Raw genomic sequence first — 57,671 nt, 5'->3', positions numbered from 1 at the left:
GGCTACTTCCTGTACGGCTACGGCAGTTTCATCATAAACAGCCTCTTTGCCGTCTTCGATCCTGGTCCGTCTGGGCGTTGCAAACTCTTCTTTAATCCCCTTTAAGTCTTCTTTGATGATCACATCCATATACTTTCTGTCGCTCAATATATGTTTATATTCTTTGATCTTCTTTAAAGTCTCCCGGTATTCCTTCTGCAGTGCCAGAATTTCCAGTCCAATCAGCTTATAAAGGCGCATCTCCAGGATTGCTGAGGCCTGTTTTTCCGTAAAACAGAGCTTTTTTGCATCTTCTTCCAACGCAGGCACTTTAAAGGTGATGCTGCTGGTATCTCCGGACATCAGGCACGCTTTTGCATCCTTTAAGTTCTTTGACCCCCTCAGAACCGCGATAATTAAATCGATCACATCGCAGGCTTTAATAAGGCCCTCCCTGATCTCCTTTTTTTCCAGTTCTTTTTCCAAAAGGGCGTTGTATTTGCGTTCAGCATTCTGATGCTGGAAATCCAGATAGTTCCTGAGGATTCCCTTTAAACTCAGCGTCTCCGGGCGGCCGCCTGCAATCGCCAGCATATTGACTCCAGAGGTATCTTCCAGTTTTGTCTTTTTATATAAAATATTGATGATCTTTTCCACATCAGCATCTTTTTTCAATTCCAGCACAATGCGGATTCCCTCTTTATTGGACTGATTTGAAATATCCACCACATCGGTCAGTTTTTTTGATTCCACCAAATCCGCAATGTCCACAAGGCATTTGTTGATTCCGGCTCCGATCATGGTATAAGGGATTTCACTGATTACCAGCTTATCTTTATCCGTCTTTCTTTTCCCAAGCTCCACTTCTATGCGCCCGCGAAGCTTGATCTTGCCCATTCCGGTTTCATAAATGGACGGCAGATCCTTTTTATTGGCAATGATCCCTCCCGTCGGGAAATCCGGCCCCGGCATATATTGGAGCAGTTCTTCTGTGGTGATTTCAGGATTATCAATATAAGCCATGACGGCATCCACCACTTCTCCCAGGTTATGGGGCGGGATACTGGTGCTCATGCCGACCGCAATCCCCTCAGCACCGTTGATTAAAAGGTTGGGCACCCGGACCGGCAGGACTTCCGGTTCTTTTTCCGTTTCATCATAATTGGGGACGAAATCCACGGTTTTATCCAGGTCTTTCAAATAGACCTCTTCCGCAAATTTCTCAAGTCTGGCTTCCGTATAACGCATGGCTGCGGCCCCGTCACCCTCTATGGATCCAAAGTTTCCATGGCCGTCAACCAGAGGCATCCCTTTTTTAAAGACCTGGGACATGACAACCAGGGTTTCGTAGATGGAACTGTCCCCATGGGGATGATATTTACCCATGGTATCGCCTACAATACGGGCTGATTTCCTATGGGGTTTGTCATGGTTTAAGCGGAGTTCGCTCATATCGTAAAGAACTCTTCTCTGAACCGGCTTTAAGCCATCCCGGGCGTCCGGAATGGCTCTGGCGGTAATAACGCTCATAGAATAGTTCATATAACTCTTCTGCATCTCTTCCGAATATTCTGTTTTGATAATCTTTTCAGGCATAATCTTTCACGTTTCTCCTTTTTAAGCGTCAATTTCCGCCTCATCGGCATGTTCATAGATAAATTGTCTTCTCGGCGGAACATCACTTCCCATCAGCATTTCAGTGATCTCAGAAGCCATTCTGGCATCCTCAATCTCTACCTGCTTGAGCACACGGCGTTCCGGATCCAGCGTGGTTTCCCAAAGCTGTTCCGCGTCCATCTCGCCAAGACCTTTATAACGCTGAAGGGTAAAGTCACCGCTGTGGGTCTTCCTGTATTTTTCCAGGTCCTTTTCATCATATAAATACTGCTCCTGGCCTTTTTTAGGAATCACTTTAAAAAGCGGCGGCATGGCAATATATACATGTCCGTTATAGATCAGTTCCGGCATAAAACGGTACAAAAATGTCAGGAGCAGGGTATCGATATGGCTTCCGTCCACATCGGCATCCGTCATCAGGATTATCTTATTGTAGCGCAGCTTTGACAGGTCGAAATCATTGCCGTAGCCCTCTGAAAAACCGCAGCCAAAGGTATTGATCATGGTCTTGATTTCCGCATTGGCCAGCACTTTGTCCATAGAAGCCTTTTCCACATTGAGTATTTTTCCGCGGATCGGCAGGATTGCCTGGTACTGGCGGTTTCTGGCGGTCTTCGCAGAACCGCCGGCGGAATCTCCCTCCACTATGAAAATCTCGCATTTTTCCGGATCCCTGCTCTCACAGTTGGCCAATTTTCCGTTGCTGTCAAAAGAAAACTTGGATTTTGTCAGCATGTTGGTCTTGGCCTTTTCTTCCGCCTTTCTGATCTTGGCCGATTTTTCCGCACAGGCGATTACTCCCTTTAACACCTCCAGATTACGGTCAAAATAGCGCTGCAGCTCATCGCCGGCCACTGTGAAAACAGCTTTTGTGGCGTCTGCGCTGGCCAGCTTGGTCTTAGTCTGCCCTTCGAAAATGGGATCCGGATGTTTTACAGCCACAATCGCCGTCATGCCGTTTCTGGTATCAGCGCCTGTGAAATTGGAATCCTTCTCTTTCAGGATTCCCAGATCACGGGCATAGCTGTTGATCAGCTGCGTGAATCTGGTTTTAAATCCCACCAGATGGGTGCCGCCTTCCTGAGTGAAAATATTATTGCAGAATCCCAGGATATTTTCCTCAAAGGTATCCACAAACTGGAGCGCCACCTCCACTTCGATCTTGTCCACCTCACCCTTAAAATAAACCGGATCATGGACAGGCGTTTTTCCTGAGTTCAGTTCTTTGACATAAGAAACAATGCCTTCCGGTTCTGAAAATATAATAGTCTCTTCTTCTCCCGGCCTTTTATTCTGATAAATAATTGTGAGTTTAGGATTTAAATAGGCGGTCTCATGGAGCCTGCTTTTCAGCCAGTCCGCTTTAAACCTGGTCTTTTCAAAGATCTCACTGTCCGGCAGAAAATTGATCTCCGTTCCCGTCTCTTTTGTCTTACCGATCACAGGGAGGAGGCCGTCAATCAGCTCCACCACAGGACGTCCCTTTTCATAGGCATCGTGATGAATCGCTCCATTTTTATAAACTTTTACTTCCATATGGGCTGATAAGGCGTTAACCACGGAAGATCCTACCCCATGAAGCCCGCCGCTGGTTTTATAAGCGTCATTGTCAAATTTGCCCCCTGCGTGAAGGGTGGAAAGAACAATACGTTCCGCCGACATCCCTTTCTTATGCATCTCCACCGGAATTCCCCGGCCGCTGTCTCTGACCGTACAGGAACCGTCAGCTTCAAGGGTTACCCATATTTTATCGCAGTAACCTGCCAAATGCTCGTCTACCGCGTTGTCAACGATTTCATATATTAAATGGTTCAAGCCCTTGCTTCCAACCCCGCCAATATACATACCCGGACGTTTTCTGACGGCTTCCAGGCCTTCCAGAACCGTAATACTATCCGCATTATACTGTGTTTTAGCCATGTTATTCCTCCATATTTTGTATCCCCTCATTCATAGCGGGTTTCACATAATCCATATTATTATACACATAAATTCCCTGTTTTGGCAAGTTTCCAAAAGGGAATTTGATTTCGGATCTGGAAATAACATTTCTGTTCACAGCCCCTCAGGCGGACCCGGCTGTCGGCCGTGCCGCTTTGCGGGGCTGTGGACAATAACGAGACAACCGCTGCCACAGCGCTGAGTTTGTCAACATTTGCACCTATACGCTCCCATACGTCGGTGGGAACTTACAGACTGCCGGGAAGAAACTTACCGGACATAAATCCGCCCGCAGATAATGCCCCGGAAGGTTTTACCCTTCCGGGGCATCATTCGTCTAACCTGTTATTTAAAACAATACCTGCCGCAGTTCTATTACAGTTCAATATTGAGCAGCTGCACGTATTGCTGTCCGGAATGCATATCTCTTTCATTTCTGGCGCCCTGAGGATAAGGCCTCGGCATGGAAATCTTAATCACATTAAGGTTATCCACCTCAAATCTTTTGATTTTTTTCGGATCGGTCCGATACAGCGCTCCCACCGCTTCGTTGGAAAGCGCCGGGGATTCTTTTATCATACGGTAGTCTTCTTCCGTATCGCAGAAAATGTCAATGGTCATCCAAAATGGGCCCGCATTTTTGGACCTCACATACTTAGCCAACTCGCCCAGCGTCATGCGATCACCTCCACTTCCCTATGGAACAGTTCCATAGGCTCATTTACCTCAACCGAGTGATTCAGCATGAATTCATATACTGCGCCGCGCTCGGTCTCCGCAGGAGAAAATGGGAATGCAAACGTAGGCAGCTGTTCTTCCATATTGACTGGAAAATGAAGCAGGTAAGGGTTATATATTTTTGCGATTCTGGTGGCCAGCTCCTGCGTTTGCGCCGTTACGGCCATCACCAGACCGATTTCCGCAGGAAGATATCCCTTCTGCGGCGCAGAACCGGAAACCGCATTCCACCCGTACATTTTAAAATCTATGTCGTAAGCCTCAGGATCTATCAGGTATTTTTGTATTTTTTCGGCAACATACCCTTTCATTGCGTTCAGCCACCTTTCCGGATCTCCCATAATGCGTTTGTCCCGGATCCCCACTATTGTGACCGTCTGATAGCCGGCTAAAGCCGCTCCCTCTAGTTTAACCGTGTAGGGCTCATGTGTGAAGGCGCTTCCGGTGACGCGCACACGCCGATCGTCCAAAGCGGTATAAACAGCCCTGCTTGTGTCCAATGTGCCGGATGGTTCCCGCAGGCGGTAAGGGTCCGCATTTTCATAGAGCATGTGGGCGGATACGGTATAAGGTGTGCACCGGCTGTCCGAAGACGTGGGCTCTATGGTGAATCCCTCCTGGTCAAAGGTCAGAAAAACCCCGCCGCCCGACGGATTCGTGGTGCAGAGAGCACCGCATTCCGCGATTTTTGCCCCATGCCACGCTCCCGCTGTGTGACAGCCTCTCATGAGCGGCAGGGCCGCTATAATCGCCGTATCCGTGGTTCTGCCGCACAGAACGATATCAGCCCCCTCCTCTAACGCCTCTTGAAATGGTTCCGCACCGGCCAATCCAACAATATTAACGCAGCGTTCAAAAACTGTTTCGTCTATATCAGGGGCGCCTTCCAGAGAATGAATCTTACCGGCCGCATACTTCATTTTTAACCGTTCCGCATCCTGCTGTGTATGGATTACTGCCAGCTTGGCGGACAGCTTCTCTTCCCGGCAGATTTCCTTGCAGATTTCTGCCAGTCCGTCCACCCCGGAATCCGTTCCGCAGGTGCCTGCGGATCCGATCAATACAGGAATATCCAGCCGGCGGCCGGCTTTCAACATTCTCCGCAAATCTTCCTTTACGCTGTCACGGGCATATTTCCCGCTGCCAGTACCCAGATAATAAGGTCCTGAGTCTGTGGAACCCGCATCACAGGCGATTGCATCCGGCTTCATCCGCACGCCCGCAGCAAAGGAGGTCTCCGAAATCCCTGTCCCCAATGCGCCGTACGGCACAAAAACTTTGCAACTGTTCATTTTGATCACTCTCCTAATATCTCTTTAAAATAAGCAACTGCCTGGGGAACCATCTTCATTCCCTCATGGGCCAGTCCGGGAACCTCGGTCAGCCGGACGTTCATCTGGTGCTGCAGATAATTTTCATACAGTGCTTTTATCTTTTCCAAACGGTTATTTCCATACTTCTGCGCGGATTCCCTGAAGGTAATATCTTCCTCATAATTGACAACCTCCTTATCTTCCGCGCCGACGAGCAGAAGCACAGGGACTTTTTTCACTTCTTCCATATCAATTTCTACCCCAAACTGCTCCTTAAAATCGCTGATCCCTACCGGCCATGGTTCCGACGGGTCCAGATAAGTCGCCCGTCCCGGCGCTCCTACCGATACGGCAGCCAGACGCTGTGGATGAAGATAGAGCATCCGGTGGGAAAACTGCCCCCCTCCGGAAAATCCATGCAGCAGAATTTTATCCTGCGTAATTCCAAAGGTCTCCCTCACCTCATCCACCATATCCAACAAAATCCTGTCAAACCTGATGTCATGGAATTTGATGAATTTATAATTGTGGATATCCTCCCTGTCAATGATTCCGGCAGGAAAGACCGGAGCCAGAATTACATGCTTCGTCTCATCTGCAAAATCGGCGAACTGGTCCCTCAGTTTTTCGGCATTACGCGCTGTACCATGAATAACTGCTGCAATCCCATATTCCGCAGCATGTTCCAGGCAGAATCCCTTGGGAAGATAGAGCCAGTAAGAAAACCTCTGATCGGACCTGCACGCCCTGAGCAGGGGCGCCTTTTTCGTTCCTGCCCCCATTAATGCGGTGTTTTTCCAATTCCAATTCATAAGAAACCTCCTATAAGAAACATTTAATCGTGAAGTATGCGATAGGAATGGCGATCCATGAAATGATCACAACCCATTTCCAGGCATAGTTTATAAAATCTCCGATTTCAAAACCCAGCATGCCGCAGCTGACGTGGTTGGCCGGAACCATGGGAGAAAGACATACGGAAACACCGCTGGGAACCAGCACCACGCAGGCCGCAAGGATGGGATCAACTCCGTACTGCGCGCAGACGCTGACGATGACAGGCATTAAGCCCTGATAATAGGCTCCTGTTCCCAGCATCATAAGGAGCGGCGCCGCAATCACTGCAATAATCACATAGATGAACGGCCCCACAGCAGGAGGCATCACGCCCATGATGGAAACCGCAATGGCATCCACAAAACCGCCCTCCTGGATAATGCCGATGAGAACTCCAACGCTGATTACATTGAGAACCATATTCAGTATTTCAGGGCTGAACTGCTTTATCTTCCTGCCCTGCTGCTTTTTCCCACGATAATTGACAGCCATCGCAATGCCAGTAAATACCATGAAGGTGAAGCCCGAATTCATGATGCCGGCCACCAGCGCCGCAAGCAACGCGGCTGTGAGCAGCAAATTAAAAATGAAATATCCCCTATGTAAAGCGCAGAGACTTTCCGTCTTCTCCGGTTCAATGGCAATATCTTCTATGGAGTTCACGGCGCCTCTCCTGATTTCGCGCCGGCCTAACAGATAGGCGGCCGCAAACCCCAATAAAACCATGATGATCTGAGCTGGGAGAATATATCTCCATAGCGCCACGGGATCCATATCGAGAACGATTGCGGTATGTCTGGTAGGGCCGGTCCAGGGAAGCAGATTCATTGCGCCAACCACCACTCCCATGGCCAGCGCCAGCGCCCTGCGGTCCATTTTCATCTTGTCGAACAACGGCATCATCATAGGGAGTGTGATCATGATCGTCGTGGTGCCAGCGCCGTCCATATGACCGATTGCTGCAATCATGGCCGTGGCTACGATGATTGCGCTGGCCGGATTTTTACTCTTTCCCGCTTTTCTGATAATCGGATTTGTCAGAATATCAAACATCCCTACATCCGACATGATGCTGAAATATAAGATCGCAAAGGCTGTCACGATAACGCTTGTTTGTACAGAAGCAAACCCCAATTTGGCAAAGCCGCTGATCTCTTTAAGAGAATATCCGGCAGCCAGCCCTCCAATTGTCGGAATCAGGGTGAACAGCACAATCGGTGAAACCGGACTTTTCATCAGCAGTATTACAAGCAGAACTAAAGTCAGCAAACCAATAATTGTCAGTAAATCCATAATATAGTTACCTCCACTTTTTCTTGCGCATATGCTTAAACGCTACCTTCTTTGTCGACAATTACAGTTTACAGTGATATACTGTTTATTGCAAATACTATTAGATTAATAATACTTATAGCATGTATGCTATAACCAGGAGGGTGAAATAGAGTATGAATATAAATCCAAGGACTTTGAAATACGTTTTAACTGTGGCGGAAGAAAAGAGTTTTTCCCGCGCAGCGGAAAAGCTGTATATCTCCCAGCCTTCTCTAAGCCAGCATATAGCCAGAGCAGAGCAGGCTTACGGAGTGCAGTTTTTTAACCGCGACGTCATTCCGCTGACTTTGACCTATGCAGGAGAACGCTTTATCACGGCCGCTCAGGATTTCTTCCTGCTGGAAGAACAGTTATCACGGGAAATGGAGGATATCGCACAGAACAAATCCGGCAGGCTGGTCATCGGGGTTACTACAACGCGGGGACCTTATATCATCCCCCGTCTGTTTGCCACATTTAAAAAGGAATATCCCGGAATCGAGCTGGTTCTGAAGGAAGGCTCCACAGATTATCAGTTAGAATTAGTACGGAAGGGAAAGATTGATTTCGCTTTCGTCGGATACAGCAGCAATGAATTTACGAGCATTTGTCTGGAGGACAACCGGCTTCTGCTGGCTGTGCCGTCGGATCATCCAGTCATAAAAGAACACCTTCAGGGCGCCAGTGCCGCAGATCTGCGGCTTTTCCGGCATGAGCCATTTATCCTGCTGCACCCCGGACAGGCAATGCGGAATCTCACAGATAAAATTTTTCTTGACTATGAGATAACCCCCACTATCGCTTATGAAACGAGGAGTTTTGATATGGCCTACCGCATGACCTGCGATAAACTGGGCATAACCTTTGCAACCAGTGAGATCCGCCCGTCATCTGAATCGATCACATTTTTTGACCTGGACCGTGGGATCTACCCTTATCCTCTTCTGCTGGTATTCCGCAAAAACCTGTATATCTCAAGACCCATGCGGCGTTTCATGGAGCTGGCGAAAAATATGCAGAAAAATATGGAGATTCCTCTTCACCTATGAGGGCATTGGAAAAGGCCGTCCTTATGGCCGGTTCCCATTAGTACCCCTAAGCGGCATGGCAATTACCATTTATTCCCTTGCCATTTCCCAGGGAATTTATGTTATTATCTCTTTTGTAACACATATGTAACATTAACGTAATATTTTAGGAGGAAATTACCATGAGAAAATTATCCGTTTACGCATTATCTGCAGCAACTGCTTTGAGCATCACCGCTTTAGCGCCAATGACTTCCCAGGCCGCTATGAATACATACAATCTTCCGGGAGGAAAGGGAGCTGTGGTCGTGATTGGCGGCGGAAATGGAAACTGCCAGACACAGTTTCCCGGATTTCCCGATTTTAACAAACCTGGGTTCAATACTCCTGGAACCAATATTCCGGATATCAGCCTTCCGTCGCCAGAATTCCCGAGCCCGGACGGCGGAATGCAGAACCCAACACCGGAGAATCCGGGAAATGATTCCACCAGCTCAGACGCCTATGTATCACAGGTATTAAACCTGGTAAACCAGGAACGCGCCAAAGCAGGAGCAGCCCCGCTGACACTGGATTCCAAAGCGTCCCAGGCTGCCGCACTCCGCGCCCGTGAAATCGAAAGCTCCTTCTCTCATACCAGACCGGACGGAAGCAGCTTCAGCACCGCTCTCACCGCTTTTGGCGTGAATTTCAGAAGTTCTGGTGAAAACATTGCCTATGGACAGACTTCACCACAAGCTGTAATGACAGGATGGATGAACAGTTCCGGCCACCGGGCTAATATTCTGAACTCCTCATTTACTTCCATCGGTATCGGACATTATAAGGGAGCAAATGGAGTTGATTACTGGACACAGTTGTTCGTTAACTAATCTTTACTTAACTTACTGGCAAAGTTACGCCATGAAGACGGGGAATCCGGGACAGTAGACCGTGGATGCCAGGAATTGGGGAGCTGATTCCGCCCCTAAGAAATACTAAGGCCTTCAAGGGCAAAAAAAGACAGGGCGGTGCCCATTCGATGTAAACTCTTTATGGACTTTACATCTCAGCGGGCACCTCAGAAACTGATTCGGAATTCAGTTTCTGCCTGTCTTTTTTTGCCCTTGAAGACCAAGTATTTCTAAGGGTCTGCATATGCTCCCCAATTCCTGGCATCCACGGTCTACTGTCCCGGATTCCCCGTCTTCATGGCTGTGCACTGGCTTCACTAGGATAATAAAGATTTTGGGAAGGGAAGTAGAAAAAGCAAATAGAGTTTCATTGGGGTGATATTTAGTACAGGTTCTGGCATGGAGATTTTATGTAAGTGACGTGGGTATTTACAGTAAAGGGTGAGGGCATTTTCGAAAATACCTTCACCCTTTATGTTAAATTAGCGTTTTATTACTTTAGCCTGAGAAAACCAGCAGGAAAGCGGGATGTTCTCACATAAATCCCAATATAAGCAATTATTGAGCTGCAGATGAGCTCTCTTCTGTTAAAGCCGCATCAACACCTGCTGCCTCTGCCATAAGAGTTGCACCTTCTGTAAAGTCTGTGGAAACAATTGTAAGAGCACTTGTCATATCTTCCATAAGCTTCTGGGTTTCTTCCTCTGTAGGGGTCTTTCCGCCAGCCTGCATCTCCATAGCGGATACAACAATATCCAGATAATCGATCATAGCTTCACAACCGCTCTTATATTTAGCCTGTGCTTCTGCATAAGCTTCCGGAGCCTGAATAGCGGCGAATTCCACGAACGGAGCTTTCAATTCTTCCATCAATTTTGCAATGCCTTCTGTATCAGTAGGATCCATAGTTGCTAAATCAGCCTGAACTTTTGCAGACACATCTGTCATAGCCTGGCCCAGTTCCTCAGCCTTTGTAAGATATTCATCCTCTGTCAAAGCCTCTCCTGCTGCTTCAGCCTTTGTTTCAGCCTCTGTTGTGGTCTCCGCTTCTGTAGTCTCAGCTGCAGTTGTAGTTTCTTCTGTTGTTTCCTCTGCGGTTGTCTCTGCAGCCGCCTCTGTTGTTGTCTCTGCTGCTGTAGTAGCATCAGCCTTTTTACTGCCACAGGCTGTTACAGAAGTTGCTAACATTGCTGCCATTGCTAATACACACATACCTTTTTTGAAATTCTTTCTCATAATAACTTGTCTCCCTTTTGTCGCATATTTTCGATTTTGTGTAAGCGACATATGAATTATAGCAAATTGCATTTTATTTGCAAGTTAATTAATAAAAAAGTAAGATTTATTTACACTTTCTTAAAATTGCCTTTGGTATTTATCCTCAATCCATGGAATTCTCAAAATTTTAATGATATACTTATTAAAAAGAATACATATAGTTCAAAATGGAGGAAAATTTATGTCGGATAAGATGATGTATGCAGCTGTATACAAAGGACCTGGCAAAATCCAACTGGAAAAACGAAAACTGCCTCGAATTATAGATCCCCAGGACGCAATTGTTAAAGTCACTTTGACAACGATCTGTTCCAGCGATATCCATATCAAACACGGGAATGTCCCAAGAGCTGTGCCCGATACGGTTTTAGGTCATGAATTTGTAGGTATTGTGACAGAAACTGGAAGCGGAGTCAAAAAATTCAGTGCGGGCGACCGGGTCGCTGTTAATGTGGAAACTTTCTGCGGAACATGTTATTTCTGCAAACGGGGATATGTGAACAACTGTACCCATGAACACGGCGGATGGGCCTTGGGATGCCGGATTGACGGCGGTCAGGCCGAATATGTGAGAATCCCCTTTGCGGATCAAGGACTGGCTAAAATCCCCGAATCGGTTTCCGATGAAGCCGCCCTTTTTACAGGAGATATTCTTTCAACCGGATTCTGGACGGCCGGATTGGCGGAGATAAAGCCTGCGGATACTGTGGCCATTATCGGAGCAGGTCCCACAGGACTTTGTACTGCAATGTGCGTCCGGCTTTACGGCCCGGGAAAAGTGATAGCCATCGATACTTGTGCCGAAAGGCTGGACCTGGCTCTGGAAAATGGTCTGGCCGACGCAGTCATCAATCCCCTTCATACAGATGTCCTTCAGGAAGTGCTGCGCCTTACCGAAGGCCGTGGAGCTGATGCTGTTTTGGAAGTGGCAGGCGGAAAAGATACCTTTCAAACGGCCTGGAAAATAGCCAGGCCCAATGCAGTTGTCTGTATTACAGCACTTTATGAGGAAGCACAATCCCTTCCTCTTCCCAATATGTATGGAAAGAATCTGATTTTCAAAACAGGCGGGGTGGACGCTTCCCACTGTGAAGAAATATTGAAGCTGATTGAATCGGGAAAATTGGACACCAGATGTCTGATCACCCACCGCACTTCCCTGCAGCATATTATGGAGGCCTATGAAGTATTTGAACACAAAAAGGATCATGTAATAAAATATGCGATTACCATTTGACCCCATTTCAAGCATGATATAATAGAAGCAGTACAAGTAACCCGTAAATATATTCTTAAAGGAGGTAACTGCATGAAAGCAAAGCAAACTGTTTTGGTAAACACCTTTACCAACGGAATCCTGGATCCTGGCAGGGAAATGCTGGGACCAGTAATGGACGGCGGAAGGATCATGGTAAATACAGCCGCCGGCTGCTGGGGGCCTATGATCACCCCTGAACTCCGAGGCGGCCATGAGGTTTCGCAGCCGGTTTATGTGGACGGTGCAAAGCCGGGAGACGCCATTGCCATCAGAATCGAAAAAATTCAGGTGACATCTGATGCAACCGCATCCGGCAATGATAAAACCATAGCGGACCGTTTTATCGGAGATCCATTTGTGGCCCGGATCTGCCCCAACTGCCAGACCAAAAACCCGCCTTCCCACATAGAAGGCACTGGCCCGGACTGTGTCAGATGTGATCATTGCGGCGCTCCTGTATCGCCATTTGCATTTACAAACGGTTACACCATCGTTTTCGACGACAATAAAAGAATTGGATTAACCGTAGAGGAACAGGCTGCTCTAAAGATTGCTGAAGATGGAAGACACTACATGCAGACACCGGATCATTCCATTCAAAATCCCATCGTTGCTATGGCTCCGTCTGACCTTCCGGGAATTGCCACCAGGCTGAAACCATTTATCGGCCAACTGGGCACCACTCCTGCCCGCCCTCTTCCCGATTCCCACAATGCAGGAGATTTTGGGGCGTTCCTTCTCGGAGCTCCTCATGAATACTGCCAGACAGAAGAAACTTTAAAGGATAAAACGGATGGCCATATGGACATTAACAAAGTCCGGGAGGGTGCAGTCCTCATCTGCCCGGTTAAAGTAGAGGGCGGCGGCATTTATGTAGGCGACGTCCACGCCCTTCAGGGCGAGGGCGAGATTGCCGGACACACCTGTGATGTCTCTGCATCCGTAATCTTACAGGTTCATGTGATCCACGGCCTTGCAATCGACGGCCCTCTTCTTCTGCCCGTTCCGGAAGATGTTCCCTATCTGGCAAAGCCACTGACCCCGGATGAAAAACTGCTTATACAACGGGAAGCTGAAAAATGGAATCAAACTTACATAGAAGATTCTGCCCCCATATCGGTAATCGGAACCGGGGCAAATCTGAATCTGGCAATTGACAACGGGTTAACCCGCGCATCCCAGCTATTCGGCATGTCCGTCCCCGAAGTGCAGAACCGGGTAACCATATCAGGCGCCATAGAGATCGGCCGGGCTCCCGGAGTTGTAACAATTACTTTTAGGGTTCCTAAAGAGAAACTGGACGCGGCAGGGGTATGGAAATTTGTGCGTGAACAATATAGTATGGAATAATGGAATAAAAACCTGTTGGTATTTATGTGAATGACCTGGTCATTAACATTAAAGGGTGAAGGCATTTTCGAAAATGCCTTCACCCTTCATGTTAACACCCTTCATGTTAACACCCTTCATGTTAACATGCTTCATGTAAAAAGCGGCGCCCTATCCCCCTGCCTCTGCCGAATATCCAGCCTTGGGATGTTTTTTCTTCCTGTCACCCCATAATGATCCATTGTAACTGAAACTGTAGTAAAAGGCAGTGGGATCTTATAGTGATCCCATCGTTTGCTCAGGCTGACGGCTTTAGAATAATCAACCTTCACCGCAATAAAATCCTTTTTTCCCGTTTCGGAAAGATAAAATGCCAATGTTTTTGGAATCCTTCTGGGCCCAAGAGGACCGTCCAGGGCTAAGGCCAGGGTTTTACCGGAATCTTTTGCAGTATCAGTCAAATCCTCCATAAATTTTCTGCACTTATTTCCGTCAGGCAGCCGAATCGCCTTTCCATGACAGCGTTTTAAAAGATATTCGATATAATCGCCCCTGCCATCCGAAGTCACGACTGCCGATATCTCCTGTTCCACGGAAAACTTCTTTAATAGAAGGTTCATAATATAACTGTCTTCATGCCAAAATCCAATAATCGCTCCGCGTTCCAATCCGATGGGCAGTTCCACATCCAGACGAACCGTTTTCTCAAGCAGTTTTAAATATGCGTAATATAGACGGCATAAACATGCTCTTGCCCATTCCTTCATATTCTACCTCCTCTTTCCGTTCAATCATTTTGTAATATTGGTGCTCTGCCAATTTTGCGATGCCATTGGCCCTGTATCCTTCTGCAGTTCTCTGCGCCTCCTGGGAAAGAGCCTGGTACAGGCTTTTCTCTGCCATCATTTGTTCAATTGTCTCCGCCCATGCATTTTCGTCCTCTTCCGTCATATATCCATTGACACCATGTTTTACCACGTCTGATACTCCGCTGGCTTTGACCGCCGTCACAGGACATCCGGCTGCCATGGCTTCAAGAAGGACGATACCCTGGGTCTCGGACTTTGATGCGAACAGAAATGCGTCCGCCGCATTCAGATAGTGGCGCACTTGGTCATTTGGCAGTTTTCCAGTAAAAACCACCTGATCTTCTATCCCTAACTGTTTTGATAACCGTTCTAAATTCTGTCTTTCCGTTCCATCTCCGATTATCATGATCCTGAAACAGGTTTCGGCCCTTTCCTTCAGCCTGGCGATCCCCCTCAGCAAAAATTCCAGATTTTTTTCTTTTTCAAGCCTTGCGGTGGTAGCGAACAGCCAGGTATCACCATGCCTTAAATACTGTGCCCGGATTTGTCCGGACCGTTCCGTATTCCTTTCAAAAGCAGAATCATCCAGGCCGGTGGGAAGTACGCTGATTCTGGTTCTTGTCCCCTGTTTTACTAAATAGTCTTTCATCATGCCGGTAGGAGCGAATATCAGGTCGCATTGGTTGGTAAATGTCTCCATACAACGGGGCACAACCCGTTTTTTAACATACCCGGCCGCACGGTTAAGCGGATAAAATCCGGCATCCATCTCCCTGTAAAGCCTGAAATAATGAAGATATTCTTCATACCGGGTATGGTAGGTATAAGCCACTGGAATACCGTACTTTTTCCCCAGATATAAAGCGGTCTGCCCCATTAAAACCGGGTGATGCACGTGGATTACATCAAACCTTCTCTCCTTAAAACACTGTTCAATCCGCTTATCAAAACATTGTCCGATCACCAGCCCCTTTTCAGACTGTTGATATAAAATCTTATACCTCACCACAAATTTATCATCTCCACACCCATCTGCTTCCGGCGCAAATACTGTCACTTCATGTCCCAGTTTACGGAGACTTTCCGAAAGCCGCTCCACCGAAATGGGAACCCCTCCAATAAATGGTTTATAGTTATTTGTAAGCATTGCAATCCTCATCATCCATCCTCCTATGAAAACAACTGTATCGCCTTATCCCCTAACAGATAGCCGGCTCCAATCAGGAAAAAATTCCATACAAAGATCCCCAGCGCTGAACTGATACTGTATTTAATAAAGTTCATCCGTACTACTCCAGCAGGAATGGAAATCACGGTCCTGATAACCGGAATCAGTTTACTGATAAAAATACCAACCGCCCCTTTTTTCTCAAGCAGTGAAAAGTTCTTTTCAATAACCGGTTTTTGTTTTGGAAATTTATTTAAGTACCGTTCCAAAAACAATTCCCCTCCGATCCGCCCGATCCCATATAAAATCCAGCTTCCTAAAAGTCCGGCAAGCAGCGCCAGCACCATGGCCGCCAAAAAACTGATTTCTCCTTTTGCCGCCCAAATACCGGCAAGGGGCATGATGATACCGGCAGGAAAACCCGGCAGATTCAAATATTCCAATAAAACAATCAAAAATATAAAAAATGCTCCATATTGTAAGAAGTACTGTGTCAGTGTCTGAATGTCCATAAAACAAAACCTCCTTGATGGATTAATCATAAAGGAGGTTTCTAAACATGCACTTCAGAAAAATCAAAAGATTTTCTAAAGAAACGAAAAATCAATTTTTAGGAACAAAAAGAAGGCCCAGCCCCTGCCAGGCCGGCCTTCCCATAATGACCTACATAACTTTCTGCAGTATGATCTTAAAAATGCCTAAAGTTACCGCATAAAACGCAAGCACAGCCAGGAGTGTCTTCAAAAAGCTCACGCTGATAAATCCTCCTGCCAAAATACCGATATACAGTCCCAGCATCATGGTATATCCCGTATAAGCCCAGCATCTCAATCCGATCATGCGGTTCCTCTCATCCGTCTCATATATCTTGCGTTCCTTTTTTAATTCCGGTTTTTTCAAATAGCGGATATTCTTAATCACAGTCATGATGCCTGCTCCAATCAATCCGCATCCGGTACCTACATAAAATCCGGATATAAAATCATGGTATCCCGGTTCCAAAAACATCACCGGCAGACGGTCCGATACAAAAGATAAGGCTACTGCCACCGCTCCCAGCGCTGCAAACAGAGCTCCTGTTATAATTCTGGTTCTGCAGCGCTTATCAAAATCGATATTATTTTCAATAAAAAGCTGTTTTAACCACATATTCAATCCTCCTCTTCATATAAAAAAATCTCTTCAATACTCTTTTTAAAAAATTTGGCAATTTTAAATGCCAATTGGAGGGAGGCATTATATTTCCCATTCTCCAGGGATATGATTGTCTGTCTTGTGACCCCCAAAGCGGATGCCAATTCCTCCTGAGTAACCTTGTTCTGCTTTCTGAGTTCTTGTATTCTTGTTTTCACACACACCACTCTTTCTGTCTTCTATATTTTCAAAAAGTAATGTTCCCTTTACATTTTTAGTATAGCACGCTTTACATTTATTGTAAAGCAAATTTTACATTTTTTTATTATGGGGATGTAAAAAGGACTCCGAATATAACGGAGCCCTTTTTATTATCCTATAAACTCAATATCCAATCAGCCCTCTGCCGCCGCATCCGGAACAGATTTTGTTCCCAGATCCGCCGCATCCGGGACAAACGCCCTGCCACACATCACCATTGAGGCCAATCGACGCCTTCTGCCCAATACCGCTTCCATGGCAGTAAGTACAGGTTACCTTTCCTCTTCCAACACATACCGGACATGTAATCGGCCCTGTTTTTGAACCGCCGCCGGCGCCGCTGTCACCCGAACCGCTGGTATTGGAACTGCTGGTATCCGGATTTGAAGAAGCGGCTATATCGCCTGTCCGGTTTTTATTTCCCGGATGGGCATCTTCATAGCGCAGGGTGGTAACTCCGCTTCTCGCCCCATCCTCATCCCTGATGGCTACGACTTTAAGTGTTTCACCCGGATTGAGAACAGGATTTCCATACCAGATATTAAAGGTAGTATTCCGCGTGTTCTGATACAGCTTATCATCTTCCGTCGGATTATCCGGGTCGTATCCCTTTGTAAAATACATCTTACATCCTTTATTGCAGCTCATGGTAATATGTTTGGCATCCGACCGGTCAGGATTGAAAATTGTATAATCTTTGTATCTCGGCATCTGGATACTGACATCATAGTCCGTATCCTCTCCCTTCTCTTCATCCGCTTCATAACCGGAAGCCAGCACGTAACCGGAAATCCAGGCCCCATCGGCTCCCACTACATAACCGTCCGGTGTAATGGTATTGGAAAGCATATAGCCGTCTGATCTGAAATAATAATGCTTTCCGTCGATTTCCTGCCATTGACCGGCCGGATAGCTTCCATCATCATTCAGATACCACCATCCATTGGAATCCAGCTGCCATTGGCCTGCGAAGGCGGTGATTGCCATTAACAGTGACATGATTACAACCGATAAAAATAATTTTACTCTCTTCATAGCATTCCCTCCATTAATATTGATGTTCTGATTATACTTCATAGGGCAAAAAGAAAATTTAACTTTTTTCCAAACCCAGGAACCGGATCCGGCACATGGGAAAAGTAAAGCAGTGACGATCCGGTTACCACTCACGGTCTCTCAGTGCATGGACGACTGGCCGCAACCGACGGAGGGGGCCGTGAGTGACATAACTGGTCAGACAGGTCCAAACTGTTACTGAGCAATAACACGGTGCCCATTTTATTATCGCATATATACTTGACAGCTGCATAAAATAATGTTATAAGTGTATATATAAGATATATACACTTATAACACACTTGGAATGAGGTGGCGCTTTTGAATATTATAATCAGCAACTCCAGTGGAAAGCCGATCTACGAACAGATTACCTCACAGATAAAGAATGAGATCATATCGGGACATCTGTCGGCGGGCGATCCGCTGCCTTCCATGCGGGTGCTTGCAAAAGAACTCCGCATCAGCGTAATTACAACTAAAAGAGCCTATGAGGATTTGGAGAGGGACGGATTCATCTCCACTGTCGTGGGAAAAGGCAGCTTTGTCGCTGAAAAAAACATGGAATTTGTCAGGGAAAATCAGTTGAAAGCCGTAGAGGAATCAATCCAAAAGGCCGTGTCCGATGCCAAAACCGGCGGCATTACATTGGGCGAATTAATTGACATGATGACTATCATTTATCAGGAGGATTAAACATGGAAAATGCAATTGAGATCAAAGGCTTATGTAAAAACTATGACGGTTTTTCATTAAAGGATGTGTCCTTCTGCCTTCCAAAAGGCAGCATTATGGGATTGGTTGGTGAGAATGGAGCGGGTAAATCCACCGTTATTAAGTCAATTCTGGGATTGGTATATCCGGATTCTGGCGAAATAGAAGTTCTTGGCCAAAAAGGCAGCCCGGACAGAGCAGCGAAAGAACAGATCGGTGTGGTTTTGGATAATTACGGTTTTTATGATGGGCTGAAGATAAAGGATGTGGCCCGCGTCATGAAAGAACTGTACACTCAATGGGACGATAAGCAGTTTCAGGAATACAAAAAACAGTTTCATCTGCCAGAGAATAAAAAACTGAAGGAATTTTCTAAAGGGATGAAACAGAAGCTGTCGCTGGCGCTGGCCTTATCCCATAATGCCAGCCTTCTGATCCTGGATGAAGCAACCAGCGGCTTAGACCCCATCGTCAGGGATGAAATTTTAGATATTCTTCTGGAATTCATTCAGGATGAAACACATTCCGTATTGATCTCCTCCCACATTATCAGCGATTTGGAAAAAGTTGCTGATTATATCACCTTTATCCACGAGGGAACGATTGTTTTTTCAGAAAATAAAGATGAACTTCTGGAAAACTACGGTGTGGTCAAATGTACGGAACAGGACTACAAAGCCATGGATAAAACCCATGTGACAGCGGTAAGAAACAGCCGTTTTTCTTATGAAGTGATGATTAACAACAAAAATGAATTTATATGGCAGCACAAGGATCTGGTAGTGGATGACACCACTATTGAAGAAATCATTCTGTTTAAAGTAAAAGGAGGTTTGTGATGAAGGCGCTGATTATAAAAGATTTGCTGAATTTAAAGTCTTATTTCAAACAACTGGTTTTTATCTATGGTTTTTACCTGGTTTTCAGTCTGATGGGCATATGGGATATTTCCTTTTTCGTCAGTATCGCAACCATGCTGGGAGCCATGATGTTTATTTCAACCATGAGCTATGATGAAATGTCTAAATGGGACGCATTTGCACTGTCCGCTCCCATTTTACGAAAGGATCTGGTGACATCAAAGTATCTGCTGATGCTTTTCTCCCTCTTGGGCAGCACAGGTCTCAGCCTGGCAATCGCAGTGCCGGTACTGCTCATCCAGAACAGTCTGGCTCTGATTGAACTATTGGCATATACAGGAAGCGTGGCCTTAGTCATCATGACCGGTTTCAGTATCATTCTGTATCTCGCCTTTAAAGTAGGGGTTGAGAAAGCAAGAATCGCCATGCTTGCAGTGTTCCTTCTGCCTACCCTGCTGATTTTTATATTGGGAAAAAATATTGCCCGGTCAGGAATTGATTTCAGTCAGGTGAACCTGGAACAAATGCTGCCTGCGGCGGCCATATCCGCCGTAATCGTGGCTGCTGCGGTGATTCTGATTATGTATCGGTTATCGGTAAAAACAGTACAGAAGAAAGAATATTGATAACAGGATAAGCCGGACACCTATCGTAGCCAAATAGCAGCCAAACACAAAAATCCACATTTCCTATGCCTTATGCGTATCGGCAAAAAACAAGAAAACCCTCGATAAAATCGAGGGTTTTCTCTCAGCTCCCGGCCGGATTCGAACCGGCGACCTACGCATTACGAATGCGGCGCGCTACCAGCTGCGCTACGGAAGCGTTTAAAAATGCTTTGGACGTTTATCCAAAGCACTGAATGACCTATCCGGGAATCGAACCCGGGTTTCCGCCGTGAGAGGGCGGCGTCTTGACCGCTTGACCAATAGGCCATATCAAAAGTATCGAATCGAGGCGACAAGATTCGAACTTGCGACCTCTGCGTCCCGAACGCAGCGCTCTACCAAACTGAGCCACGCCTCGATACCTTTGATAGTATAATATGAATTGTTGTAATTGTCAATGAATTTTTGAAATTTTTTCTAAAAAATATTCCTTTCTTTTCCAGCTCCTATTTTCTACAGTTTTAGTGTCCTGAGCCTTAACGCATTTCCCACCACACAGACTGAGCTGAGGGACATGGCAAATCCCGCAATCATGGGATTTAGCAAGGGGCCGCCAAACAGATAAAGGATACCCGCCGCTACGGGAATCCCCAGGCTGTTATAAAAAAATGCCCAGAATAAATTTTGTTTAATATTTCGTATGGTGGCTTTACTCAATTTTATAGCACGGTAAACATCCATAAGATCCGATTTCATCAAAACCACATCACCGGATTCCAGTGCGATGTCACTACCGGAACCGATTGCCGTTCCCACATCCGCCTGAACCAGAGCCGGCGCATCATTGATGCCGTCTCCCACCATCATAACAGTTTTCCCCTCTTTTTGAAGCCGGCTGACCGCGGCCGCCTTATCTTCCGGAAGCACTTCGGCAATCACATGTTCGATATGCGCCTGCTCTCCGATATATTGTGCGGTTCGACGGTTATCCCCGGTCAGCATATAAACCTGGATTCCCAATGATTTGATCCGGTCGACGGCCTTGATGCTGGTCTCTTTAATCGTATCGGCCACACAGATTATGCCGGTCAGAATTCCGTCCTCCACCACGTACATCGGAGTCTTGCCCTGCCCAGCATAACGGCCTGCCTGTTTCAGGATCTCTTCCTCCAATGGGACATTTTTTTCCTCCAAAAGCCTTTGGTTTCCAATCCGGATTGTTTTCTTGTGAAACTGCGCCTCTATTCCAGATCCGGTAATGCTTTGGAAGGAATCCGGCTGTTCCAGCCTGAGGCCCCTCTCCACTGCCGCTTCCACAATCGCTGCCGCCAGAGGATGTTCCGACATCCGTTCACAACTGGCTGCCGTCCAAAGCAGATCCTCTTCCCTGATTCCCGTCTTTAATACCGTTAAGTCGGTGACTTTTGGCTTTCCTTCTGTAATGGTTCCCGTTTTATCCAATATAACGGTATCCGCTTTATGACAGATTTCAAGGGCTTCACCGCTCTTTATCAGAATGCCATGGCTGGCCCCCACCCCGGTTCCCACCATAATCGCAGTCGGTGTGGCAAGTCCCAGCGCACAAGGACAGGCAATCACCAATACAGCCACAAAAATGGTGAGGACAAAAGAGATATCCTTACCGCCAACCAGCCACCACAGCAATGCGGCGGCAGCTGCAATTCCCATTACAGCCGGTACAAAGATACCGGAAACCTGATCCGCCAGTTTGGAAATCGGCGCTTTTTTCCCCTGGGCGTCTTCGATCAGCCGGATAATTTTAGATAGTGTAGTGTCCGTACCTGTTCTGGTAACCTCTAACTCCATTGCCCCGTTATAATTTACGCTGCCGCCGATCAACGCGTCTCCTTTTACCTTTTCCACCGGTATGCTTTCCCCTGTCAGCATGGATTCGTCCACACTGCTGCTGCCCTTTACCACGACACCGTCCAAAGGAATCCTGCTGCCCGGTTTAATCAGGATATGCTGCCCCTTTTTCACCTGATCCGTCGGCACTTCCCTCTCCTGTCCATCTTCATACAGGAGGGCTGTGTCAGGAACCAATGCCATCAGTTTGCGGATCGCTTCCGAAGTTTTCCCCTTGCTCCTGCTTTCCATATATTTCCCCAGCATCACCAGAGTGACAACAACTGCGGCGGATTCATAATACAAATGATGGGCATTCATTGGATTCTGCCTGACAGTGAGCGTCATATATAAGCTGTAAAAAAATGCGCTGCCCGTACCGATTGCCACCAAAGAATCCATATTAGGGCTGCCTTTAAGAAGGGCTTTCAATCCAACCGTATAAAATTTCCTTCCGCAGATCAGCACCGGTATGGTGAGAAGAAGCTGGGCATAGGAAAAATTACGGGGATTCAGCCCCATATCGATAAACGCCGGAACCGGAAGAGGAAATGGAACCATATGCCCCATGGAAATATAGAGAAGCGGCACTGCAAAGCATACAGCAATGATCAGACGGCGTTTGGATTCATGAAGCAGCTCCTCCTGATGGGCAAACTCCTCTTCCTCCCGTTTTCCGCCGTTCTCCTCCTCCAGGATTAAAGAGGCCTGATAACCGGCATTTTTCACCTTATCCACGATCATTCCCGAAGTAACCATTTTTTCATCATAAGTAATTGTCAGCTTATTGGTCGCCAGATTGACATCACTTGATATGACACCCTCCATTTTCCTTGTAACACGCTCTACCGCACTGCTGCAGGCAGCACAAGACATACCGCCTATAAGATAAAGTTCAGTAATCATGCCCGCTCTCCTTTCTCAAACCAGATTCCCAGCGCCGGCATGCATATCTTGCTGCAGTTTCATAGAAATTCCAACCGGCTTTTTTGTATATTCTGGCCGGAAATCCAATAAAATATTACAATTCTGCCAATATGCATATTTTTCTGAATCAAACCACAGCGCACAATTAAAGCTTGAATGGCAAACAAAATACTGATAATAAAGAAAAAGCGGTATTTAATGCCTATAAGACAATTTCCATTCCATCATACGCAAAAAATATATTGTCCAAAGTTTTCTCAAATTCCCGGTAATAACCATAGGATTTCCCCCAATACTCGTCAATGTGAGTGATAATAATGCGCTTTATTCTGTAAGCGCGCTTTATTTCCATAATTTCCTCTAACGTAAACATATCATCTCTGAAAGGCGCCGAATCCAGCTTTGACCCGTCTTTGAGAATGCCGTTATCAGATACAAGCCCAATGATTAAAACATCCGAATCAAAATATAATTCATTGGGGATGAATGGCTTAACATCACAGCAGGCGTAAACAGCCTTTTTACCCCCTTCTGATATAACATAGAATGTCATATTTCCACGATGGGTTTTGTTATTTATCAGGTGCAGTTCTATGTTCCCAATTTTAACATAATCCGTCCTATTGACAGTGATGCAGTTTAAAACATTCTCATAGTAATACAGGCCATCACCATTCCAGGCATTAATATCGTCTGCCACCTCCGGCAGCACAATGAACGGAATGGGGGTTCCCCGGTCGGTAATGCAGTCATAACCTAAAGGTTCCACAATGCGCATGCCTCTCGTATGGTCGGGATCTTTATGAGAGAGTGTGAGATATTCAATACTGGTAATCCCCTGTCTGTCACAGGCAGCCGCGATGTCCTCCGGTGTGTCAATGAGCATCCTGATATCCTCAATATAAAGGCTGGGCCCCAGCCGCTCATACCGTCCCCTTTTGATTCTGGCCTCCTCACAGATGGGACATTTACAAAAAGGATTGGGAATCTGAAACATCCCGCCGCTGCCAATGATTTTCATCTTCATCTCTGTTCACCTCTCTGTCACTTTATTATTTCACCAGCATCGCTCTGATTTCACTGATCATATCTGCGGGGATCCGGTCGTCGTCCAACGGCATAATACTGCTAAGCATCCTCACTCCCTGATAAGAAAAAAGCAGCAAATCCACAACTGCGCTTATATGAACCTCTTTAAACTCACCTTTATCAATCCCATACTCAATCAGGCTGCAAAGCATTTCTTTTGAAATATAATACTGTTTCAGCATCGCATTGTCATCCGTCAATGGCATACTGCTGTAATATTCATAGAAAGCAAGCCCTAACGAGCCCCTCCGGTCAAGCATTTCGGACTGGTAACGCTCTAATAACCCATCTAATATAAATACTGCGGACAGTCCGTTTTCCATCTTCACCGCGACCTCGTTTTCCAAACCGGACATGATCTCATCAATGATACCGGCAAAAATCTCTCCGGTACTCCCATAGTGCATATACAAACCGCCGCGGCTAAGCCCCGCCGCTTCACAAACATCTTTCATTGTAACATCCTTAAACCCCTTTTGAACAAATAAAACCAGCGCCGCTTTCCTTATTGCAGCCTTTGTAACCTCTCCTTTTCTGCCCACAACCTCGCTCCTTTTTAGTCCTTATTCTTTATCATTTTTCTTAGTCTAATTCCGTTTCCGACACCAATGTCATTTTTAAATTATACGACACCAATGTCGGAAAGTCAACAAATAAACTGTTACAACCTGTTATCCTACATCCTACGAAAATAAACGGTCGTCTTATAACATAAAACGTATAAAATCAAACGTGAAGGCATTTTCGAAAAATCCTTCACGTTTTAATGTAAATCCCCTCACTATTTATGTAAAATATTTGTTTCATGACCACTCGTGCAGCCATTATGCAGCCATGAATAAGGGGAATCTGGCGCGGACGGCCTTGGATCAAAGGGATTCGAGGTCGTATGGAGCCCCTTAGAGAGACTTGGCCTTTAAGGGCGAAAAAAGACAGGCAGAAACTGAAAACCGAATCAGTTTCTGAGGTGCCCGCTGAGAGGTGAAGTTCATAAAAAGTTCACCTCGAATGGGCACCGCCCTGTCTTTTTTGTCCTTAAAGGCCTAGTATCTCTTAGGGGCGGAATCCGATCTCGAATCCCTTTGATCCAAGGCCGTCCGCGCCAGATTCCCCTTATTCATGGCGTTACTTTCGCCAATCATTTCAACAAATATCTATCTACAAATCAAACAACGACAACTGATTGGACTCCGGCAGATCCCCTAAAAGCCCCAGATCCCCCATCAGATCACAGACCGTCTTGCTGACCTTCGTCCTGTTCCTGAAATCTTCCCTGGACAGGAACTTTCCGTCCTTGGCCGCGTCCACAACCGCTTCCGCCGCCTTGTCTCCCAAACCGTCAATGCTGCTCAGCGAAGGCATCAGCTTCTTATCGATAATTTGAAAATGATTGGCCTTAGCCTGGTACAGATCGATCGGTGTGAACTCAAATCCCCTGGCATACATTTCCTGAACAATCCTCATGTCCCTGAGAGTATCCTGCTCCTTCTTGGACAGGGAATCCCCTCTCTTCTTATAATCCGCCAGATAATATTCCAGTTTGTCCCGCCCCTGGCACATCAGTTCATAGCTGAATCCATTGGCGCGGATGCTGAAAAATGCCGCATAATAAGCCAGAGGATAGAACACCTTACAATAGGCAATACGCCATGCCATCATAACGTAGGCAGCGGCATGGGCTTTAGGGAACATGTATTTGATCTTTTTACAAGACCAGATATACCAGTCCGGAACTCCGTGGCTGGTCATCTCCTCTTCCCATTCCGGCTTCAGCCCTTTTCCTTTTCGGACACTCTCCATGATCGTAAAAGAAAGCCCCTCTTCCAGCCCCATCTGGATCAGATAAATCATGATATCATCACGGGTACAGATGGCAGTCTGAATGGTCGCTTTGCCTTCCTGAATCAGCGTCTGCGCATTGCCCAGCCAAACATCCGTACCATGAGCCAGTCCGGCAATACGGACCAAATCGGAAAAATACTTAGGCTGGGTGTCAATCAACATCTGCATGGCAAAGTCGGTACCGAACTCGGGGACTCCCAATGCGCCCAGTTTACATCCTCCGATATCATCCGGGGTAATGCCCAATGCGGAAGTATCCTGAAACAGCGACATAACCTCCCTGCTGTCCAAAGGCACGTCCTTAACCGGATCGAAGCCGATTAAATCCTGCAGCATACGGATCATGGTCGGATCATCGTGCCCCAGAATATCCAGCTTGAGCAGGTTGTGGTCAATGGAATGGTAGTCAAAATGTGTGGTTATCGTTTTTGTAGTCATATCGTTGGCCGGCCTCTGCACCGGCGTAAAAGAATAGATCTCTTCTCCCAGAGGAAGTACGATAATACCGCCGGGATGCTGTCCGGTAGTCCTCCGGACGCCTACGCAGCCCTGGACGATCCTGTCAATCTCACAGTTTCGTTTTCTTGTACCCCTCTCTTCAAAATAATTCTTCACATAGCCAAATGCAGTCTTATCCGCCAGCGTACCGATGGTTCCGGCCCGGAACGTCTGGCCCTTACCAAAGATAACTTCCGTATAGTCATGGGCCTTACTCTGATATTCGCCGGAGAAGTTAAGGTCGATATCCGGCTCCTTATCCCCTTTGAATCCAAGGAAGGTCTCAAACGGAATGTCAAACCCGTCTTTCTTCAGCGGCGTGCCGCAGACCGGGCATACTTTATCCGGCATATCGCACCCCGCCATACCGCCAAATTTCTTCACATCTTCGGAATCAAAATCATAATAATGGCATTTTTCACAGTAATAATGAGGGCTCAGTGGATTTACTTCCGTAATACCAGACATAGTAGCCGCAAAAGAGGACCCTACCGATCCTCTGGAACCAACCAGGTATCCGTCTTCATTGGATTTCCAAACCAGCTTCTGGGCGATAATATACATAACCGCGAATCCGTTGGAAATGATGGAATTCAACTCCCGCTCCAAACGCTCCACTACGATCTGAGGCAGGTTTTCACCATACATATTGTGGGCCGTATCATAGCAGATTTTGCGCAGGGTGGCATCCGAATCCTCGATGACAGGAGGGCATTTATCCGGGCGCACAGGAGAAATCTTCTCACACATATCGGCAATTTTCCTGGTATTGGTGATCACCACTTCTTCCGCCTTATTGGGGCCGAGGTATTGAAACTCCTTTAACATCTCCTCCGTGGTTCTGAGAAAGAGAGGCGCCTGGTCGTCGCAGTCCGAAAACCCCTTTCCGGCCATCAGGATTCTCCGGTAAACCTCATCCTCAGGATCCAGAAAATGCACATCGCAGGTGGCGCACACCGGCTTTCCAAACTGTTCGCCCAGCTTGACAATCTTTTTATTGATCTCGATCAAATCCTCTTCTGATTTGACGGAACTCTTTTCATCCCTCAGCATGAACGCGTTGTTTCCAAGGGGCTGGATCTCCAGATAATCATAGAAATTAACCAGCCTGGCAATTTCCGTATCCGGAGCCCCGTTTAAAACCGCTTTATAAAGCTCTCCGGCCTCACAGGCCGATCCGATGATAAGCCCCTCCCGGTGTTGATTCAGCACACTCTTTGGAATACGTGGATTACGGGCATAATAATCGATGTGGGAGCTGGAAATCAGCCGGTACAGGTTAATCCGCCCAACATGATTTTTTGCCAATATAATCACATGGTGCGTGGGCAGCTTTTTAATCACACTGGGCGACATCTCATTCAAAGCATTTAACTGATCCAGGGTTTCAACATCCCTGTCCCTCAGCATCTTTACAAACGCCACAAAAATCTCCGCCGTCGCCCCTGCGTCATCCACAGCCCGGTGATGGTTTGCCAGGGAAATGTTAAGCGCCTTTGCCACCGTATCCAGTTTGAAACGGTTCAGGTTTGGAAGCAGCAGCCGCGCCATGCCCACCGTATCTATGATGGTAGGCCGGTATTTCATGCCCAAAAGCTCCGCATTATGTTTGATAAAGCCCGTATCGAAATCCGCATTGTGGGCAACCAGCACCGCGTCCCCGCAGAACTCCAGGAATTCCGGCAGAACCACATCGATCTTTGGTGAAGAAATCACCATATTGTCATTAATTCCCGTCAACTGCTCAATTTGAAATGGAATCGGCACATCAGGATTGACAAACGTGCTGTAACGGTCGGTAATCACGCCTTTTACAACCTTAACCGCTCCTATTTCAATAATTCTATTCTTCTTGGGGCTGAAACCGGTAGTCTCGATATCGAATACCACATAGGTCTCATCCAGATTCTGGTTTTTCGAATCTTCCACCATCTGTTTTAAGTCGTCCACCAGATACCCTTCCACCCCATAGATGACCTTGAATTCATCCCCTTTATCAATGGCGTGGTTGGCATCCGGGAACGCCTGTACATTTCCATGGTCGGTAACGGCAATGGCCGGCATTCCCCATTTTTTGGCCCTTTTTACAATATCCTTTACCTCGGATACGCCGTCCATGTCGCTCATCTTCGTATGGCAGTGAAGTTCCACACGTTTTTCCAGGCTGTTGTCCACCCTCTTGCTGGTAAAATCCTCACATTTTTTAATTCCCCATACGGACCCCAGGGTCAGCTCTCCATCGAATTTATCAATGGTGGTAATGCCGTTGATGCGGATGAAATTCCCCGGAATGACCGCAGCTTTAATGTCTTCCAGCGCTTCATCTTTCGCGAACATCTTGACAGTGATGGTATCCGTAAAATCAGTGATTGTGAATATCACAATGGTTTTGCCGCTTCCCAGCAGCCGGCTGTCCACATTCAGGATCTTGCCCCGCAGCGTCACGGCTCCCATTTCACCGTCAATCTTATCTATGGTTATGAAATTATCTTCAAAGTCCTTGCCGTAGAGCACGTCCGGATTGTCCGTCCTCCGTCTGTATGTATTCTTATCCTGATATGTCTTTTTGAATTTGGAATCCTTTTTCTCCTCCTGGTTCTGCTTGGGAGCCGGTTTTCCTTCTCCATTTCCAGACTGCGGCTTGCTCTCGTTTTCCTTTTCCTCTTTCTTTTTCATGAGGGCAGTCCGCTTCACCATCTCCTCGCCCTCTTTTATCATCTGGGCCTCTTTTTTCTCACTCAGGGTATTTTTCTCAGGTTCCACATATTCATAGATGACATCCACAGGCAGCCCGCAGCGTTCGTAAAAAATTTTCTCCAGTATGGTTTTAAGTTCCCGTTCCTTTTCCCGGGCCACTATGGTGTCCTCTATGGTCATTTTAAGCTTTGTTTCTTCCGGAAATTCCATTTTGGACTTCCGGAACATGTTGTACTCGATAATGCTGTAATTTTTCAATTCCATCAAAATGCTGTCCTTATACACCTTCAAAAGCTTCTGCGGCGTGTATTGGCTGGACAGATGGAATTTTTCGATAATCTTAATAGAGAGCTGTTTACCCGGGAAAAGCTGGTCTTTTATTCCCGTCTCCAGCCCGTATATATTCTGCTTATGGATCAGTCTGGGACTGACAATATAAATGCGAATAGAGCTTCTATCCCTGGTAGCGGACACCTTATCCACCTGAACCAGATTTAAAAGCTCACGCACTTCATCCGTTATGTGTAAATCCGGAAATACTTCTAAAAATGATTTAGCCATGCTTTTTCATCACCTGTTACATCTTCTTCAATTCTTCTCTGAGGGCATTTAAAAGCTGGTCCTCCGGAAGCTTTTTAACCACTTCGCCTTTACGGATCAAAAGCCCTTCTCCGATTCCGCCGGCTATCCCGATATCCGCTTCTTTGGCTTCGCCCGGACCATTTACTACGCAGCCCATGACAGCCACTTTGATATCCAGGTCGTCAAATTCCGTCACCATCTGCTCCACCTGGTTAGCAAGGCCGATGAGGTCGATTTTTGTTCTTCCGCATGTAGGGCAGGAAACCACTTCAATGCCGCCTTTTCTCAGTCCCAATGTCTTCAATATCATCTTAGCTGACTTTATCTCCTCAACCGGCGCTCCCGTCAGGGAAACGCGGACCGTATCCCCGATCCCTTCATATAAGATTATGCCCAGCCCAACTGAAGATTTGATATTTCCTGCGGTCAGCGTTCCCGCTTCCGTAATCCCCACATGAAGCGGATAATGGGTTTTCTTCGCAATGATCTCATGAGCCTTCACGCACATCATCACATCGGAAGATTTGATGCTGATCACCAGATTATCATATCCCATAGTTTCAATGATGGAAACCTTATCCAGGGCGCTTTCCACAATCCCTTCCGCTGTCACTCCGCCATACTTTGCCACCAGGTTTTTTTCCAGTGAACCGCTGTTGACTCCCACACGGATCGGAATATCATACTCCTTCGCCTTATCCACAACCGCCTGAACTCTGTCCCTGTCCCCGATATTTCCAGGATTGATGCGGATCTTATCCGCCCCACATTCAATGGATGCAATGGCCAGCCGGTAATCAAAATGGATATCCGCCACCAGGGGGATGTGTATTTTCTTTTTAATGGAGCGCAGCGCCTGGGCGGCTTCCATCGTGGGAACAGCCACCCGTATGATATCACATCCCGCAGCTTCCAGCTCCAGAATCTGTGTGACCGTGGCCTCCACATCTTCCGTCTTCGTATTGCACATGGACTGGATCAGAATTGGATGACCGCCGCCAATTACCCTGTTTCCAATATGAATTTCCTTTGTATGTTCCCGATACATGTTCGATCTCCTTTAAAAAAAGCTTTTAATGTCATTAAATAACACAAGAACCATCAGCGTCATGAGCACAACCATCCCTGCCATATGGATCATCCCTTCTTTTTCCCGGTCAACAGGCTTTCCTCTCACCGCTTCAATGATCAGAAACACCAAACGTCCTCCGTCCAAAGCCGGTATCGGGAGAAGGTTCATAATGCCCAGGCTGGCGCTTAAAATCAAACACCAGTTGCAGACCGTGAGAAGCATGTTCTCCAGGCCGTACTGGCGGCTTTCATTCACCGTCCCGCCGATCATGGTGACGATCTTTATTGGACCTGCCACCGCATCTTCCGGTTTAATCTTGCGCTGTATCAGCATTCCAAGCCCCTGAATGGTCGAACGGACGTTGTATTCGATCTCATAAACGCTGTATTCCAGCATCTCCATAAATGAACCGGTCTTTTGGTATGTGCCGTAAAACTGCAGGCCCATGAGATAAGAACCTTCCTCTTTCGAATACTTGGGTGTGATCAGCGTCTGATACGTTTTCCCCACAGAAGGCCGTTCATAGGTTACCCTTAAATCTTCCCCCTGATGGAATGCCAGATAAACCATTACATCACGGTAAGTCTTAATCTTCTGGTCATTCAGACGGGTTATCATATCTCCGGTCTCCAGGCCTGCCTCCGCTGCCGGATATCCCTCCATGGTTCCCGCCACTTCCGGCGGATCATATCCTGCAACCCCCACGATGATTACAGCGAACAAAAATGCCAGTATAAAGTTAAACACAGGGCCCGCCGCTATAACCGAAATTCTGGCCCAGACCGATTTATTATTAAACGCCCTGTCATCGCTCTCCTCTTCATCCTCTCCCAGCATCATACAGGAGCCGCCGAAAGGAAGGATTTTAAGCGAATACCTGGTTTCCCCTTTCATAAAGCTGTAAAGCCGTGGCCCCATCCCTATGGAAAACTCAACCACCTTAATGCCATTTAATTTAGCGAATAAAAAATGTCCGAATTCATGGATCAGCACAATCAGGCCGAACACCAGAAATGCCACAATACCACTTAGCAAATTACCACCTGCTTTCTAAATATTCATAAGTCTCTGCCTCTGTCTCAAGTATCTTCTCTACAGTTGGTTCTTTTACCGCCTGATGGTGGTTCATCGCTTCTTCAATCATATCCGTAATATCCAAATACCCGATCTTTCGATCCAGGAATTTCTTCACTGCAAGTTCATTGGCCGCATTGAATACGGTCGGCATGGATCCCCCTGTTTTTCCGGCTTCATATGCCAGCCTCAGCCCTATGAAATTTTCAAAATCCGGATTTTCAAATGTAATGCTTCCGAGAGCGGCAAAATCCAGACGCTCTCCCGGCAGATATCTTCTTTCAGGATAATACAGCGCATACTGGATCGGCAGCTTCATATCCGGCGTGCCAAGCTGCGCCATAACCGCGCCGTCTTCAAACTGTATCATGGAGTGTATCACGCTCTGAGGCTGTACAACCACCTGCACCTGATCCATCTCCACGCCAAACAGCCATTTCGCCTCCATCACCTCAAGGCCTTTATTGACCATGGTCGATGAATCAATGGTAATCTTCTGCCCCATCGCCCAATTTGGGTGTTTCAAAGCATCCTCCACCCGCACCTTGGCCATCTGCTCCCTGGTTCTTCCACGGAACGGCCCGCCGGACGCGGTCAGAAGGATCTTGTGGATTTCCCTTCTGTTTTCTCCATTCAGGCATTGGAAAATAGCGCTGTGTTCACTGTCCACCGGCAGTATCCGCACTTTTTTTTCCTCAGCCAGCTTCATGATGATGTGGCCTGCAGTGACCAATGTCTCTTTATTGGCCAGAGCAATGTCCTTTCCGGCCTCCATGGCGGCTATGGTAGGGCGGATCCCAATCATTCCCACAACTGCTGTGACCACAATTTCAGCAGACGGTTCCACCGCCGCCTCGATCAGCCCCTCCATGCCGGATACCACTTTTGTATCCAGATCCTTGATGAGACTGGAAAGCTCCGCCGCCTTCTTCTCATTCCATACACAGGCAATGGACGGCTTGAATTCTCTGATCTGCTGCTCCAGAACGGCGATATTGCTTCCCGCCGCCAGCGCAGTGACCTGTATATCTTTTTGATTTCTAACCACTTCTAATGTCTGGGTTCCTATGGATCCCGTCGATCCCAAAATTGAAATCTTTTTCATGGTTTTTCAGCTCCTAACGTAAAAATAATATGGCAAAATAGATGGCAGGAGCCGTAAACAGCATGCTGTCAAAACGGTCCAGTATCCCCCCATGCCCCGGTATCAGATGTCCGTAGTCCTTAATATTGTGGTTCCTCTTAATCGCGGACGCGGCCAGGTCACCGATCTGGGAGATCACCGACGCAATCCCGCAGGCCACCGTACAGGCCAGCTGAGGATTGGACATCTCCGTCATATGGGCGCCGAAAAAACTGGCATAGATAAAGCCCAGCAGAGCTGCTCCGGCCACGCCGCCCACCGCTCCCTCTATTGACTTCTTAGGGCTGAGCACCGGCGCCAGTTTATGCTTTCCAAACAGCATCCCACAGCAGTAAGCGCAGGTATCGCATCCCCAGGAGCTGAGGAAAATAAGCCATACCAGATACCTTCCATCCGGTATCACCCTCACCTGATAGAGGTAAGAAAGCATGACAGCCGCATAAAAAATGCCGAAAAATGCAACCGTAACCTCTTCCGTTTTATATTTTGGAAATGTAAAAACGTAGACGGACATCAAAAGCATCAGCGCCGCAATCACCATCAGCATCACATACTGCTGTCCCTCAAACCACAGCAGGCCGTAATAGGATATCACAGTCAGATATCCGATAACACCAAGAGGCTTTTTCTCTATCTGCATCACGCGGTATAATTCAAACAAACCTATCAATGAAATCATTCCCGTTGTCAAAAAAAGTATACTGCCGCCGCTCACCACTACGAAAAGCGCAATGATTACCAGAATGATTCCGCTAACCAACCGAGTTGTAAACATACCGTCCCTCCTCTTTTGTTATTTTGCTCCGCCAAAGCGCCGTTCTCTACTATTATATTGAACAATAGCTTTTTTAAATTCATCTATATTAAAATCAGGCCATAAACATTCCGTCACATAGATTTCAGTATAGGCCAGCTGCCAAAGAAGATAATTGGATAAACGCAGTTCCCCGCTGGTCCGTATCAAAAGATCCGGATCCGGCATGCCGGCGGTGTCCAGGTAAGAATTGAACCGTTCTTCACTCATATCTTCCGGAGCAATCTTCTTTTCCAAGCAGTCTTCCATCACCTGTTTCACTGAGCGGACAATCTCATCCCGTCCGCCATAATTAACGGCAATTACAAATGTGAGGCCGGTATTATTTTTCGTTTCTTCTTCCAATCGGTTGATCCCGTCTATGATATCCTGGTCAAACCGCCGCCTGTCACCGATCATCTTAACCCTCACGTTATTGGCGGAGGCTACTTTAAGAAGCCGGACCATATAATAGCGGAAAAGCTGCATCAGAGCCCCGACTTCTTCCGACGACCTCTTCCAGTTCTCTGTTGAAAAACCGTATACGGTCAGGTACTTAACTCCCAAACGGGCCGCATCTTCAACCGTCTTTTCCACAGTAATGCACCCTTCTTTATGGCCAAAAGATCTGGGAAGGCCTCTCTTTTTTGCCCATCTTCCGTTACCGTCTAAAATAATCGCCACATGGCCGGGTATTATCATATTCTCGAATTCTTCTGCCATATATCTCTCCCTATTCAAACAATTCACAGCCTAACATCATCAACACATTTATAAAATCGAAAAAACAGGGACAGGTTTAGAGCCTGTCCCCGCCATCCCCTTACTAAACGGTAAGAATCTCTTTTGTCTTAGTTTCAATGGCTTTGTCTACCTTCTCCACCATCTTATCCGTTAACTTCTGGATCTTTTCTTCCGCTAATTTCAGATCATCTTCCGAAATTTCATTGGCTTTTTCCATCTTTTTAAATGAATCATTGGCATCCCTGCGGATATTGCGAAGCGCTACTTTGCAGGCATCCCCTTTCTTTTTAACATCTTTAGCCAGATCTTTTCTTCTCTCCTCGGTCAGTTCCGGGAATACCAGCCGGATCATATTGCCGTCATTGGTAGGATTAATTCCCAGGTCTGATGTGAGAATTGCCTTTTCAATTACCTTTAAAAGGCTCTTTTCCCATGGCTGGATCAGGATCATCCTGGCTTCCGGCACAGAAACGTTCCCCACCTGCTGAATCGGAGTAGGCGTTCCATAATAGTCTACTTTAATCTTATCAAGCACATGCGGATTCGCACGTCCCGCTCGGATGGATGCGTACTCATCCAGCAGCACCTCTAAAGATTTTTCCATCTTCTCCTCATAAGTCTTTAATTTTTCCTGCATAAGTCCCTCCTGATTATACGGTCACTACTGTGCCATTAATTTTACCCTGCATTGCGTTGGCAATGCTGTCTTTTTCATTCAAATCAAATACTGCCATCGGCATCTTATGTTCCATACACATGATCGATGCGGTAAGATCCACCACAGCAAGCTGCTTGTCAATCACTTCCTGAATGCTGATCGTATCATAACGCTTCGCATCAGGATTCACCTTAGGATCGCTGTCATATACCCCGTCAATGGATTTTGCAAGTAAAATACAGTCCGCATCCATCTCAATCGCTCTTAAAGTGATTCCCGTATCAGTTGAGAAATAAGGATGTCCTGTTCCCCCTGCGAAAAATACCACCATACCACGTTCAAAATACTTATTGGCTCTGTCCTTTGAAAACAGCTTTGTCATGGAACCGCATTCAAACGGCGTAAGGATCTGTGTTTTCATCCCTGCATTCCGGAAGATTTCCGAAACGTATATGCAGTTCATAACTGTAGCCAGCATGCCGATCTGATCCGCCTTGGTGCGGTCAATGGCATTGCTGGTGCGTCCTCTCCAGAAATTGCCCCCGCCGATCACAATTCCCACCTGAACGCCCGCATCGACAGAAATCTTAACCTGCCGGGCCACTTCCTTTACCGTATCTTCATCAAATCCGGTCTTTTTAGGGCCGGCAAGAGCTTCACCGCTTAATTTTAATAAAACCCGATTCATCTTCATCAGACTAATCTCCCTGCAATCTATTTTTCTTCTGTTTGTCCTGTATATCATACCATACTTCCATGAAATTGAAAAGAGAGAAATCCGTTGCTTACCAAAAAAGGGCAGCCTTCAAGCCGTCCTTTCTTATGGTTTATTTAAACTTTTCCACCTGCTGGCTGATCAGTTCCATATCTTCAAAATAGTTGATCTTCATGGCATTTTTCACATCCGTCAGGGTTTTAGCCGCTGTCTCATGTGCTTTTTCGCTTCCCTCTTTCAGAATACGGAATATCTCAGGAATATCCTTTTCAAACTCTTTTCTGCGTTTGCGGATCGGCTCTAATTCTTCCTGGAGAACCGAATTGAGGAAGCGTTTCACCTTCACATCTCCCAGCCCGCCGCGTGTATAATGTGCCTTCAATTCATCCAGGCACTGATAATCCGGCAGATACCGCTCAAAATGTTCGTCATGGCAGAACGCATCCAGATAAATGAACACAGGATTGCCCTCCACCTGTCCCGGATCAGATACTTTCAAATGATTCGGATCCGTAAACATGCTCATAACCTTCTGCTTCACTTCATCTTCCGAATCAGACAGATAGATGCAGTTATTCAAGGATTTGCTCATCTTAGCCTTGCCGTCAATACCAGGCAGGCGCAGGCAGGCTTTATTGTCGGGAAGCAGGATGTCCGGCTCCACTAACGTATCCCCATAAACGGAGTTAAATTTGCGCACGATCTCCTTTGTCTGCTCCAACATGGGCAGCTGGTCTTCTCCCACAGGTACTGTGGTAGCTTTAAATGCCGTAATATCAGCGGCCTGGCTGATAGGATATGTGAAGAATCCCACCGGAATGCTGGCCTCAAAGTTCCTCATCTGAATCTCGGATTTAACCGTAGGATTTCTCTGAAGTCTGGATACTGTCACCAGGTTCATATAGTAAAAGGACAATTCACAGAGTTCGGAAATCTGCGACTGTACAAACAAAGTGGATTTCGCCGGATCCAGCCCACAGGCCAGGTAGTCCAGCGCCACTTCAATAATATTCTGCCGCACCTTCTCCGGATTGTCCGCGTTGTCTGTCAATGCCTGAGCATCCGCGATCATGATATAGATTTCGTCATACTGGCCCGAATTCTGGAGCTCCACCCTCCGTTTTAAAGATCCCACATAATGGCCCACATGCAGCCTTCCGGTAGGTCTGTCGCCAGTTAAAATAATTTTACCCATCTTATGTCCTCCAAACAGTCATTTATTATTATTAAATAAAATCCTGGTTTATTTAAATCACAGAATTTAGTATACCATAAGTATTAGAAAAGTTACAATAACTTTCCCGGATTTCTTGATGATTTCTCTTTGGGGCTGTATTCCACCCTCACCTTTATATCCTGATTATAATTGCCAAAACTTTTCCCGAATATCGTCAATCCCCCCACATGTTCGGCTTCGGCAGGCACAGCAAACCGAAACCGGACCGGACTGTTTTGATGCAGCTCCAACCGGTCGATGGTGGTATCCGACATTTTTATGCCGTCAATAAAAGAACCGTCATGGTTGACCGTAACGCTTTTCAAGAGCCCGTACTGGTTCATATTGGCATTCCACCACTCCGGTGTAAATCTGCCTTTTATATCCCCGAAATCCCCCGGGCTGGTCCATGCTCCAAGAAGCACCCCATTTAAATAAAAATGAATATCAGAAGGCCACTGGTTATTGCTGCCGGGAGCTTCTGAGCACAATTCCGCGGAAATGGTAATCTGATCCGCCTTTTGATTGGGAGGCAGCAGATTCGGGAGAATATATTCCACATACCCCTCCGTGAACCACAAAATTTCGCATTCAGCCCTGTCCGGATGCGAGAAATACCGTGGATCATCCACCTGCCCGATATAATGGGTTGCTGTGGATAATCCGCAGGACGGAGCCACCATATAGTCCGAATAGGAACCCACTTTTATATCCGTCTCATAATGATTGGATGATTCCCTCTCTTTTCGTATCTGAACCAGGATACGCTCTGCTGTCACACAGTATTTTTTTTCATTTCCTGCGCTGTTTTTCGTATTCACGGCAATCATCCCAGCTTCTTCCAATTGCCGGATATGGCTGGTCAACGCCCCATTGGTGAGATTCAGCGCCGTTGCCAGATCATTCAGATTCATATTGTCATCCTCCAGCAGCAATTCAAGAATTGCAATGCGGATGTCGGATCCCAAAGCCTTAAACAGCTTTTTCCCCTCTCTCAAACCGGATACCCGTATCATAAAATACCTCCATACCTCATTACACCCATATTAATTAATTATAAAATACCTCCGGCCAGAAAACAAGGACTTAAAATCCCCAATCCCCCTTCAATCCAATTGACAAACGTATAAAATTATGATATTTAATATTATATAAATATCTAAATATTATAGTTTTTACTAAAAAAGGAGATCAGCTATGGCAAATCAAATGATTATTAATGCGGCTTCAACCAAAGGAATCATAAACCGGATGATCTACGGGCATTTTGCCGAACATCTGGGCCGATGCATTTACGACGGCTTTTACGTAGGCGAAGATTCCCCCATCCCAAATGAACGTGGAATCAGAAAAGATATTGTGGATGCCCTGAAAGCGCTGAATATCCCCTGCCTCAGATGGCCCGGCGGATGTTTTGCGGATGAGTATCACTGGAAAAACGGCATAGGCCCTAAAGAATCCCGGGCAGAAATGATCAACACCCATTGGGGCGGCGTGGTGGAGAATAATCATTTCGGAACCCATGAATTTTTCGATCTCTGTGAAATGCTGGGGGCAGAACCTTATATCTGCGGCAATGTGGGCAGCGGAACCGTCCAGGAAATGTCAGAATGGATCGAATACATGACGTTTGACGGCAAGTCCCCCATGGCAGACCTTCGAAGAAAAAATGGCCGCGAAAAGCCATGGCATCTGAAATACTTTGGCGTCGGCAATGAAAACTGGGGCTGCGGCGGCAGAATGAGGGCGGAATATTACGCTGATGAAGTTTTGCGTTACAATACATATGCCAGGGATTATGGAGAAAACCATTTATACCGGATTGCGGCAGGTCCAAGAGGTTCCAATTACCATTGGACAGAAGTTTTGATGAGAGACGCCGCCATGCATTTTGACGCTGTCGCCCTGCACTACTACACCCGCTTGGGCGATCCGGTTGTCACCGTCAATATCCCGGACGGCAACGAACGTTATCTGAGAGATGAATCCCGCTCCAGAACCTCGGCCACCGACTTCGCTGAAGACGCCTGGTTCGGCATCATGAAAGCCGCCAATTATATGGAAGAACTGATTCAAAAACATACGGCAATTATGGACCGCTATGATCCGGAAAAGAGGGTTGCTTTAATCGTAGATGAATGGGGAACCTGGTTTGACTGCGAGCCGGGCACCAACCCGGGATTTTTATATCAGCAGAACACGCTCAGGGATGCGCTTTCAGCCGCAGTAACTTTAAATATCTTCAACAACCACTGCGACCGGGTGCAGATGGCTAATATCGCCCAAACGATCAATGTACTTCAGGCCATGATATTAACAGAAGGAAGCCAGTTAGTTCTCACCCCTACCTATCATGTTTTTGATATGTATCAGGTACATCAGGATGCCGAACTCCTGGATTTCGCCCTTCTTTCCGATGACTATTGTTATGGTGACGAACACTTAAAACAGATCAGCTCTACCGTCTCCAAAGCAAAGGACGGAACAATCAATATAACTCTCTGCAATATTGATCCGAATAAGAACGGAACCGTAAAATGCCACATTGAAGACATGGGCCAGTTTGCAGTGGACAAAGGAACCATTCTCACTTCCCAACATATGCAGGATAAAAATACATTTGAGGATCCTGACGCCCTGCGCCCAGTGCCTTTTACAGATTGTTGTGCCGCTGACGGAACTTTGACTATAAATATGCCGCCTAAGTCCGTGGTTCTTGTGGCATTAAAACCGGTCTGCAATTAAATGAAAGATAAGATTGATAAAAGAATGGATGACTGCCCCAGATGCGGCCTCAGCGCAGTCACCGATTCCGAATACCACCAATCTCTACAAACTTATATATCGGGAATCGACCCGGATATCCGGACTCCGGATGCCGATTATTCAAACCGGTTAAAAGCCTGCGGCGCCTGCCGGTACTTATCAAACGGCCTATGCCGCCTGTGCGGATGCTTTGTGGAAATGAGAGCGGCAAAACGAAACAGCCGATGCCCCGAAAGCCCTTCAAAATGGGGAATTTAATGTTCCGTAAGATGATTTGTTCCTATGAAACCCGGCGAAAACCCATAGCAGTAATGTTAATTCATTGAATTCTGTCATTTTATAGGTATAATTCTTCTATAAAAAAATGATGGTACAGGCAATTCTGTACCATCATTTTTTCATCTATTTACTGACCCATCTGTTTTGCAACTTCCTCAGCAAAGTTCTCTTCCTTCTTCTCCAAACCTTCACCGGTCTCAAAACGAACGAACTTTTTAACTTTGATCTCTGCGCCGTTTGCTTTAGCAACTTCTGCTACATACTGGGCAACAGACTGTTTTCCATCTTCTGCTTTCACATATACCTGGTCTAACAGACAGATTTCTTTTAATTCCTTGTTGATACGTCCCATAACCATACCGCTGATGATCTTGTCATTAGCATCCGGTTTTTCGTTCTTAGCTGCTGCAGTTAAAATCTCTTTCTCTTTTTCAATATAATCTGCATCAACTTCATCTCTGCTTGTATATAATGGTTTTAAAGCTGCTGCCTGCATAGCTACGTTCTTAGCCATCTCTTTTACAGCATCGTTTACTACGGTGGTCTCAACATCTACTAAAACGCCGATCTTTCCGCCTGCATGGATATATGAAGCTACAAAACCATTTGCCTCTTCTAATCTCTCAAATCTTCTGATGTTCATGTTCTCACCGATGATGGAGATCTGGGAAGCCAAAGCTTCTTTTACAGTTAAAGTTGCATCCTTTGTCCATGTTTCAGCCATGAAATCATCAATTGCTGTGGAAGAAGAATTTAAAGCCTGAGCTGCTACATCTGCCGCATATGTCTGGAATTTTTCATTCTTAGCAACAAAGTCTGTCTCAGCGTTAACTTCTACAACAACTGCCTTCTTCTCATCCTCAGAAATTGCAGTAACTACAATACCTTCAGCCGCAATACGTCCGGCCTTCTTCGCTGCTCCTGCAAGTCCTTTTTCTCTAAGGAATTCAACTGCTTTATCCATATCACCGTCGGTAGCTGCAAGTGCTTTCTTGCAGTCCATCATACCTGCACCGGTCATTTCTCTTAATTCTTTTACCATTGCTGCTGTTACTGCTGCCATCGTATTTCCCTCCGTTATTTGTTTTAGGTTATTATTAAACACAAAAGTGCTTCAACCTGTTTATCACAGGCCGAAGCACCCTTCATTCCAATTAAGCTTCTACAGTTTCTTCAGCATCTGCTTCAAAAGCTTCTTCAACATCTGCAACTGCTTCGCCCTGGTTTGCTTCGATTACTGCGTCTGCCATCTTAGCTACAATTAACTTAACGGCTCTGATTGCATCGTCGTTACCCGGGATTACATAATCTAATTCTTCTGGATCACAGTTTGTATCTGCAATTCCGATCAACGGAATACCTAATGTATGAGCTTCCTGGATACAGATTCTTTCCTTCTTAGGATCTACTACAAAGATTGCATCCGGGATCTTCTTCATCTCTTTAATACCGCCAAGGTTTCTCTCAAGTTTCTCCCATTCTTTCTTCAATGCGATAACTTCTTTCTTAGGCAGTACGTCAAAGGTTCCGTCTTCAGCCATAGTTTCGATTGCTTTTAATCTCGTGATTCTGCTCTGGATTGTCTTGAAGTTTGTTAACATACCACCAAGCCATCTCTCGTTTACATAGAACATTCCGCAGCGCTCTGCTTCTGTTTTGATTGCATCCTGAGCCTGTTTTTTCGTTCCTACGAAAAGGATTGTACCGCCTTCAGCAGCGATATCAGAAATAGCGTTGTACGCTTCATCAACTTTTCCTACAGATTTCTGTAAGTCAATGATGTAGATACCGTTTCTCTCTGTGTAGATGTAAGGAGCCATCTTAGGGTTCCATCTTCTTGTCTGATGTCCGAAATGAACACCTGCTTCCAAAAGCTGTTTCATTGAAATAACGCTCATGTTATTACCTCCATTTGGTTTTTTACTTCCGCCTGCTTCTCATGCTTCTTCAGGGACCTGAATCAGGCACCTCCTGAAAAATCGACAGACGTGTTTTTTGTCAGCCTTATAAATATAGCATAAGACCAAAGTGTATGCAAGCACTTTTCTTCATTTTGTCCAAAAATGTCCAAAAAAATTACAGCAACAGTCAAAAAACTGCTGCTGTAACGTATTAACGGATGAATTGTTATCTGGTCAGTGCCTTTTCCTTTAATTTATCCAGTTCATCAAATATCACATCATTAAGAACTTTGATATAAGTTCCTTTCATGCCGGATGAACGGGATTCAATTACGCCAGCACTTTCAAATTTACGGAGCGCATTAACAATAACGGAACGGGTAATGCCCACCCGGTCTGCAATCTTACTGGCAACCAGTATGCCTTCATTACCGTCCAGTTCTTCGAATATATGAGTGATCGCTTCCAGTTCAGAAAATGACAACGTGCTGATTGCAGATTTTACAATCTGAATCTTCCGGCTCTCTTCCGCATTCTCTTCATTAACAGAACGCATCATCTCCAGACCTACAACCGTAGTGCCGTATTCGCTGAGTATAATGTCGTCTATATCATATTGAGCGTCCGCTTTATAGATAAATAAGGTGCCGAGACGTTCTCCTGCTATATCGATCGGCGTTATAATTGCCTGATACTTTTTCACGTTTTCTTCTGCAAATCCTAAAGTTGCAAGATTTACATTCTCTTTCGTTGAAAGAATGCTCAACAGCCTTTCGTTCAACATGCGGTCAACATATCCGCCAACCTGGTCTTCGATTAATTCTTCAATCTCATCAACACCCGGGCAGATACTCACTCCCAGCACTTTTCCCTTCTTGCTGATCACCAAAATATTAGACTGTAAGATTTCTGTCAAAACCTGACAGATATCATTGAAGACCACTTTGTGTGAATTATTGTTATGCAATAGCTTATTGATTTTTCTGGTTTTATCCAACAATTGAACGCTCACCTTCGAATACCTCCTTGTTTAATTTTAATACAGCCGAAAAATACCCTTTAATGGATAAATTGTAACACGATTTTTGACTAATAACAAGAGTTTTTCGAAGTTTTATGAATTTTTTAATAATTTTTTTTATTTTGTATTCATATTCACGCTATATCCGCACTGCTCGTTAGAACAAAGCAGTTTATTTCCTTTTTCTACCATATATTCGCCGCATTCCGGACACTTTACTGTAGAGGGCTTTTGCCATGACATAAAATCACATTCCGGATTATTTTCACAGCCAAAGTATTTTCTGCCCTTTTTCGTCTTCTTAATTACCACTTCTTTTCCGCACTTAGGACAAGGGATTCCTGTCTTTTCAAAATACGGCTTTGTATTTTTACAATCCGGGAATCCGGGACATGCCAGGAATTTTCCGTGAGGGCCGTATTTGATAACCATGTTGCGCCCGCAGAGTTCACAGATTTCATCGGATACTTCATCTGCTATTGTCACTGATTCCAGTTCCGCAGCGGCTTTTTTTACCGCCTCATCCAAATCAGGATAGAAATTGCGCACAACAGTTTTCCAGTTTGCAGATCCGTCTCCCACTTTGTCCAGCAGATATTCCAGATTTGCCGTAAACTGCAGATCCACGATGCTCGGGAAATTCTCCTTCATAATGCGGTTAACCACTTCGCCCAATTCCGTTACATAGAGATTTTTATTTTCTTTTGCAACATAACGTCTCGCTATAATTGTAGTAATTGTGGGAGCGTAGGTACTGGGCCTTCCGATCCCCTGCTCTTCCAGCGCCTTTACGAGAGAAGCTTCCGTGTAATGGGACGGCGGCTGGGTGAAATGCTGGCTTTGTTTTAATTCTTCCAGTTTAAGAACCGTCCCCTTTTCCAGTTTTCCCAGAATCAGGTTATTGTCCTCCTTATCTTCATCCTGTACATAAACGGACATAAAACCGTCAAATACAATCTTGGATGCAGCCAGGGTAAAGTAATAATCTCCCGCACCAATCCGAACCGATGTGGTTTCATATACGGCAGGCTTCATTCTGCTGGCCGTAAAACGTTTCCAGATCAGTTGGTAAAGACGGAACAGATCCCTTTGAAGGGATTCTTTAACGATCACGGGCGTCAGAGCAATATCGGTTGGCCGGATCGCCTCATGGGCATCCTGAATCTTTCCGTTTTGCTTTGCTTCCTGTTCATTCATTTCAACATACTGGCTTCCGTATGTTTCATCAATATATTTTCTTGCAGCAATATCCGCCTCTTCTGCAATTCTGGTGGAATCAGTACGCAGGTAAGTGATAAGACCCACGGTTCCTTTTCCCGCTATGTCCACACCCTCATATAACTGCTGCGCCAAACGCATGGTCTTCTGGGTGGAAAAGTTCAAAACCTTGGAGGCCTCCTGCTGCAGGGTACTGGTGGTAAACGGAATCGGGGCTTTTTTCAGACGCTCTCCCTTTTTCACCTCTTCCACAGCATAATTGGCATTTTTAAGCCCCTTCAGGATCTTTTGCAGTTCTTCCTTGTTGTGAATGGTGATTTTTCCGTTTTTATCTCCATAAAATTTAGCGTTTAATGCCTTTTTATTGCCTTCCGGCTTTAAATCCGCTTCCAGATTCCAGTATTCTTCCGGAATAAATGCGTCAATCTCTTCTTCCCTGTCACAGATCATGCGCAGGGCTACAGACTGTACACGGCCTGCGCTCAATCCGCGCTTTACTTTCGCCCACAGAAGAGGGCTGATGCTGTAGCCCACCATACGGTCCAGCATACGCCTTGTCTGCTGTGCGTCCACCAGGTCCATATCGATCTCACGCGGAGACTTTAATGAGGTCTTTACAGCATTTTTAGTGATTTCATTAAAACTGATACGGTAAACTTTTTTGTCTTTTGCTTCGTCCAGTTTAAGCGCCTTGACTAAGTGCCAGGAAATCGCCTCCCCCTCCCGGTCAGGGTCAGTTGCCAGATAAACAATATCCGCTTTTTTCACCTCTTTACGAAGCTTTGCAAGAATATCCCCTTTTCCGCGAATGGTAATATATTTTGGTTCAAAATCATTCTCCACATCTATTCCCAACTGGCTTTTGGGCAGATCACGGACATGTCCGTTAGATGCATCTACTTCATAGTTTGTACCCAAAAACTTTTTAATTGTTTTTACCTTTGCCGGTGATTCCACAATCACTAAACATTTGGCCATTACTGACACTCCTTATCTCTTCTCTATATCTTTTTTACATAATAATTGCCGGTGGTCTGCAGTATATAACCGCCTAATTCCAAGCCCATCAGAATGCTCATACATTCACTTGGCGCCAACCCGCACTCTTTTACAATCTGTTCTAAAAATTTGGGTTGTAAATCCAAGCAACTATACACCATTTTTTCTTTCTTTGCAAGTCCATTTACATTTTTTTCATGAAGTCTTAATATTTTTTCTTGCTTTAATCCAAAATATTCAATTAAATCAGACGGGCTCGTAACCACATTCGCGCCGTTTTTTATCAATTGGTTACAGCCGGTGCTCAAAGCGTCTGTCGCCCTCCCGGGAAGGGCAAATATCTCCTTCCCCTGTTCCAGAGCATAATCTACTGTAATCAGAGAACCGCTCTTTTCTTTCGCTTCGATTACCAGCACTGCGTCTGCCAGACCGCTGATGATCCGGTTTCTCTGCGGAAAATTCCTGGGATTGGGCTGCTCTCCCAGCGGCAGCTCAGATATTATTCCTCCATTTTCCAATATTGCTTCATAAAGGCCATAATTCTCCTTAGGGTAACAAATATTAATTCCGCATCCTAAAACCCCATACGTATCCTTTCCTTCTTTTACAGCTCCCCATTGACCCGCTCCGTCTATTCCACGAGCCAGACCGCTGATGATCTGGATTCCATATCTGCTTAAAGCCTTTCCGAAATACTCTGCCGCCTGTTTTCCATAGCTGGTACAATTCCTCGCTCCTATGACTGCCACAGAAGGACGTGTTGATTCAGGAACTTTGCCCTTTACATAGATTCCCACTGGTTTTCCATAAATATGTGTTAAACGGTCCGGATATTCCTGGTCCCAGGGAGTAAGGAAACGGATTCCCATTCCCTCTAAACAGTGATATTCCCTTCTGAAGCGGTTCAATTCCTTCTTCATGCCTGAAAAACATTCCGCTCCCCTTTCTGTAAGAAATCTGCCTGTAACTAAATTTTTTTCTTCTATATTATATATGTCTTTAAAACTTCCATAATAATCAAAAAGCTGCTGTATCTTTACTGCGCCTAAAAAGGGGGTCTGGCATAACCAATAAAGATATTCCTTCTCCAATTCATCCATTCCTGATTCCTCCCCAATACTTTTCATCCAGTGACCGGTATGCGATCGCTTCACACAAATGTCCACGGCTGATATTATCCTCCCCTGCCAAATCTGCAATCGTTCGGGCCACTTTCAATATTTTGTTATATCCTCTGACGCTCAATTTCATGGTCTCAAAAATCTGCTTGATAAATGCATCATCCTCAGGCGATAACGCACAGTACCGGTTAATCTGACTGCCGTTCATCCGGCTGTTAAAAAGATACCTGCTGCCATCAAACCGCTCCTGCTGTATCTGCTGGGCCCGGATCACCCGTTTTTTAACCGATTCTGAGTTCTCCTCTTTCTTACTTCCCTTTAAATCCCCATAGCTCACAGGAGCGCTTTCCACACAGATATCAATCCTGTCCAAAAGCGGCTTGGAAATTTTCCCAAGATACTGCCTGATCTGCCATTCACTGCAGTTACAGCGGCTCCTATCCGGAAAATAACCGCATTGGCATGGGTTCATGGCCGCTGCCAGTAAAAAATCCGCCGGAAATACATAAGAACCATGGAGGCGGCTGACCGTAATTTGATGTTCCTCCAACGGCTGGCGCAGTACCTCAATGGTGCTGCGTCTGAACTCTGGAAATTCATCCAGAAAAAGGACTCCGCCGGAGGCCAGGGACAATTCTCCGGGCCTGGGATATTTCCCTCCCCCGGTCAGCGCCTGCTGGCTGATTGTATGGTGGGGAGACCGAAAAGGGCGTTCCGACAAAAGAGGGGTTTCACGCGGAAGAAGTCCGCAGATACTGTATACTTTAGAGATTTCGAGACGTTCCTGATCCGTAAGATCCGGCATGATGGTAGGAATCCTCTGGGCGATCATAGTTTTCCCGGTTCCTGCCATGCCGATGTATAGAATGTTGTGTCTGCCTGCCACCGCAATCTCCGTGGCCCGTTTAAATAAGAGCTGTCCATGGACATCGGAAAAATCCACCTGTTCCCCCATGCTGTGAGAGACCGGTTGTATTTTTGTCAAAACCCTTCTCTTTTTCAGTTTTTCCGGATTGTTCAACAGCTCCGTCAATTCCAGGATGTGGGATACTCCTATCACTTGAATTCCCTGAATTACACTGCCTTCCAGCACATTATCCTCTGGAAGAAAGCATTGGTCAAATCCTGCTTCTTTGGCCGCCGATACAATTGACAATATGCCCCTTACCGCTTTAATTTCCCCATCCAGCCCTAATTCGCCGATCAAGACTGAATGCTTGATGCTCTCCGGTTCAATCATGCCGTAGGAGGCCAAAACTGCCACAGCGACCGGCATATCATAAGCAGTCCCTTCTTTTCTGATATCTGCTGGAGACAGATTGACCGTAATCTTTTTGGCCTGCAGCCGGAAGCCTGAATTTCTCAACGCTGTTCTGACACGGTCCTGAGCCTCTTTTACTTCCGCCGCCAGATAACCCACCATGGAAAAACCAGGAAGGCCGTCGCTCACATCGGCTTCAATTGACACAATATAGCCGTCAAGGCCTGATATCCCCCCGCTAAACGCTTTACTAAACAAACACACTTCCTCCAATCTTCAATTAATCATAACTTCTACAACGGAAAATATGTACAGAACCGTACACGAAACTTTGAATGAATTAGAATAGTTAAACTATAAAGGATTTGTCTAAAAAAAGCAAGCGGATTTTCATAAATTTTCGAAACAATGGTTATCGTTCACATCCCTCGCTGGAGGACCCGGCCTGGCGGCGGAGCCCCGCAAAGCGGCACGGCCGCCAGGCCGGGTCCTCCAGCGAGGGATGTGAGCGGTAACAAACAATGACACGTTCAGGCACACTCAGTTCCTGCCTTGGAACTCGGTCATATACGGACGATATCTGAGGGCCAGGTTTCTTCTCTGACATTTCGGATTTTCCCTCTCCTTAATTGAGATACTCTCATGAAATACTTTCCACAGATCCTGATAGATGGTTTCATCCGTCTGCTGCTGTAAACGTTCTTCCCAAATCGCCCCATCCGTATGAACGATCATCCATCCGCAGTCTTTTTTATGAACAGCCGCCTTATGCCGCAGTTCATCATACAAAATCCAGTTTTCACCGGAAAGACGGTCTGCAAAATGAGGAGCCGTAAGCAGAACCGCATCGTTCTTAGGGCCGATCTTTGCGAATAATATTCCGTCTTCCATCTGGGAGAAACGGACAAATCCGGTTAACAGATGAGCTTCATGAGCCACATTACGGCTTATGGTGAACACGTCGTAGACCTCCGGCAAAGCAAGCATATCTGTAACTTTTCTGCCATACCGGAACGCCTGTTTTAAAAATCGGAACATCTTATCCGCCTTCTCCGGATCATAACTCAATGACGTGTTATAAACCAGTTCCCATACCTCTTCTGATATCTTCCGTTTAACGGAACTGGAAACTTTAGCCGCTTTTTCATCATCCGTCTCAACCTGACGGTACTCGCAGAATAATTCCAGATTATGTTCGCCGTCTAAAACAAGCCTGACCTCGTTCTGATCCAGCCAGGCATCATAAATTCCACACAATATATTCTCCAAAGAATCCTGACAGATATAAATGGTCTTCAACTCATATCCTCCCCGTTATGCTGGCCAGGCAGTCTTCCTGTGAAGGGGCCGCGTTTACATTGAAATCATCAAACAGGGACAGTTGGCGGAATGCGTCCTTATGCTCAATATCCCATATCTTCCTCTTCTCATCTCCCACAATCTGCCTGGCTATCTCATCCTGATCCAAATGAATGGGAAAGCATGTTTTCCCGGAACATGTTATAAAATATCCGGCCCTCTTCAACACGACCCCCAGTTTCTTCAAATCTTTAAAATCCAGAATGCAGCTCCTTCGCGCAGCCACAATGCGCCTGGCCGACTTAACGCCCAGGCCCGGAACCCTTAGAAGGGTATAATAGTCCGCCTTATTGACTTCCACCGGAAACTGCTCCAGATGGCGGATCGCCCAATCGCATTTCGGATCTAAAAACACATTAAAATTCGGATTCTTTTCCGACAAAAGTTCTTCCGCAGCGAAACCATAAAAGCGCAGAAGCCAGTCCGCCTGATACAGACGGTGTTCTCTGAGTAAAGGAGGACCGCCGGGCAGCGCCGGAAGCAGTTTATCATCATTAACCTTAACAAATGCTGAATAGAATACCCGTTTTAAATCATAATTCTTATAGAGCGCTTCCGCCACGGCTATCATCTGAAAATCTGTTTCAGGAGTGGCTCCCACAATGATCTGCGTGCTCTGTCCGGCAGGAACGAAATCAGGCCTTTTCCCGTAAACAGCGAGTTCCTGCTTCTGAACCGATATTCCGTTCCGAATCTGTCTCATGGGAGATAGGATATTCTTCCGGGTCTTGCCGGGAGCCAGTTTTTTCAGACCTTCCGAAGTAGGGAGTTCCAGATTAACGCTCATCCGGTCGGCTAAAAATCCCGTTTTCTCAATCAGCACCGGATCTGCTCCCGGGATTGCCTTCACGTGGATATACCCGTTGAAACGATGTACTTCCCTCAATTTTTTCAAGGTTAAATAGATCAGTTCCATGGTATAATTGGCGCTATGAAGGATTCCCGAACTGAGAAACAGGCCCTCAATATAATTCCTTCTGTAAAACTCCATGGTCAGCGCGCACACTTCATCCGGAGTGAAAGATGTTCTCATCACATCATTGGATTTGCGGTTGATACAGTATTTGCAATCGTAAATGCACTGATTCGTAAACAAAATCTTTAAAAGGGATATGCACCTGCCGTCTGCGGAAAAGCTGTGGCAGATGCCCGCTTCGCTGGCATTGCCTATCGTACCTTTTTTACCGGCCCTGTTAATGCCGCTGGATGTACATGCTGCATCATACTTCGCCGCATCAGACAGAATTCTAAGCTTTTCCTGTAAGTTCATCTGTTCCTGTATTAACATAAGCTGCACCTTCTTTAGCTTTATAGAACATATGTTCTTTTAATATCTTATCATAGGTGATGCAGATATGCAATACTTTTTCGAACATTTGTTCTTTCCTTATTTTCTCCTTCCCTATTTCCATCTAAAATACATTTAAATTTAAACATTTAAATTATCTGACTGCCATCTCCCCAGACTTTTCTTCTTCCATCAAACCGCAAAACCTCCAGCTCCGGTTACGCCCCCTCCGCCTCCGTCCTCAGAAATTCAATGACTCCATTATCGTCATAATAATTCGCCGCTTTCGGCCCATTGCCAATATAAACCGTCCCGTCTTCATTGATCCGGAAAATTAAATCATAGGAATGAAAGTATCTGTATGGAAAATTGATCCAGACCATATCCATCCGCCCCGAATTTCCATGATCCTCCGACCGCAAAAGAAGCTGTTCCTCTTTGGGAAGCCGCTCCATGCCGGATGCCAGTTCCTGGAGTTTTAACAGCCTTTCATCTCCGGCCTTCAAATTAATACTCGCTCCATGATAGTGGATCCATGCGGAGACAGCAGGGGTAGTATATACCTGCCGTACCAGCAGCCAGCCATGCAGATAATATCCGCCGAATAGGGCTGTGGATAACAGAATTCCCGAACACGCAGTTATCCACAGCATTTTTATTTTCTTTTTCCCAATGATCTCATAAACAAGAAGGAATAAGGTCATAACTATTGTGGTCACAATCAGTGTTCCGTAACCGCCGGGCTGGTTCATGACCGTTAGTTTATCCGGCATAAAACGCTCCATAAATCTCATGATTTTGTCCCTGAAACATCCGTTTACCACCGCATAAACCAACAGGGTCAGGCAGATCAGACAGACTGCCCGGTCTTTCTTTGTTTTAATTTTCCAGTTTTTCATCCAAATCCACCTTTCCGCTCATCTCATAATCTTCCGACGCATCTCTGAACTGATCATCCCAGAACTTTTGAATATAGCCTGCAAAGCGCTCCGTAATCCGGTAGATTATGCCTTCATCCGTTACCAGATATCTTTGGGCGGGATTGACGTATGCGATCATATATCCCCCCCTGTATTTTCCCATCCAGATTTCCAGTTGTATTTCACCCAGATGCGCCCTTCTCACATCCGTCAATGGTTCCGGCTCCCCGTCCTCATAGAAAGCCTCCTCCAGAAGTTCGAAAACAGACGCCCCATATCCTTCATACTCTTCTGAAAAAAGTTCCCCATAAGATTCTGAATTTAAGAAAAATCCTTCAATATCCTTCAGCTCATTATTTTTTTTCACTCCATATGCGTTAAGCCCTGTCAGCGCCCCGCCGTAAAGTCCGATGGCCAGCGCCCAGGCCGCTGCAAATTTCAGATATTTCTTTAATGTAAAGATACGGGAATCACCTGTAAAGAAAGCAAAACTTCCATAAACAGCGCCTCCGGTCAAAACAGGAGTAATCCGTTCTGCTAAAAAACTCAATGCCCTGTTCTGCGGAAAATAGGCATCCGCTATAAAGGCTCCTGCCGCCCTGGTGTATGCGTATGGGATATCATGAATCAATCCATAGAAAATCTCGCTGATTTTGTAGGGTATCGCCAGAATAATCTTTGTAGGCAGAAAGCTGTCCGTATAGTAAGAAATGCTGAACCACCCCATAATCAGCCCCAGCAGAGTGAAAATCACAATCCGTCTCGTGCCTTTTTCGTAGTGTACGACCTGCTCTTTCAGTTTCTGGTCTCCGCCTTCATAAACCGTATTTGGAATATCCAATTCCTTTTCTTTTTCCAGATATCCCTCTACCAACGCGCTGCACTCCGGGCAGCTCTCAATATGTTTTTCAATGTCCGGATCTTCATTTTTCCCTTTTAAATAGTCAAAAACCCTGTTTTTATAGCTGCATCCCATTATTTCACCTCCGATTTTCCAGAAACAGAAGGACAGGCTCCGTAAATTTTCCGGTACCTTTCCCTGGCACGATAGATCCTGACCTTTGTCACAGCCTCAGAAATGCCCATAATACCAGCTATTTCCGCATAAGACAGCCTCTCATAGTCCCGAAGCAGAAGGATTGTCCGGTCGTCCGCATTTAAGGCGGAAAATGCGGCTGCAATCTCTCGTTTGTTTTCCTCCTCAATCACCCGTTCTTCCGGTATATTTTCATGGGAATCCATCTGTTCCGGACATTCCTCCACAAGCAGTTCAGGCTTCTTTTTCCTGGCAAAAGAAAGGAATGTGTTCCTGGCAATGGTAAGGCACCATGTTTTTTCACTGCACTCACCTTTGAACTTTTTCATTCCCAGATACACCTTCAAAAAAGTTTCCTGGGATAAATCTTCCGCTGTCTGCTGGTTTTTTGTCATATAGTACAGGTATCCGTATACCGAATTTTTCTGTTCCTGGTAGATCCGTTCAAAATGAAGCTTCATCACGCTCCTCCTTTGTCATGCCGCTCAATGGCCGTTCAATAATATAGACGCAGCTTCAGCCAAAAAGTTACAGAAAAAAAGCAGGAAAGAATGAACTCAGCCATTCTCTCCTGCAACGAAGTCGTTTTATTCTTCATACCCGTTAGGATTGTTTTTCTGCCATCTCCAGGAATCCTGACACATCTCTTTAATTCCGCGTTTCGCAGACCAGCCAAGTTCCTCCTTCGCCTTAGACGGATCCGCATAACAAGCGGGAATATCCCCGGGACGTCTTTCTTTAAATACATAGTTGATCTTCAAATCATTGGCTTCTTCAAACGCATTGATCACATCCAGCACGCTGTAGCCGGTTCCGGTGCCCAGATTGTAGATCCACACTCCGCCGGAATTCTTTTCCAGTTTCTTAACGGCCTTTACATGTCCGTCAGCCAGATCCACTACATGAATGTAATCTCTGACACAGGTTCCGTCCGGAGTATCATAATCGTTGCCGAATACGCCTAAGCAAACCAGCTTGCCCACCGCTACCTGGGTGATATATGGGAGCAGGTTGTTGGGAATTCCCTTAGGATTCTCTCCGATCCGCCCTGATTCATGCGCTCCGATGGGATTGAAGTAACGAAGAAGCATTACCTTCCATTCCGGGTCCGCTGTATGTAAATCGGTTAAAATCTGCTCCAGCATCCCCTTGGTTCTTCCGTAAGGATTGGTAATCTGTCCCATAGGGCATTCTTCCGTAATCGGAACAAAAGCCGGATCTCCGTAAACAGTTGCCGAAGAGCTGAATACGATATTTTTAACATTATGTTTTCTCATAACATCGCAGAGAATCAGTGTGCCTGTGATATTGTTATGATAGTATTCCAACGGCTTATAAACAGACTCACCTACCGCCTTTAATCCGGCAAAATGGATGACTGCTTCAATCGTTTCGTTATTAAACACCTGTTCCAGCCTTTTCTCATCCAGCAAGTCCACTTCATAAAATACGAGGGATTTTCCTGTTATCTCCTGCACCCGGTCCAATGACTCTTTGCAGGAATTACATAGGTTATCCACCACCACAACCTCATACCCTGCGTTCAACAGCTCAATACACGTGTGGCTTCCAATATAACCAGCGCCGCCGGTAACTAAAATTGCCATAACAAAATCCTCCTTTATGCGAAATAAAACCTTTCCAATTTATTATAATTGGAAAGGTTTTATTATTCAATGTAAAATTCTTAGATTTTTTGTACAATTTCTTTTAATATTATCTGCATAATTTTTTAAATTCATCCGCCACAAACTGAACCTGCGGCCCAATGATCACCTGAATGCTGGTTTTACCAGGACGGATCACACCTGCCACACCCGCGGATTTAATAACTTTTTCATTTACTTTAGTATTGTCTTTTATTTCCAGTCTCAGCCTTGTGATACAGTTGTCAATGCTGGTAATATTTCCGCTTCCGCCCAGTCCTTCCAAAATAATGGAAGCGACTTTGGTATAATCGTTATTCGATAAAGTAACTTTGCTCTCTTCTTCCGCGTCGTCATCTTCACGGCCCGGGGTCTTGAAGTTGAATTTAACAATTGCGAAACGGAAAATCACATAATAAATGGCGCCTACAACCAGGCCGATGGGAAGCAGCATCAAAGGATTCTCCGCCATAGGAGCTTTCATGCTGAGCACCCAGTCCACGAGACCTGCACTGAACCAGAAACCGGAACGTACCGGAAGGTAAGCACAGACAGCTAAAGAAATACCTGTTAAAATGGCATGGATCAGATACAGACCCGGAGCCAGGAACATGAATGCGAATTCCAAAGGCTCTGTAACGCCTGTAAAGAAGGAACATAATGCCGCTGCCATTAAAAGTCCTGCTGCAACTTTCTTTTTATTTGATTTTGCTGTATGCATCATTGCAAGGGTTGCTGCCGGAAGACCGAACATCATTACCGGGAAGAAACCTGTCATATACATACCGGTCTGTCCGTAAACAGCACCGTCAACCGTTCCCCAGAATTTAAACAGGTCATTGATATCAGCAACATCAAACCAGAATACGGAGTTCATCGCATGGTGAAGTCCTGTCGGTATCAAAATACGGTTGCAGAATCCATAAATACCAGCGCCGATGGGGCCTAATCCGATTACAGATTCGCCGAATTTTACAAGACCGCCGTAAACAAACGGCCATATAAAGAATAAAATCAAAGCTACTACAAGAGAACACAATGCCGTAATAATGGCCACACACCGTTTCCCACTGAAAAATGCCAGCGCATCCGGAAGTTTCGTATTTTTAAACCTGTTATATACAGTGGCGCCGATGAGGCCGCACAGAATACCGATGGCCTGGTTCTCCATCTTGCTGAATGCAGGAGCTACTTCTTCTACCGGTATTCCCTGCAGAACGGCCAGGATATCAGGCGACAGGATCTTTTGGATCATCAGCCATGATACCAAAGCAGCCAGAGCTACCGTACCATCATTATCATCCGACATGCCGATGGCCACACCAAGGGCGAACAACAGTCCCATATTACCGATCAGGGCATCGCCGGCCTTTACAAGGAAAAATGCAAGCGGCATAGGATTTCCCTGTCCAGACATAACCGACGGGCTGATCCAATAGCCAATACCCATTAAAATACCTGCTGCGGGCAGGACAGCCACTGGCAGCATCAAAGATTTCCCCAGTTTCTGAAGATACTTCATCATAATAAATTAACCCCTTTCTTTTTCAAACGCCTCTTTTATTGCTTCAATTGCCTCCGCTTCATCCGGGCCCTCCGCCCGGATCAGAACTCTGTCCCCAAATTCTGCGCCAAGGCCCAGAATTTCAATTACATTCTTTAAATCAGCGGAATATTTATTTAAATCCCCTCTTATTTCCGACTGGAATTTTCTTGCCGTCATCATGAGCATTGATGCCGGCTTCGCATGAAGTCCACATGGATCTGTAATTTGGAAACACCACTCCCTCATAGTAGTTTCCTACAGATCGATGATTTTATCCAGCTCGTTCACCTGCATTCCGGTATGGCATACCATATCTGGAAATTCCGGTGTGTTGCAGATAATGACCGGTGTGATCACATCATATCCTTCTTCTTTTATCTTCTCAATGTCGAATTCTACCAGCAGATCGCCGGCTTTTACATGATCTCCGGCCTTCACATGGCTGGTATAATGCCTGCCCTGAAGGTTTACGGTATCGAGCCCAATGTGGATGATGATTTCAGCTCCATCCACGGTTTTTATGCTGACCGCATGTTTTGTGTCAAACATTACGATAACTTCTCCATCAGCCGGTGACACTACCCTTCCCTTAGATGGAATGATCGCTACCCCCTTTCCCAGAATTTCATCGCTGAACACCGGATCCTTTACCTCTTTCATCGGAACCGCACTGCCTTCCACAGGAGACAGGATTACTTTTTTGTTAGAGTTTCCCCCAAGCATCTTTTTTAATGATCCAAACATCTCGCTCTCTTCCTTTCTTTATGATCTCACCCGCTTGATATGAATGGCTAAATATGCAGCTTCTTCATCCGTCACATCGTGATGATACGTATTTTTTATATATTCCCGGATTTCTTCGCTTACGGCAAATTCTTCCGGATACATCGTGGATATCATCGTAATAAATTCCGGATTTGTTTCTTCCATCAATTCATTACTATAAATTCTCTGCGATAAAAAGCGCAGATGGGTGATGAAACGCTCATAATTTAGAGACTGTTCATCATACACCATTGAGAACCGTTGTTTTACCAGCTCCAGCACATACTGGATCAAATTGGTAATATCGATTGCATCCTTCATCTTTGTGTTGTATTCCGCATTGACAATGTGGAGGGCAACAGAGGCGGCTTCATCCACCGGAAGTTCAACATGGAGTTTTTTCTTAATCAACGCGACCGCATATTCACCGATCAGATATTCTTCCCGGTAAAAACTTCTGACCTCTCTCAGAAGAGGATTCGCAAACATCATGTTCTTTCCAAACCGCTCTATGGAAAAATTAATGTGGTCGGTCAGGGTAATATAGATGTTCTGGTTTAATTTCTTATTCAATACGGTTTTCGCATAGTTAATGATCTCGGTGGATACCTGAATATGCTCCAGCGGAAGATTGGAAAGCAGCGTCTTAAACTGGTCTACCTCTGTCTGGCTGTCCAGGCGGAATACCTTTTCGATCCTGTTTTCGGGAATTTCCATCCCCGGACGCACTCTGAATCCAATGCCCCGTCCCATAACCACGATCTCTTTTCCGCTTTCTAAGACACTGACGATATTATTATTGATAACCTTATCTACTTTCATGTTCACCCCCGCATCATTATTATTGTTCCAATTCGGGCATAAAAAAAACCAACCCTGATACTAAGTCATATATTCTATGACTTTTATCAAAATTGGTTTTGCCTGCTTACCAGTAACAATCCATATCTGTTATGTTTTCAACTAGTGTCAGTATATCAGCATTATGTTGCAATGTCAACTGCTTTTTTTACATTTTTTATCTATTTATAACTATTATCAGTCTCTATTATACGGGATATTATATAATCCCTTGCTTTTTCCTGGGAATCAAACTGTTTCCGTTCTCCCAAGATATATGATATGGCGTCATTCCAGCCGTTGACCGTGAAAGACGCAGGGTTGATACGGTTGAGCAGCGGAACCAGCGATAACCGGTTTGCCGGCAGACGAAGATCCGATAAATAATCACTGCACAGCTGTTTCGCCAGTTCATCAAGAAGACCGCCCTTTAATATGTTTTCTCTGTCATCTGCAATCATTGGTACCACCTTTCAAACTCACCACATAATAAGCATTATGTAGTACCGGATCATAAAAAATGAGCCCACTCTGTCCTTCAAAACGATTCCGCTGACGAACAGGGTTATTTTTTATGCACAAAAAGAAAAAGCACTGATTTTTACCACTGCCTGATAAAAAATATTGAGGAATAAACCGGCTTTTTCTTGCTA

Annotated in this window: 54 protein-coding genes and 3 tRNA genes (1 of these 57 cut by a window edge); 9 read left to right on the top strand and 48 right to left on the bottom strand. The window is 45.8% G+C overall.

Annotation, left to right across the window (positions count from 1 at the left end; translation table 11 throughout):
- From GPL15_RS17720 to GPL15_RS17695, 6 genes are all read right to left on the bottom strand, one after another.
- On the bottom strand, positions 1 to 1,575 hold the 5' portion of the coding sequence (locus GPL15_RS17720; protein ID WP_215700025.1) for a DNA topoisomerase (ATP-hydrolyzing). Its footprint begins 660 nt before the window's first position; only the first 1,575 of its 2,235 coding nucleotides appear in the window; its start codon is at positions 1,573 to 1,575; the stop codon falls past the left edge of the window.
- A 21-nt stretch (positions 1,576 to 1,596) separates the two neighbouring features.
- A complete protein-coding gene (locus GPL15_RS17715) occupies positions 1,597 to 3,516 on the bottom strand; it encodes a DNA gyrase subunit B (RefSeq protein ID WP_215700024.1) in 1,920 nt (639 codons plus the stop codon).
- 396 nt (positions 3,517 to 3,912) lie between these two features.
- Positions 3,913 to 4,215, bottom strand: coding sequence for a DUF4387 domain-containing protein (locus GPL15_RS17710; protein WP_215700023.1), 303 nt, complete (start codon positions 4,213 to 4,215; stop codon positions 3,913 to 3,915).
- On the bottom strand, positions 4,212 to 5,567 hold the full coding sequence (locus GPL15_RS17705) for an acyclic terpene utilization AtuA family protein (RefSeq protein WP_215700022.1): 1,356 nt from the start codon (positions 5,565 to 5,567) through the stop codon (positions 4,212 to 4,214). The genes GPL15_RS17710 and GPL15_RS17705 overlap by 4 nt, the downstream gene beginning before the upstream one ends.
- A gap of 5 nt (positions 5,568 to 5,572) precedes the next feature.
- Positions 5,573 to 6,400: an alpha/beta hydrolase gene (locus GPL15_RS17700; RefSeq protein WP_215700021.1), complete on the bottom strand. Its 828-nt coding sequence runs from the start codon at positions 6,398 to 6,400 to the stop codon at positions 5,573 to 5,575.
- Positions 6,401 to 6,410: 10 nt separating this feature from the next.
- Positions 6,411 to 7,718: an SLC13 family permease gene (locus GPL15_RS17695; RefSeq protein WP_215700020.1), complete on the bottom strand. Its 1,308-nt coding sequence runs from the start codon at positions 7,716 to 7,718 to the stop codon at positions 6,411 to 6,413.
- A 155-nt stretch (positions 7,719 to 7,873) separates the two neighbouring features.
- Between GPL15_RS17695 and GPL15_RS17690 the strand changes: the two genes are divergently transcribed.
- Both GPL15_RS17690 and GPL15_RS17685 read left to right on the top strand, forming a co-directional pair.
- Positions 7,874 to 8,788, top strand: coding sequence for a LysR family transcriptional regulator (locus GPL15_RS17690; protein WP_215700019.1), 915 nt, complete (start codon positions 7,874 to 7,876; stop codon positions 8,786 to 8,788).
- Between the two features lie 161 nt (positions 8,789 to 8,949).
- Positions 8,950 to 9,639 (top strand): CAP domain-containing protein, encoded by a 690-nt coding sequence (locus tag GPL15_RS17685; RefSeq protein ID WP_215700018.1) that lies wholly within the window; start codon positions 8,950 to 8,952, stop codon positions 9,637 to 9,639.
- A gap of 579 nt (positions 9,640 to 10,218) precedes the next feature.
- Here the strand turns inward: GPL15_RS17685 and GPL15_RS17680 are convergent.
- Complete coding sequence (locus GPL15_RS17680; RefSeq protein WP_215700017.1) at positions 10,219 to 10,896, bottom strand: hypothetical protein; 678 nt, start codon at positions 10,894 to 10,896, stop codon at positions 10,219 to 10,221.
- A gap of 223 nt (positions 10,897 to 11,119) precedes the next feature.
- Between GPL15_RS17680 and GPL15_RS17675 the strand changes: the two genes are divergently transcribed.
- Positions 11,120 to 12,175 carry an alcohol dehydrogenase gene (locus GPL15_RS17675; protein ID WP_215700016.1) on the top strand — a complete coding sequence of 352 codons (1,056 nt, stop codon included), beginning with the start codon at positions 11,120 to 11,122 and terminating at the stop codon, positions 12,173 to 12,175.
- Between the two features lie 72 nt (positions 12,176 to 12,247).
- Positions 12,248 to 13,546, top strand: a complete 1,299-nt coding sequence (locus GPL15_RS17670) for an acetamidase/formamidase family protein (protein ID WP_215700015.1) — start codon at positions 12,248 to 12,250, stop codon at positions 13,544 to 13,546.
- Positions 13,547 to 13,677: 131 nt separating this feature from the next.
- Here the strand turns inward: GPL15_RS17670 and GPL15_RS17665 are convergent, their stop codons facing one another.
- The 6 genes from GPL15_RS17665 to GPL15_RS17640 all read right to left on the bottom strand — a co-directional run bounded on the left by GPL15_RS17665 (position 13,678) and on the right by GPL15_RS17640 (position 17,932).
- On the bottom strand, positions 13,678 to 14,292 hold the full coding sequence (locus tag GPL15_RS17665) for a hypothetical protein (protein WP_215700014.1): 615 nt from the start codon (positions 14,290 to 14,292) through the stop codon (positions 13,678 to 13,680).
- Positions 14,231 to 15,496, bottom strand: coding sequence for a glycosyltransferase (locus GPL15_RS17660; protein WP_252198490.1), 1,266 nt, complete (start codon positions 15,494 to 15,496; stop codon positions 14,231 to 14,233). Before GPL15_RS17660 ends, GPL15_RS17665 begins: the two co-directional genes overlap by 62 nt.
- A gap of 8 nt (positions 15,497 to 15,504) precedes the next feature.
- Complete coding sequence (locus GPL15_RS17655) at positions 15,505 to 16,014, bottom strand: DedA family protein (protein WP_215700013.1); 510 nt, start codon at positions 16,012 to 16,014, stop codon at positions 15,505 to 15,507.
- A gap of 151 nt (positions 16,015 to 16,165) precedes the next feature.
- Entirely contained in the window at positions 16,166 to 16,651 is a 486-nt protein-coding gene (locus tag GPL15_RS17650; protein ID WP_215700012.1) for a hypothetical protein, read from the bottom strand.
- A 2-nt stretch (positions 16,652 to 16,653) separates the two neighbouring features.
- Positions 16,654 to 16,854, bottom strand: coding sequence for a helix-turn-helix transcriptional regulator (locus tag GPL15_RS17645; RefSeq protein WP_215700011.1), 201 nt, complete (start codon positions 16,852 to 16,854; stop codon positions 16,654 to 16,656).
- Positions 16,855 to 17,020: 166 nt separating this feature from the next.
- The gene (locus tag GPL15_RS17640; protein WP_215700010.1) at positions 17,021 to 17,932 is read right to left on the bottom strand and encodes a hypothetical protein; all 912 of its coding nucleotides are present in this window, start codon (positions 17,930 to 17,932) and stop codon (positions 17,021 to 17,023) included.
- Between the two features lie 342 nt (positions 17,933 to 18,274).
- Between GPL15_RS17640 and GPL15_RS17635 the strand changes: the two genes are divergently transcribed.
- From GPL15_RS17635 to GPL15_RS17625, 3 genes are read left to right on the top strand one after another with little or no spacing between them, the layout of a single operon-like run.
- Positions 18,275 to 18,649 (top strand): GntR family transcriptional regulator, encoded by a 375-nt coding sequence (locus GPL15_RS17635; protein WP_215700009.1) that lies wholly within the window; start codon positions 18,275 to 18,277, stop codon positions 18,647 to 18,649.
- A gap of 2 nt (positions 18,650 to 18,651) precedes the next feature.
- Positions 18,652 to 19,506, top strand: coding sequence for an ABC transporter ATP-binding protein (locus tag GPL15_RS17630; protein ID WP_215700008.1), 855 nt, complete (start codon positions 18,652 to 18,654; stop codon positions 19,504 to 19,506).
- Entirely contained in the window at positions 19,506 to 20,153 is a 648-nt protein-coding gene (locus tag GPL15_RS17625) for an ABC-2 transporter permease (protein ID WP_215700007.1), read from the top strand. The genes GPL15_RS17630 and GPL15_RS17625 overlap by 1 nt, the downstream gene beginning before the upstream one ends.
- A 126-nt stretch (positions 20,154 to 20,279) precedes the next feature.
- Here GPL15_RS17625 and GPL15_RS17620 read toward each other — a convergent pair.
- The 16 genes from GPL15_RS17620 to GPL15_RS17545 form a co-directional block, all read right to left on the bottom strand.
- Positions 20,280 to 20,352, bottom strand: a tRNA-Thr gene (locus tag GPL15_RS17620).
- Positions 20,353 to 20,390: 38 nt separating this feature from the next.
- A tRNA-Glu gene (locus GPL15_RS17615) sits at positions 20,391 to 20,462 on the bottom strand.
- A 17-nt stretch (positions 20,463 to 20,479) separates the two neighbouring features.
- Positions 20,480 to 20,553 (bottom strand) — tRNA-Pro (locus GPL15_RS17610).
- A gap of 95 nt (positions 20,554 to 20,648) precedes the next feature.
- On the bottom strand, positions 20,649 to 22,907 hold the full coding sequence (locus GPL15_RS17605) for a heavy metal translocating P-type ATPase (protein ID WP_215700006.1): 2,259 nt from the start codon (positions 22,905 to 22,907) through the stop codon (positions 20,649 to 20,651).
- 223 nt (positions 22,908 to 23,130) lie between these two features.
- Positions 23,131 to 23,955 carry an MBL fold metallo-hydrolase gene (locus tag GPL15_RS17600; RefSeq protein ID WP_215700005.1) on the bottom strand — a complete coding sequence of 275 codons (825 nt, stop codon included), beginning with the start codon at positions 23,953 to 23,955 and terminating at the stop codon, positions 23,131 to 23,133.
- A 25-nt stretch (positions 23,956 to 23,980) separates the two neighbouring features.
- Positions 23,981 to 24,559 carry a TetR/AcrR family transcriptional regulator gene (locus tag GPL15_RS17595; RefSeq protein ID WP_215700004.1) on the bottom strand — a complete coding sequence of 193 codons (579 nt, stop codon included), beginning with the start codon at positions 24,557 to 24,559 and terminating at the stop codon, positions 23,981 to 23,983.
- Between the two features lie 616 nt (positions 24,560 to 25,175).
- On the bottom strand, positions 25,176 to 29,615 hold the full coding sequence (locus GPL15_RS17590; RefSeq protein ID WP_215700003.1) for a PolC-type DNA polymerase III: 4,440 nt from the start codon (positions 29,613 to 29,615) through the stop codon (positions 25,176 to 25,178).
- 16 nt (positions 29,616 to 29,631) lie between these two features.
- Positions 29,632 to 30,684 carry a flavodoxin-dependent (E)-4-hydroxy-3-methylbut-2-enyl-diphosphate synthase gene (gene ispG / locus GPL15_RS17585; protein WP_215700002.1) on the bottom strand — a complete coding sequence of 351 codons (1,053 nt, stop codon included), beginning with the start codon at positions 30,682 to 30,684 and terminating at the stop codon, positions 29,632 to 29,634.
- A 12-nt stretch (positions 30,685 to 30,696) separates the two neighbouring features.
- Entirely contained in the window at positions 30,697 to 31,743 is a 1,047-nt protein-coding gene (locus GPL15_RS17580) for a M50 family metallopeptidase (protein WP_215700001.1), read from the bottom strand.
- Position 31,744: 1 nt separating this feature from the next.
- Positions 31,745 to 32,887 carry a 1-deoxy-D-xylulose-5-phosphate reductoisomerase gene (locus tag GPL15_RS17575; RefSeq protein ID WP_215700000.1) on the bottom strand — a complete coding sequence of 381 codons (1,143 nt, stop codon included), beginning with the start codon at positions 32,885 to 32,887 and terminating at the stop codon, positions 31,745 to 31,747.
- 13 nt (positions 32,888 to 32,900) lie between these two features.
- Positions 32,901 to 33,701, bottom strand: coding sequence for a phosphatidate cytidylyltransferase (locus GPL15_RS17570; protein WP_215699999.1), 801 nt, complete (start codon positions 33,699 to 33,701; stop codon positions 32,901 to 32,903).
- Positions 33,702 to 33,719: 18 nt separating this feature from the next.
- Positions 33,720 to 34,442: an isoprenyl transferase gene (locus tag GPL15_RS17565; RefSeq protein ID WP_215699998.1), complete on the bottom strand. Its 723-nt coding sequence runs from the start codon at positions 34,440 to 34,442 to the stop codon at positions 33,720 to 33,722.
- A 103-nt stretch (positions 34,443 to 34,545) separates the two neighbouring features.
- The gene (frr, locus tag GPL15_RS17560; protein ID WP_215699997.1) at positions 34,546 to 35,100 is read right to left on the bottom strand and encodes a ribosome recycling factor; all 555 of its coding nucleotides are present in this window, start codon (positions 35,098 to 35,100) and stop codon (positions 34,546 to 34,548) included.
- Between the two features lie 13 nt (positions 35,101 to 35,113).
- Complete coding sequence (gene pyrH, locus GPL15_RS17555) at positions 35,114 to 35,815, bottom strand: UMP kinase (protein ID WP_215699996.1); 702 nt, start codon at positions 35,813 to 35,815, stop codon at positions 35,114 to 35,116.
- A gap of 133 nt (positions 35,816 to 35,948) precedes the next feature.
- Entirely contained in the window at positions 35,949 to 37,031 is a 1,083-nt protein-coding gene (gene trpS / locus GPL15_RS17550) for a tryptophan--tRNA ligase (protein WP_215699995.1), read from the bottom strand.
- 92 nt (positions 37,032 to 37,123) lie between these two features.
- Positions 37,124 to 38,068, bottom strand: a complete 945-nt coding sequence (locus GPL15_RS17545) for a winged helix-turn-helix transcriptional regulator (RefSeq protein ID WP_215699994.1) — start codon at positions 38,066 to 38,068, stop codon at positions 37,124 to 37,126.
- Between the two features lie 181 nt (positions 38,069 to 38,249).
- Here GPL15_RS17545 and GPL15_RS17540 point away from each other — a divergent pair, with 181 nt between their 5' ends.
- Together GPL15_RS17540 and GPL15_RS17535 are read left to right on the top strand one after the other, a co-directional pair.
- Positions 38,250 to 39,797 (top strand): alpha-N-arabinofuranosidase, encoded by a 1,548-nt coding sequence (locus GPL15_RS17540; protein WP_215699993.1) that lies wholly within the window; start codon positions 38,250 to 38,252, stop codon positions 39,795 to 39,797.
- Complete coding sequence (locus tag GPL15_RS17535) at positions 39,798 to 40,076, top strand: DUF6171 family protein (protein ID WP_215699992.1); 279 nt, start codon at positions 39,798 to 39,800, stop codon at positions 40,074 to 40,076. It abuts the gene before it with no gap.
- Between the two features lie 148 nt (positions 40,077 to 40,224).
- Here GPL15_RS17535 and tsf read toward each other — a convergent pair whose 3' ends face one another.
- The 19 genes from tsf to GPL15_RS17445 form a co-directional block, all read right to left on the bottom strand.
- Complete coding sequence (tsf, locus tag GPL15_RS17530) at positions 40,225 to 41,160, bottom strand: translation elongation factor Ts (RefSeq protein WP_215699991.1); 936 nt, start codon at positions 41,158 to 41,160, stop codon at positions 40,225 to 40,227.
- Between the two features lie 91 nt (positions 41,161 to 41,251).
- Positions 41,252 to 41,995: a 30S ribosomal protein S2 gene (rpsB, locus tag GPL15_RS17525; RefSeq protein WP_215699990.1), complete on the bottom strand. Its 744-nt coding sequence runs from the start codon at positions 41,993 to 41,995 to the stop codon at positions 41,252 to 41,254.
- 229 nt (positions 41,996 to 42,224) lie between these two features.
- Complete coding sequence (gene codY, locus GPL15_RS17520; RefSeq protein WP_215699989.1) at positions 42,225 to 43,010, bottom strand: GTP-sensing pleiotropic transcriptional regulator CodY; 786 nt, start codon at positions 43,008 to 43,010, stop codon at positions 42,225 to 42,227.
- A gap of 126 nt (positions 43,011 to 43,136) precedes the next feature.
- Positions 43,137 to 45,215, bottom strand: a complete 2,079-nt coding sequence (gene topA / locus GPL15_RS17515; protein WP_215699988.1) for a type I DNA topoisomerase — start codon at positions 45,213 to 45,215, stop codon at positions 43,137 to 43,139.
- 23 nt (positions 45,216 to 45,238) lie between these two features.
- Positions 45,239 to 46,336, bottom strand: coding sequence for a DNA-processing protein DprA (gene dprA / locus GPL15_RS17510; protein ID WP_215699987.1), 1,098 nt, complete (start codon positions 46,334 to 46,336; stop codon positions 45,239 to 45,241).
- Complete coding sequence (locus tag GPL15_RS17505) at positions 46,329 to 47,876, bottom strand: YifB family Mg chelatase-like AAA ATPase (protein ID WP_215699986.1); 1,548 nt, start codon at positions 47,874 to 47,876, stop codon at positions 46,329 to 46,331. Before GPL15_RS17505 ends, dprA begins: the two co-directional genes overlap by 8 nt.
- Positions 47,877 to 48,158: 282 nt before the next feature.
- A complete protein-coding gene (locus GPL15_RS17500; protein WP_215699985.1) occupies positions 48,159 to 48,917 on the bottom strand; it encodes a TIGR03915 family putative DNA repair protein in 759 nt (252 codons plus the stop codon).
- Position 48,918: 1 nt separating this feature from the next.
- Positions 48,919 to 50,265, bottom strand: coding sequence for a putative DNA modification/repair radical SAM protein (locus tag GPL15_RS17495; RefSeq protein ID WP_215699984.1), 1,347 nt, complete (start codon positions 50,263 to 50,265; stop codon positions 48,919 to 48,921).
- Positions 50,225 to 50,353: a hypothetical protein gene (locus GPL15_RS27780; RefSeq protein ID WP_275950509.1), complete on the bottom strand. Its 129-nt coding sequence runs from the start codon at positions 50,351 to 50,353 to the stop codon at positions 50,225 to 50,227. Before GPL15_RS27780 ends, GPL15_RS17495 begins: the two co-directional genes overlap by 41 nt.
- Positions 50,354 to 50,483: 130 nt before the next feature.
- Positions 50,484 to 51,164 carry a hypothetical protein gene (locus GPL15_RS17490; RefSeq protein WP_215699983.1) on the bottom strand — a complete coding sequence of 227 codons (681 nt, stop codon included), beginning with the start codon at positions 51,162 to 51,164 and terminating at the stop codon, positions 50,484 to 50,486.
- Positions 51,145 to 52,161: a hypothetical protein gene (locus tag GPL15_RS17485; RefSeq protein WP_215699982.1), complete on the bottom strand. Its 1,017-nt coding sequence runs from the start codon at positions 52,159 to 52,161 to the stop codon at positions 51,145 to 51,147. The genes GPL15_RS17490 and GPL15_RS17485 overlap by 20 nt, the downstream gene beginning before the upstream one ends.
- Positions 52,161 to 52,682 carry an RNA polymerase sigma factor gene (locus tag GPL15_RS17480; RefSeq protein ID WP_215699981.1) on the bottom strand — a complete coding sequence of 174 codons (522 nt, stop codon included), beginning with the start codon at positions 52,680 to 52,682 and terminating at the stop codon, positions 52,161 to 52,163. The genes GPL15_RS17485 and GPL15_RS17480 overlap by 1 nt, the downstream gene beginning before the upstream one ends.
- 126 nt (positions 52,683 to 52,808) lie before the next feature.
- Positions 52,809 to 53,828, bottom strand: coding sequence for a UDP-glucose 4-epimerase GalE (gene galE / locus GPL15_RS17475; protein WP_215699980.1), 1,020 nt, complete (start codon positions 53,826 to 53,828; stop codon positions 52,809 to 52,811).
- Between the two features lie 109 nt (positions 53,829 to 53,937).
- Entirely contained in the window at positions 53,938 to 55,392 is a 1,455-nt protein-coding gene (gene nagE, locus GPL15_RS17470; protein WP_215699979.1) for an N-acetylglucosamine-specific PTS transporter subunit IIBC, read from the bottom strand.
- Positions 55,393 to 55,398: 6 nt separating this feature from the next.
- Entirely contained in the window at positions 55,399 to 55,659 is a 261-nt protein-coding gene (locus GPL15_RS17465; protein ID WP_215699978.1) for an HPr family phosphocarrier protein, read from the bottom strand.
- A gap of 9 nt (positions 55,660 to 55,668) precedes the next feature.
- Positions 55,669 to 56,157 (bottom strand): PTS glucose transporter subunit IIA, encoded by a 489-nt coding sequence (locus GPL15_RS17460; RefSeq protein WP_215699977.1) that lies wholly within the window; start codon positions 56,155 to 56,157, stop codon positions 55,669 to 55,671.
- Between the two features lie 18 nt (positions 56,158 to 56,175).
- Positions 56,176 to 57,000, bottom strand: a complete 825-nt coding sequence (locus GPL15_RS17455; RefSeq protein WP_215699976.1) for a PRD domain-containing protein — start codon at positions 56,998 to 57,000, stop codon at positions 56,176 to 56,178.
- Positions 57,001 to 57,200: 200 nt separating this feature from the next.
- Complete coding sequence (locus tag GPL15_RS17450; RefSeq protein ID WP_215699975.1) at positions 57,201 to 57,479, bottom strand: hypothetical protein; 279 nt, start codon at positions 57,477 to 57,479, stop codon at positions 57,201 to 57,203.
- Positions 57,466 to 57,671, bottom strand: a 206-nt coding sequence (locus GPL15_RS17445) for a hypothetical protein (protein WP_215699974.1), incomplete at its 5' end; no start/stop codon positions are given. The genes GPL15_RS17450 and GPL15_RS17445, both read right to left, overlap by 14 nt.

This window comes from Clostridium sp. MCC353 (genome assembly GCF_018785315.1).
Taxonomy (GTDB): Bacteria; Bacillota; Clostridia; order Lachnospirales; family Lachnospiraceae; genus CHH4-2.
Note: the sequence above shows the minus strand (reverse complement) of the source record. Positions and strands in the feature narration are given on the sequence as shown.

What these genes read in the sequence shown, in the direction of transcription:
- GPL15_RS17715 (WP_215700024.1), bottom strand. Translation starts at nt 3,516, where the DNA reads ATGGCTAAAACACAGTATAATGCGGATAGTATTACGGTTCTGGAAGGC.
- GPL15_RS17710 (WP_215700023.1), bottom strand. Translation starts at nt 4,215, where the DNA reads ATGACGCTGGGCGAGTTGGCTAAGTATGTGAGGTCCAAAAATGCGGGC.
- GPL15_RS17705 (WP_215700022.1), bottom strand. Translation starts at nt 5,567, where the DNA reads ATGAACAGTTGCAAAGTTTTTGTGCCGTACGGCGCATTGGGGACAGGG.
- GPL15_RS17700 (WP_215700021.1), bottom strand. Translation starts at nt 6,400, where the DNA reads ATGAATTGGAATTGGAAAAACACCGCATTAATGGGGGCAGGAACGAAA.
- GPL15_RS17695 (WP_215700020.1), bottom strand. Translation starts at nt 7,718, where the DNA reads ATGGATTTACTGACAATTATTGGTTTGCTGACTTTAGTTCTGCTTGTA.
- GPL15_RS17690 (WP_215700019.1), top strand. Translation starts at nt 7,874, where the DNA reads ATGAATATAAATCCAAGGACTTTGAAATACGTTTTAACTGTGGCGGAA.
- GPL15_RS17685 (WP_215700018.1), top strand. Translation starts at nt 8,950, where the DNA reads ATGAGAAAATTATCCGTTTACGCATTATCTGCAGCAACTGCTTTGAGC.
- GPL15_RS17680 (WP_215700017.1), bottom strand. Translation starts at nt 10,896, where the DNA reads ATGAGAAAGAATTTCAAAAAAGGTATGTGTGTATTAGCAATGGCAGCA.
- GPL15_RS17675 (WP_215700016.1), top strand. Translation starts at nt 11,120, where the DNA reads ATGTCGGATAAGATGATGTATGCAGCTGTATACAAAGGACCTGGCAAA.
- GPL15_RS17670 (WP_215700015.1), top strand. Translation starts at nt 12,248, where the DNA reads ATGAAAGCAAAGCAAACTGTTTTGGTAAACACCTTTACCAACGGAATC.
- GPL15_RS17665 (WP_215700014.1), bottom strand. Translation starts at nt 14,292, where the DNA reads ATGAAGGAATGGGCAAGAGCATGTTTATGCCGTCTATATTACGCATAT.
- GPL15_RS17660 (WP_252198490.1), bottom strand. Translation starts at nt 15,496, where the DNA reads ATGATGAGGATTGCAATGCTTACAAATAACTATAAACCATTTATTGGA.
- GPL15_RS17655 (WP_215700013.1), bottom strand. Translation starts at nt 16,014, where the DNA reads ATGGACATTCAGACACTGACACAGTACTTCTTACAATATGGAGCATTT.
- GPL15_RS17650 (WP_215700012.1), bottom strand. Translation starts at nt 16,651, where the DNA reads ATGTGGTTAAAACAGCTTTTTATTGAAAATAATATCGATTTTGATAAG.
- GPL15_RS17640 (WP_215700010.1), bottom strand. Translation starts at nt 17,932, where the DNA reads ATGAAGAGAGTAAAATTATTTTTATCGGTTGTAATCATGTCACTGTTA.
- GPL15_RS17630 (WP_215700008.1), top strand. Translation starts at nt 18,652, where the DNA reads ATGGAAAATGCAATTGAGATCAAAGGCTTATGTAAAAACTATGACGGT.
- GPL15_RS17625 (WP_215700007.1), top strand. Translation starts at nt 19,506, where the DNA reads ATGAAGGCGCTGATTATAAAAGATTTGCTGAATTTAAAGTCTTATTTC.
- GPL15_RS17605 (WP_215700006.1), bottom strand. Translation starts at nt 22,907, where the DNA reads ATGATTACTGAACTTTATCTTATAGGCGGTATGTCTTGTGCTGCCTGC.
- GPL15_RS17600 (WP_215700005.1), bottom strand. Translation starts at nt 23,955, where the DNA reads ATGAAGATGAAAATCATTGGCAGCGGCGGGATGTTTCAGATTCCCAAT.
- GPL15_RS17590 (WP_215700003.1), bottom strand. Translation starts at nt 29,615, where the DNA reads ATGGCTAAATCATTTTTAGAAGTATTTCCGGATTTACACATAACGGAT.
- ispG (WP_215700002.1), bottom strand. Translation starts at nt 30,684, where the DNA reads ATGTATCGGGAACATACAAAGGAAATTCATATTGGAAACAGGGTAATT.
- GPL15_RS17575 (WP_215700000.1), bottom strand. Translation starts at nt 32,887, where the DNA reads ATGAAAAAGATTTCAATTTTGGGATCGACGGGATCCATAGGAACCCAG.
- GPL15_RS17570 (WP_215699999.1), bottom strand. Translation starts at nt 33,701, where the DNA reads ATGTTTACAACTCGGTTGGTTAGCGGAATCATTCTGGTAATCATTGCG.
- GPL15_RS17565 (WP_215699998.1), bottom strand. Translation starts at nt 34,442, where the DNA reads ATGGCAGAAGAATTCGAGAATATGATAATACCCGGCCATGTGGCGATT.
- frr (WP_215699997.1), bottom strand. Translation starts at nt 35,100, where the DNA reads ATGCAGGAAAAATTAAAGACTTATGAGGAGAAGATGGAAAAATCTTTA.
- pyrH (WP_215699996.1), bottom strand. Translation starts at nt 35,815, where the DNA reads ATGAAGATGAATCGGGTTTTATTAAAATTAAGCGGTGAAGCTCTTGCC.
- trpS (WP_215699995.1), bottom strand. Translation starts at nt 37,031, where the DNA reads ATGGGTAAAATTATTTTAACTGGCGACAGACCTACCGGAAGGCTGCAT.
- GPL15_RS17545 (WP_215699994.1), bottom strand. Translation starts at nt 38,068, where the DNA reads ATGATACGGGTATCCGGTTTGAGAGAGGGGAAAAAGCTGTTTAAGGCT.
- GPL15_RS17540 (WP_215699993.1), top strand. Translation starts at nt 38,250, where the DNA reads ATGGCAAATCAAATGATTATTAATGCGGCTTCAACCAAAGGAATCATA.
- GPL15_RS17535 (WP_215699992.1), top strand. Translation starts at nt 39,798, where the DNA reads ATGAAAGATAAGATTGATAAAAGAATGGATGACTGCCCCAGATGCGGC.
- tsf (WP_215699991.1), bottom strand. Translation starts at nt 41,160, where the DNA reads ATGGCAGCAGTAACAGCAGCAATGGTAAAAGAATTAAGAGAAATGACC.
- rpsB (WP_215699990.1), bottom strand. Translation starts at nt 41,995, where the DNA reads ATGAGCGTTATTTCAATGAAACAGCTTTTGGAAGCAGGTGTTCATTTC.
- topA (WP_215699988.1), bottom strand. Translation starts at nt 45,215, where the DNA reads ATGGCCAAATGTTTAGTGATTGTGGAATCACCGGCAAAGGTAAAAACA.
- dprA (WP_215699987.1), bottom strand. Translation starts at nt 46,336, where the DNA reads ATGGATGAATTGGAGAAGGAATATCTTTATTGGTTATGCCAGACCCCC.
- GPL15_RS17495 (WP_215699984.1), bottom strand. Translation starts at nt 50,265, where the DNA reads ATGTTAATACAGGAACAGATGAACTTACAGGAAAAGCTTAGAATTCTG.
- GPL15_RS27780 (WP_275950509.1), bottom strand. Translation starts at nt 50,353, where the DNA reads ATGTTCGAAAAAGTATTGCATATCTGCATCACCTATGATAAGATATTA.
- GPL15_RS17490 (WP_215699983.1), bottom strand. Translation starts at nt 51,164, where the DNA reads ATGAAAAACTGGAAAATTAAAACAAAGAAAGACCGGGCAGTCTGTCTG.
- GPL15_RS17485 (WP_215699982.1), bottom strand. Translation starts at nt 52,161, where the DNA reads ATGGGATGCAGCTATAAAAACAGGGTTTTTGACTATTTAAAAGGGAAA.
- GPL15_RS17480 (WP_215699981.1), bottom strand. Translation starts at nt 52,682, where the DNA reads ATGAAGCTTCATTTTGAACGGATCTACCAGGAACAGAAAAATTCGGTA.
- galE (WP_215699980.1), bottom strand. Translation starts at nt 53,828, where the DNA reads ATGGCAATTTTAGTTACCGGCGGCGCTGGTTATATTGGAAGCCACACG.
- nagE (WP_215699979.1), bottom strand. Translation starts at nt 55,392, where the DNA reads ATGATGAAGTATCTTCAGAAACTGGGGAAATCTTTGATGCTGCCAGTG.
- GPL15_RS17465 (WP_215699978.1), bottom strand. Translation starts at nt 55,659, where the DNA reads ATGAGGGAGTGGTGTTTCCAAATTACAGATCCATGTGGACTTCATGCG.
- GPL15_RS17460 (WP_215699977.1), bottom strand. Translation starts at nt 56,157, where the DNA reads ATGTTTGGATCATTAAAAAAGATGCTTGGGGGAAACTCTAACAAAAAA.
- GPL15_RS17455 (WP_215699976.1), bottom strand. Translation starts at nt 57,000, where the DNA reads ATGAAAGTAGATAAGGTTATCAATAATAATATCGTCAGTGTCTTAGAA.
- GPL15_RS17450 (WP_215699975.1), bottom strand. Translation starts at nt 57,479, where the DNA reads ATGATTGCAGATGACAGAGAAAACATATTAAAGGGCGGTCTTCTTGAT.